This window comes from Janthinobacterium sp. OK676 (assembly GCF_900103595.1).
Classification (GTDB): Bacteria; Pseudomonadota; Gammaproteobacteria; order Burkholderiales; family Burkholderiaceae_D; genus Janthinobacterium.
On sequence record NZ_FNHA01000012.1, the window covers coordinates 224,493 to 267,753 of the forward strand.

The window sequence follows — 43,261 nt, forward strand, 5'->3', positions numbered from 1 at the left end:
AAAAAGGCTGGAAAGAGACGCAGGTTGTCGTGCGTTTCTGGATCATCACCATGATGCTGGTGCTGCTCGGCCTGACCACCTTGAAGCTGCGCTGATGATGTACGACGCTAAAACCGCACTGGTACTGGGCCTCGGCGAATCGGGGCTGGCGATGGCCCTGTGGCTGGCCCGCAGCGGTGCGCTGGTCCGCGTGGCAGATACAAGGGAAACCCCTGAGCGCCTGGTCGCGCTGCAGGCCGCCGTGCCGCAGGCGCAGTTCATCGCCGGCGCCTTCACGGCCGACCTGCTCGACGGCGTCGACTTCGTCGCCGTCAGCCCCGGCCTGGCGCCGGGCCGCGAACTGGCGCACATCGCTCCGGCCGCGCAGGAAAAAAATATCCCCGTGTGGGGCGAGATCGAACTGTTCGCGCAGGCGCTGGCCGCGCTCAAGGCGGAACGCGGCTATGCGCCGAAAGTCGTTGCCATCACGGGCACGAATGGCAAGACGACGGTGACCAGCCTGGTGGGCCTGCTGTGCGAACGCGCGGGATTGATCACGCGCGTGGCCGGCAATATCAGCCCGGCCGCGCTGGACGTGCTGCGCGAAGTGCTCGACGCCGAACCGGCGCCACAGCCTGTGGCTGAAGGAGAAGAAGCGGCGGAACCCGTCGCCAGCACCCTGCCGCAGGCGTGGATACTCGAATTGTCCAGCTTCCAGCTGCACACGACGTTCAGTCTGCAGGCCGATGCGGCCACGGTCCTGAACCTGTCGCAGGATCACCTGGACTGGCATGGTGACATGGCCGCTTACGCAGCCGACAAGGCGCGCATCTTCGGCGACGAGACCGTGCGCATCCTGAACCGCGACGATGCGGCCGTCATGCACATGGCCGATCCGCTGGTCGAGACGATCACCTTCGGCACGGGCGAGCCGGCGGAAGTGGACAGCTTTGGCCTCGTCAATGAACGCGGCATCTTCTGGCTGGCGCAAGCCGTGCCCAGCGAAGAAGTGATCGAGAAAAAGCGCAGGAAGAACGATCCGGCGCCGGAACCGGTGCCGACGATGGCGAAAAAACTGATGCCGGCCGACGCGCTGAAAATCCGCGGCCAGCACAACGCTTCGAATGCTCTGGCGGCGCTGGCCCTGTGCCGCGCCATCGGTTTGCCATTCGCGCCGCTGCTGCACGGCTTGCGCGAATACCAGGGCGAGCCGCACCGCGTGGAGCTGATCACGGCCGTCAATGACGTCGAATACTACGACGACAGCAAAGGCACGAACGTGGGCGCGACAGTGGCCGCGCTGTTCGGCCTGGGCAAGGCCTTCGGCGGCGCGGAACAGCGCCTGGTGCTGATCGCCGGCGGCGACGGCAAGGGGCAGGATTTCTCGCCGCTGGCTGAACCCGTGTCGCGCTATGTGCGCGCCGTGGTGCTGATCGGCCGCGATGCGCCTGCGCTGCGCGCTGCCCTCGAGCCGGCCGGCGTGGACATCGTCGACTGCGCCACTTTGCCGGAAGCCGTCAAGCGCGCCAGCAGCCTGGCGCTGGCCGGCGATGCCGTGCTGCTGTCGCCCGCGTGCGCCAGCCTGGACATGTTCAAGAACTATGCGCACCGCGCGCAGGTGTTTGTCGACGCCGTGCGCGACATCGCCCTGGAAAACGGACAGGATATCTGATGGCCTTCCAACTGCCCTTCAGCTTTGGTTCCGGCTCGGCTGCCAAGCCGCTGGATAGCCGCGCGCGGCAGTCGAAGATGATGGACTACGACAAGCCGCTGGTGTGGGTCGTCCTGCTGCTCATGTTGCTGGGCATGGTGATGGTGTATTCGGCGTCGATCTCGCTGTCGGACGCGCGCAAGTTCGCCGCCTACACGAACAATTATTTTGTCGTGCGCCAGGCGCTGTTCATCGGCGTGTCGGTCATCGTCGGCGCGATGGTATTCCGCATCCCCGTCGCCACCTGGCAAAAGATGGCGCCGTGGCTGTTCATCGGCACCCTGGTGCTGCTGGTGATGGTGCTGATACCGGGCCTGGGCGTATCGGTCAACGGCGGGCGCCGCTGGCTGAATTTGCCGGGCCTGCGGCCGCAGCCGTCCGAGCTGATGAAGGTGGTGATGGTGCTGTACGCGGCCGATTACACGGTGCGCAAGCAGGAATACATGCACAAGCTGACCAAGGGCTTCATGCCGATGGCGCTGGCCGTGAGCTTCGTCGGCCTGCTGCTGCTGATGGAGCCCGACCTGGGCGCTTTCGGCGTGATCGTCTGCATCGCCATGGGCATCCTGTTTTTGGGCGGCGTCAACGCCATCTGGTTCGGCGGCATCGGCGCCATGCTGACGGCGATCTTCGTCACCATCATCGCCCTGTCGAAATTCCGCCGCGAGCGGTTTTTTGCGTATCTCGATCCGTGGCAGGAAGACAATGCATTGAACAAGGCTTACCAGCTGACGCACTCGCTGATCGCCTTCGGGCGCGGCGAACTGTTTGGCGTGGGCCTGGGCGGCAGCGTGGAAAAACTCCATTACCTGCCTGAAGCGCACACGGACTTCTTGCTGGCCGTGATCGGCGAGGAACTGGGCCTGGTCGGCGTGCTGGTCGTGATCGGCATGTTCTACTGGATTATCAAGCGGGCGTTCGACATCGGCCGCCAGGCGATCGCCATCGACCAGACCTTCGCGGGCCTGACGGCGAAGGGCATCGCCATCTGGATCGGCGTGCAGACCTTCATCAACATGGGCGTGAACCTGGGCCTGCTGCCGACCAAGGGCCTGACCTTGCCCCTGATGAGTTATGGCGGCACGGGCGTACTGATTAACTGTATCGGCCTGGCGATTTTGCTGCGCATCGATTACGAAAACCGGATCCTGATGCGCGGAGGCCGGCTATGAACAACGTGACGAACTTGAAGACGACGAAAAGACTGATGATCATGGCGGCCGGTACCGGCGGCCATATCTTCCCGGGCCTGGCAATTGCGCAAACGATGCGCGCGCGCGGCTGGGAAGTGAGCTGGCTGGGCACGACCCACGGCATGGAACAGGACCTGGTGCCGAAAAGCGGCATTCCCATGGATGCGATTGAATTCTCCGGCATGCGCGGCAAGGGTCTGGCGCACACGCTCAAGGGCGGCTTCAAGATGCTGGCCAGCTTCTTTGCCATCCGCCGTTTCATCGCGCGCCGCAAGCCGGACGTGGTGATGGGCATGGGTGGGTATGTGACGGTGCCGGGCGGGCTGATGGCGCGCCTGAAGGGCGTGCCGCTGGTGCTGGTCAATGCCGACGCGGCCCTGCTGTTGTCGAACAAGACGCTGGTGCCGCTGGCGCAGCAAGTATGCTTCGGCTTTCCGGCCGATTTCGGCAGCGCCGCCGGCAAGGCCGTCGTCACGGGCAATCCCGTGCGCGCCGAGATCCTGGCCATGGCGCCGCCGGCGCTTCGCTTCGCGGGCCGCAACGGACCGCTGCGCATCCTGGTGGTGGGCGGCAGCCTGGGCGCGAAAGCGCTGAACGACAATCTGCCCGCCGCGCTGGCCCTGATGCCGGAAGCCGAGCGTCCGCTGGTGACGCACCAGTCGGGCAAGAAGAATATCGACGCCCTGCATGCCGCGTATGCGCAGGCGGGCGTGCAAGCCAATGTGGTCGATTTCATCGACGACATGGCCAGGGCATATACCGAAGCCGACCTGGTGATTTGCCGCGCAGGCGCCATCACCCTGTCGGAACTGACGGCGGCCGGCGTGGCCAGCGTGCTCGTGCCGCTGGTGGCATCGACCACCAGCCACCAGCGCGACAACGCGCAATGGATGGCGAAACAAGGCGCGGCGATTCATCTGCCGCAGACGGAAATGAGTGCGGCGTCGCTGAGCACATTGCTGGCGTCCCTGACGCGGGATACCTGCCAGCACATGGCGCAAGCGGCGCTGGCAGCAGGCAAGCGCGACGCCAATGAGGCGATCGCACACGTATTGGAAAAACTGGCATGAGGTTAGCTCTGTGAAGCATAAAGTAAACAATATCCACTTTGTCGGCATTGGCGGCAGCGGCATGAGCGGCATCGCCGAAGTGCTGGTCAACCTCGGCTACAAGGTGTCGGGCTCGGACCTGGGCAGCAATGCGGCGACGCAGCGCCTGGCGAGCCTGGGCGCGACCGTCATGCTCGGCCACGCGGCGGAAAATATCGGCGACGCCGATGCGGTGGTGACGTCGGGCGCCGTCCCGCAAGACAATCCGGAAGTGGCGGCCGCGCGCGCGCGCAAGATTCCGCTGGTGCCGCGCGCCGTGATGCTCGGTGAATTGATGCGCCTGAAACGCGGCATCGCGATTGCCGGCACGCACGGCAAGACGACGACGACCAGCCTGGTCGCTTCCGTGCTGGCGCAGGGCGGTCTCGACCCGACTTTCGTCATCGGCGGCCGTTTGACCAGCGCCGGCGCGAACGCCAAGCTCGGTTCGGGCGACTACCTGGTGGCCGAAGCCGATGAATCGGACGCCTCGTTCCTGAACCTGACGCCGATGATCGAAGTGATCACGAATATCGACGCCGATCACATGGATACGTACGAACACGATTTCGAAAAGCTCAAGCAAGCCTTCGTGCAGTTTACGCACCGCTTGCCGTTCTATGGCCGCGCCATGCTGTGCATCGACGATCCGCACGTGCGCGCCATCATCCCGTCCGTGACCAAGCCCGTCACCACCTACGGCTTCGCGGAAGACGCGCAAGTGCGCGCCATCAATGCGCGCGCCGTGGGCCTGGAAATGCACTTCACCGTGCTGCAGGAAGGCTATCCGGATCTGGACGTGGTACTGAACCAGCCCGGCATGCACAATGTGCAGAATGCCTGCTCGGCGATCGCCATCGCGCGCGAAATCGGCATCGCCGACAGCGCCACGCAGCAGGGCCTGGCCGAGTTTTCCGGCGTGGGCCGCCGCTTCTCGCGCTACGGCGACGTGGCGCTGCCGAACGGCGGCAGCTTCGCCCTGGTCGACGATTTCGGCCATCACCCTGTGGAAACGGAAGTGACCCTGGCCGCCGCGCGCGCCGCCTATCCTGGCCGCCGTCTGGTACTGGCTTTCCAGCCGCACCGCTACAGCCGCACGCGCGACCTGTTCGAGGATTTCGTCAAGGTGCTGGGCGCGCCCGACGTGCTGCTCTTGTCCGAAGTCTATGCGGCGGGCGAAGCGCCCATCGTCGCCGCCGACGGCCGCGCCCTGGCGCATGCGCTGCGCGCGCGCGGCAAGATCGAACCGATTTTCGTCGAGTCCATGACGGACATGGCCGACACCATCATGAGCGTGGCGCGCGACGGCGACGTCGTGCTGACCATGGGAGCCGGCTCGATCAGCGGCATCCCGAATCAACTGACAACGTATCCATCCAACACTGTAAAGGCCTGATGTGAACCAAGCTTCAGCTATCGACGTAAAACAATTGGGCAAGGTCGGCGTCCTGTTCGGCGGCAGCTCGGCCGAGCGCGAAGTGTCGCTGATGTCCGGCACGGGCGTGCTGGCCGCTTTGAAAAGCCGCGGCGTGGACGCGCACGCGTTCGACACGGGCGAACGCAGCCTGGCCGAACTGGCCGCTGAAAAATTCGACCGCGTCTTTATCGCGCTGCACGGCCGCTTCGGCGAAGACGGCAGCCTGCAGGGCGCGCTGGAGCAGCTGGGCATTCCCTACACGGGCAGCGGCGTGATGGCCTGCGCGGTGGGCATGGACAAGGTCTACACCAAGATGATCTGGCTGATGCACGAGCTGCCGACGCCGAAGTACGCGGTGCTCGATGACAGCTCCGACCTGGCCAAGGTGGCCGCGGAACTGGGCTTGCCGCTGATCGTCAAGCCACCGCATGAAGGTTCGAGCATCGGCATCACGACGGTCAACGAGGCATCGGCCTTCCAGGCGGCCTACGACATCGCCGCCGGTCTCGATGATGCCGTGCTGGCTGAGGAATTCATCAGGGGCCGCGAATTCACCGTCGCGATCCTGGGCAAGGGCGCCACGGCGCGCGCGTTGCCGCCGATTGAAATCGTCGCGCCGCAAGGCAATTACGACTACCAGAACAAGTACTTCACGGACGACACGCAGTATTTCTGCCCGCCGCAGCTGGACCCGGCGATCGTGGCGGAGATGGAACGCATCGCCGTGGCAGCCTACCGCGCTCTCGGCTGCGAAGGCTGGGGACGGGTCGACGTGCTGATGCGCGCGGCCGACAGCAAGCTGTTTCTGCTGGAAGTGAACACCTCGCCAGGCATGACGGGACATTCGCTCGTGCCGATGGCGGCGCGCGCGGTGGGCATCAGCTATGAAGACCTGTGCCTGGAAATCGTCGCTGGCGCGCGTTTGAAAATGCACAAGGGACAGCACTGATATGTGGCATGACGCTAAAAGCCTCAATACGACTGCCAACGGCTTGCTGGCCGCGGTTCTGGTCGTGTGCGTGGCAGCCGGCGTCTGGTGGGTGTCGCAGCGTCCCATGTTCGACCTGCGCACGATCAAGGTGGAAAGCGCGGACGACAAGGGCCTGCGCCACGTGAATTACCTGACCCTGCGCAGCGGCACCTTGGGCCGCATCAAGGGCAATTTTTTCACGACCAACCTCGATAGCGTGCGCGGCGTGTTCGAATCGGTACCCTGGGTACGCCGTGCCAGCGTGCGGCGCGAGTGGCCGAACCAGCTGATCGTGGCGCTGGAAGAACACGAAGCGCTGGGCACCTGGGGCGAGGATGGACGCCTGCTGTCGGTCAAGGGCGACGTGTTTACGGCGAACGTGGCCGAAGCGGAAGACGACCATGAATTGCCGGCGTTTGCCGGCCCCGATGGCAGCGAGAAGGAAGTACTGGCCACCTACGTGCAGCTGGCGAAGTGGTTTGCGCCGCTGAAGATGGTGCCGGAAACCCTGTCGTTGTCGAGCCGCTATGCGTGGACGGTGAAACTGAATAACGGCATGAGCGTGGCGCTGGGGCGCGAGCAGAATCATACGACCCTGAAGGCGCGGGTCGACCGGCTGGTGGGTATCTATCCGCAACTGGCGAGCCGGCTGGAAAATATCGACACGATCGATATGCGCTACCAGAATGGCCTGGCGCTCAGTTCCGCCGGCCTGGTGATACCGGCCGAAGGCAAGGATGGCAAGCCAGTGATGAAGAAGAAAAACAGCAGTCCGATTAAAAAACCGACTTAACTTAATAATTTATAGCCCATACATTAGGCGACAGAAATGACAAAAGACGCGAAAAACCTGATCGTCGGCCTCGACATCGGCACCTCGAAAGTGGTGGCGGTGGTAGCCGAAGTGATGTCCGACGGGCGCCACGAAGTGATCGGGCTGGGCCAGCACGAATCGAAGGGCCTGAAAAAGGGCGTGGTGGTCAATATCGAGGCCACGGTGGAGTCCATCCAGCGCGCGCTGGAAGAGGCCGAGCTGATGGCCGACTGCAAGATCCGCAATGTGTACGCGGGCATTGCGGGCAGCCATATCCGCAGCTTCAATTCCAGCGGCATGGTGGCCATCAAGGACAAGGAAGTGACGGCGACCGACGTGGCGCGCGTCATCGAGACGGCAAAAGCGGTTAACATTCCGACCGATCAGCAATTGCTGCACACGGTGCCGCAAGAGTTCATCGTCGACAGCCAGGAAGACGTGCGCGAGCCTATCGGCATGAGCGGCATCCGCCTGGAGGTGAAGGTGCACATCGTCACCGGCGCCGTGTCGGCGGTGCAGAACATCGTCAAGTGCGTGCGCCGCTGCGGCCTGGAAGTGTCGGACCTGATCCTGCAGCCGATGGCGTCCGCCGATGCGGTGCTCACGCCAGACGAGAAGGAACTGGGCGTGGTGCTGATCGACATCGGCGGCGGCACGACCGATGTGGCGGTATTCTCCGATGGCGCGATCCGCCATACGGCAGTCATTCCCATCGCCGGCGACCAGATCACCAACGACATCGCCATGGCCTTGCGTACCCCGACCGCGGAAGCGGAAGAAATCAAGATCCGCTATGGCGTGGCCAAGCAGGTCCTGGCCGACCCTGGCGAATCGCTGGAAGTGCCTGGCCTGGGCGACCGCGGCCCGCGCAACCTGTCGCGCCAGGCGCTGGCGGCAGTGATCGAACCGCGTGTCGAAGAGCTGTTCGCCATGGTGCACCAGGTGGTGCGCGAATCCGGTTACGAAGGCGTGCTGTCGTCGGGCATCGTGCTCACGGGCGGCACGTCCATCATGCCCGGCATGGTGGAAATGGCGGAAGACATTTTCCTGAAACCGGCGCGCCTTGGCACGCCCGAGTATCGGGGCCAGCTGGCCGACGTGGTGCGCAGTCCGCGCTATGCCACGGTATTGGGCCTGCTGCTGGAAGCGAAGAAGCAATACCTGCGCGGCCACATCGTGACGCGTCAGGACGGCTCGGTGAAGGCAGTCTGGCAGCGCATGAAGGAATGGTTTTTAGGAAATTTTTAAGGGCATGATTTACGCCCGGCAGTACAGGTTTTTTGGCAGCATCGCAGGTACACACACATAACTTAATTTTATATTTAACCGCAGTTTTCAATCTCCAGTTCTCCTACCAATATGAGGCCTGGCGCTTGGAAACCGCATCTGATAGGAGCACATCATGGAGTTCGATATGGTCGATAACACAGCTTTAGGTACCGTCATCAAGGTCGTCGGCGTCGGCGGTGCGGGTGGCAATGCAGTCCAACACATGATCAACAAAGGCATGTCGGGCGTGGAATTCATTGCCGCCAACACCGACGCACAGGCCCTGTCGACATCGAAGGCCCACAACATCATCCAGATCGGCGATACCGGTCTGGGCGCCGGCATGAAGCCTGCCGTCGGCCGCCAGCTGGCCGAAGAGTCGCGCACGCGCATCGCCGATTCGCTGCGCGGCGCGCACATGGTCTTCATCGCCGCCGGCATGGGTGGCGGCACCGGCACGGGCGCCGCTCCCATCGTGGCCGAAGTGGCCAAGGAACTGGGCGCGCTGACGGTGGCCGTGGTTTCCAAGCCATTCTCGTACGAAGGCCAGAAGTGCATGGACATCGCCGACGAAGGCCTGGAGCAGCTGTCCCTGCATGTCGATTCGCTGATCATCATCCTCAATGAAAAACTGGAAGAGATCTACGAAGACGAAAGCATGCTGGAATGGATGCAGCACGCCGATGATGTGCTCAACAACGCAGTGGCCGGCATTGCCGAGATCATCAACGTGCCTGGCCATATCAACGTCGACTTCAACGACGTGAAAACCATCATGGGCGAGCAGGGCAAGGCCATGATGGGTACGGCGACGGCTTCCGGCGTCGACCGCGCGCGTATCGCCGCCGAACAGGCTGTCGCTTCGCCGCTGTTGGATGGCATCGATCTGTCCGGCGCGCGCGGCGTGCTGGTCAACGTCACGGCCAGCCGTGGCTTGAAAGGTAAGGAGATCAAGGAAGTCATGGCTGCCGTGCGCGCGTTTGCCGCGCCGGACGCGTCGATCGCGCAAGGTATCGCCTACGACGACGCCATGGGCGACGATATCCGCGTGACCGTGGTGGCCACGGGCCTGGGCCGCGCCAAGAAAAACATCCAGCTGGTACCGCAGCAAGTGCTGCGCACCGGCACCCACAACGGCCCGCTGACCCCGTCGGCCGCCATGGGTAGCGCGCAAGCGGCGGCGACGACGGTAGGCGTGGCCACGCCGGCCGCCGGCTTCGACGGCATGAAGGCGCCGGCGGTATGGCGCCGCGAATCGGCTTCCGAGCAGGTGCGCGCGATGGAAAAGAATGGCATGGAGACCTACGACATTCCAGCGTTCCTGCGCAAGCAAGCCGATTAAGCGCAGTGAAAAAAGCCCATGGCGGCGTTGCATAGCCTTGCCGTACATTCGTACTGTCTTCGGCCATGCGCCTTGCCCTGAGCATTTTTCATGCGCTTCAATATGGAAAAGGTGATCTGATGTATGCAACGATGACGGCGGCCTGAGGGCCGCCGTTTTTTTTGCCGGTTTTTGACTTTTGACTTTGCCTTTCCGGCCATTTTCTGCACAAATACGGCAAGTCAGGCATACTATCGCGCAGTGTCGGCATCATGCCGGCAGCATCCTCAACCGACAGTACACAAGGAGTCAACATGACCATCAAGATCGGCGACACCCTGCCAGAAGGCACCCTGGCCGAATTCATCGAAAGCGAAACCGAAGGTTGCGCACTGGGCCCGAACACGTTCAATGTGCAAGACTTGGTCAAGGGCAAGAAGATCGCCATCTTCGGCCTGCCAGGCGCCTACACCCCGACCTGCTCCGCACAGCACGTGCCAGGCTACGTGCAGCACGCTGCCGACCTGAAAGCCAAGGGCGTTGATGAAATCTGGTGCATCTCCGTCAACGACGCGTTCGTGATGGGCGCCTGGGGCCGCGACCAGAAAGCCACGGGCGTCGTGCGCATGATGGCTGACGGCAACGCCGCCTACAGCAAGGCCCTGGGCCTGGACGCCGATTTTTCCAAGCATGGCATGGGCACGCGCTCGCAGCGCTACTCGATGCTGGTCGACAATGGCGTCGTGACGCAATTGAACATCGAGCAAGGCGGCAAGTTTGAAGTGTCGAATGCCGAGACATTGCTGGGTCAGCTGGCTTAAGCAGAGCGCAGGCCTGTGTGGGTCGGCGTAGGTCGGCTTAGCGCAGCGTAAGCCGACGTGCGGCGTTTGCACCGCGTTTGCTTCAGCATTGTTGGATTACGCGCTGCGCGCTAATCCAACCTACGCATGAATCAAAACGGCGCCATCGGCGCCGTTTTGACGTTTACTGTACCGACGGTTTCGTTGCCTCGAACATGGCCGCATCGATGCTGAACGAATAGTCGTCCTGCAGCGCGAAATATCTTCTCGCTTCCTCGGGCGCGCCATCGAACAGGTTGCGGATGGCCGCCACTCGCTCGTTCGGCGTGCGCATGCGCGCCACCCACTCGTCGAACTGCATCGTCAGTTTCCACACGCTGCGCAAGCTGTGCGTGAATCCCGCATTGTTGAATTTGGCGCCCCATTCGCAGGTGCGGTAGTCGCGCACGTGGGAAGCGTCGCGCAGCATTTCCACCGCCTGCAAGGTGCTGTCGTACAGGGCCGTTTTCGGCGCGACGATGTCGACCACGAGCAAGGTGCCGTTCGGGCGCAGCACGCGCCACGCTTCGGCCAGGGCTCCCGCCACGTCGTTCCAGTGGTGCGCGGAAAAGCGCGTGACGACCATGTCGAAGCTGGCGTCGGCAAACGGCAGGCGGGCCACGTCGCCCTGTTGCGTGCTGATGTTGTGCAAGCCGCGCTGCGCCTTCGCGTGGTCGACGACGTCGAGCATGGGCTGCGCCAGGTCGTAGGCGACGACCGATTGCGCCACGGGAGCGACGGCGAAGCTGGCGTGGCCGGCGCCGCAGCCCAGGTCCAGGACGGCGGGCTTGTCATGGCGGCGCGCGCATTCCTGCATCAGCACCAGGTCGGCGCCTTGCGCGTGAACGGCGCTGCTCAGGTAGGCATTGGCAGTCTTGCCAAACTGTTCGGTAACGACATCGTGCTGCTGCATGGTTTTCTCCTGGTGATGGGTGAGTTCCTGCAGAATAAGGATAAAATTATCCTGTAACAAGACCATAACTTATACTGGTATATCTACTACCATGCAGCCTTGCCATGTCGAACAAACTTGCTGAATTCATCCGCGCCCGGCGCGAAGCCGTCACCCCCGCCATGGCTGGCTTGCCCGGCGGCGGGCGGCGGCGCACGCCCGGCTTGCGGCGCGAAGAGCTGGCGCAGCTGTGCGACGTCAGTCCCACCTGGCTGACGTGGCTGGAGCAGGGACGGCCCGTGTCGGCGTCGGCCAAGATGCTGGCCCGCCTGGCGCAGGTGCTGCAGCTGAGCGCGGCCGAGCGCGCCTATCTGTTCGAGGTGGCCGACAAGCATGACCCCAGCCATGGCGCGGGCGAGGGCGCGGGACCTGGCAGCGCCGAGCTGGCCGCCATCGTGTCCGCCATCGATGCGCCCGCCTACATCCTCGACCGCGAATGGAATGCCGTGGCGTGGAACGGCGCGGCGTCCACCTTGTTTGCTGGCTGGCTGCAGGCCGGGGAGGGCGCGCCGAACCAGCTGCGCTTCATGTTCCTGGAACCGGGGGCGCGCGAGCTCGTCGTCGGTTGGCCCGAGCGGGCGCAGCGCCTGGTGGCGGAGTTTCGCGCCGATATCGGCCGGCAGGCGGACCAGGCCCCGCTGGCCGGCCTGATCGCGGAACTGGCCGGCGCCAGCGCGGACTTTCGCCAATGGTGGGGCGCGCAGCAGGTGCAGGGCCGCGATGGCGGCTTGCGCCAGTTCCAGCATGCGCGACAGGGGCTGCTGGCATTCAACCAGGTGACCTTGCACCTGGCGCGCCAGCACGACTTGAAACTGGTGATGCTGTTGCCTGTGTCATAAGCTAAACCGGCCGCGCTTGCTATAATCGGGCTGACCGCCTGGCCCTGCCTTTCCAGACCAGGCTGTCCTGGCTCCGGCCGTCGCCATGATGACGGTCCCGCTTTTTCGCCAGGAGTCTGTCCTGCTACCCCGCAATCCCAACCTGCGCAGCATCTATGTGATGCTGGTCGCCGTCGCCATGTTTTCCCTGATGGACACGGCCATGAAGCTGCTGTCCGCCCATTATCCCGCCATGCAGGTGACGGCGCTGCGCGCCCTGTCGTCCCTGCCGCTCGTGTGCCTGTACCTGCTGTACCGCGGCGCTTTCAAGAACGTGCTGCAGGTGCGCTGGTCGCTGCACTTGCTGCGCGGCGCGCTGGGCGTGCTGATGATCACGCTGTTCGCGTACGGCTTGAAGCGCATGTCGCTGGCCGAGACGTACTCGCTGTTCTTCATCGCCCCCTTGCTGATCACGGCCCTGTCTGTTTTTATCCTGAAGGAAAAAGTCGACGTCGCGCGCTGGTGCGCCATCGGCATCGGTTTGCTGGGCGTGCTGGTGGCGCTGCGCCCCGACGGCTCGGGATTCTTTTCGCTGGCCGGGCTGGCCGTGCTGGGTTCGGCCGCCTGCTACGCCATTTCCGCCGTCACGGGCCGCATCCTGAGCCGCACGGACGCCAGCGAAAGCATGGTCTTCTGGCTGATGGTGATGATGGCCGCAGGCGGCGTAGCCCTGTCGGCGCACGAGTGGGTGAGCATCCGCCGCGAAGACTGGTGGCTGCTGGCGGGCTTGTCGCTGAGCGGCTTCGTGGGCCAGCTGGCCATCACGGAAGCGTTTCGCCATGGCAAGGCTTCCAGCGTGGCGCCGTTCGAATACTCGGCCCTGGCCTGGGGCATGGCCCTGGACTGGCTGCTGTGGCGCGCCTTGCCCGACGAATACACGCTGGTCGGCGCGGCCATCATCATCGGCAGCGGCATTTATCTCGTGCGGCGCGAAGCCGTGCATGCGGAAAGCGAACATCCTTGACGGTGCGCTGTGGTTTTTCTGGCGTGGACCATGCCGCGCCGCAACGAAAATCCGGCAAATAGATATAATCGACGGATGTTAAAACAACGCACTATCAAACAATTGGTCCGCACCATCGGTGTCGGCTTGCACTCTGGCACCAAGGTCGAGCTGACCTTGCGTCCGGCCGCCATCGACACGGGCATCGTGTTTCGCCGCATCGACCTCGATCCCATCGTCGAGTTTCCCGCCAGCGCCATGGCCGTGGGCGATACGCGCATGGCTTCCGTGCTGATCAAGGACGGCGCCAGGGTATCGACCGTGGAACACCTGATGTCGGCCGCGGCCGGCCTGGGCGTGGACAATATGTACATCGACGTGAATGCGGAAGAAATTCCCATCATGGATGGCTCCGCCTCGTCCTTCGTCTACCTGCTGCAGCAGGCGGGAGTGGAAGAGCAGCAGGCGCCGAAGAAATTCATCAAGGTCATCAAGCCCGTGGAAGTGCGTCACGGCAAGGGTGATGCGGAGAAATGGGCGCGCTTGTCGCCGTACGACGGTTTCAAGCTCGATTTCTTCATCGAATTCAATCATCCGGCCGTCGATGGCACGATGCAGCGCGCTTCCGTCGACTTTGGTGACGTATCCTACGTGCACGACGTCGCGCGCGCGCGTACCTTCGGTTTCATGCAGGACGTGGAAAGCTTGCGCGGCATGGGCCTGGCCCGTGGCGGTTCGCTGGAAAACGCCATCGTCATGGACGAATACCGCATCCTCAATGCGGACGGCTTGCGCTATGAAGACGAGTTCGTGCGTCACAAGATCCTCGACGCCATCGGCGACCTGTACCTGGTGGGCCATCCCTTGCTCGCCTACTACACGGCGCACAAGTCCGGCCACGCGCTGAACAACCAGCTGCTGCTGGCGCTGCTGGAGCAGCCCGATGCGTATGAAATCGTGTCGTTCGCCACCAACGAGGCGGCGCCGCAGTCGTATCTCCGTCAAATGGAACGCGAGTGGTCGCTGACGTAGGTCGGATTAGCGGCGTGACGCCCCGCCTAATCCGACAACCATGTTGGCACTGATCGTGGTGTTGTCGGATTACGGCCCGAAGGGCCTAATTCGACCTACGCGATATGCGTTAATTTAGCGCCGTTATTCTCAGTCCCGCGGTTCGCGGTGGTGGCGAACCATGTTGCGCAGCGCCGCGATCAATTGCTCGTTCTGCTTCGACGCGGGCAGGGCCGTGCTCAGCTCTTCCAGGGCCGACATGGCTTTTTCCGGCAAGACCAGTGCCCGCGTATGCACGATGGGCGCGATGCTCTTGATGACTTGCACTTTCAGCTTGATGCCTGAAATCTGCCAGCCCTTTCTTTCCAGTTCCCCTTGCAACTTCGGCAATTGCTGTTTGAGCTTGGCCGCCAGCGCCGCGTTCGGCGTGGCCAGCACCAGCTGCCCGCTTTCAAACTGCAGGATGTCGCAGTGCTCGAACATGGCCGGCAAGGCCCTGGCGCAATCTTTTTGCAGGGCGGCCAGGCGCGTGACGGTGGGCATCAATGAGGCCATCGTCGCGTTGCCACGCAGAAAATCGGTTGCGCCCGTTACGGCCGGGCCTGAACGGGCGAAGCCGTAGCCGCGGCGCGGCGCCGGAGAATAAGTGGGAGTTCGCATGGCCGAAACATAGCACACTCGCCCCCGCAAGGCGAGGGCGGCGGCTTGTGCGGCGCACCTGGCCTTGCAGTTTGGAAAATGTCCGCAATTTCTGCCATTTGTTTGTCATTAAGCTATTGTTATATGGTGCATTACCCCAACCTTGGCGGGAACGCATGATAAAATCATCGTCTTTTGCCATAGTCGAACTCCGTGCGGTCACGCGATTGTTACCTCGTCGTCACCTACCGAGCTTTTTTTAACGGCGTTTTTTCAAGAATTCAAGCATGTCATTACTGACCCAGATTTTCGGTAGCCGCAACCAGCGGCTGCTCAAGCAATACCAAAAAACGGTACGCGAGATCAATGCGCTCGAGCCGGCCATCGAAAAGCTGTCGGATGCCGAGCTGCAAGCGAAGACGCCTGCCTTCAAGGAACGCATCGCCGCTGGCGAATCGCTCGATGCCTTGTTGCCGGAAGCGTTTGCCGTCTGCCGCGAGGCCAGCAAGCGCGTCCTGCGCATGCGCCATTTCGATGTGCAGATGATCGGCGGCATGGTCTTGCATTTCGGCAAAATCGCGGAGATGGGCACGGGCGAGGGCAAGACCCTGATGGCAACCTTGCCAGCCTACCTGAATGCCTTGTCGGGCAAGGGCGTGCATATCGTTACCGTCAATGATTACCTGGCGCAGCGCGATGCCGAGACCATGGGCCGCCTGTATGCATGGCTGGGCCTGTCGACGGGCGTGAACATGTCGCAGATGGAGCACAGCGCCAAGCAGCAGGCGTACAACTCCGACATCACGTATGGCACCAACAATGAATTCGGTTTCGACTTCTTGCGCGACAACATGGTCTACGAAGCGCGCGAGCGCGTGCAGCGCAGCCTGAACTTCGGCATCGTCGATGAAGTCGACTCGATCCTGATCGATGAAGCGCGTACGCCCTTGATCATTTCGGGTCAGGCCGAGAACCATACGGACCTGTATCACAAGATCAATGCAGTGCCTGCGCGCCTGACCTTGCAGATCGGCGAAGAAACGCCGGACGGCAAGGGCAAGGTTGAAGTGCCGGGCGACTACACCAAGGATGAAAAAGCGCACCAGGTGCTGCTGACGGAAGCCGGCCACGAAAAGGCCGAAGGCATCCTGATGGAAATGGGCCTGCTGCCGGAAGGCGCGTCGCTGTACGATTCGGCCAACATCACCCTCGTGCATCACCTGTATGCGGCCCTGCGCGCGCATGCGCTGTACTTCAAGGATCAGCACTATGTGGTGCAGAACAATGAAGTGGTGATCGTCGATGAATTCACGGGCCGCCTGATGACGGGCCGCCGCTGGTCCGATGGCTTGCACCAGGCCGTCGAAGCGAAAGAAGGCGTCAAGATCCAGAACGAGAACCAGACCCTGGCCTCGATCACCTTCCAGAACTACTTCCGCATGTACGCCAAGCTGGCCGGCATGACCGGTACTGCCGATACCGAAGCGTACGAATTCCAGGAAATCTACGGCCTGGAAACGGTCGTGATCCCGCAAAACCGTCCGCTGCAGCGCAAGGACCGCCAGGATCAGGTCTACAAATCGTCGGCTGAAAAATACAACGCGATGTTGAACGACATCCGCGACTGCTACGAGCGCGGCCAGCCCGTGCTGGTCGGCACGACCTCGATCGAAAACTCGGAACTGCTGTCGGGCATCCTGACCAAGGCCGGTTTGCCGCACAATGTGCTGAACGCGAAGCAGCATGCGCGCGAAGCGGAAATCATCGCCCAGGCAGGCCGTCCGAAAGCCATCACCATCGCCACCAACATGGCCGGTCGCGGTACGGACATCGTGCTGGGCGGTAACGTCGAGAACCAGATCAAGTTCATCGAAGCCAATCCCGAACTGAGCGACGCCGACAAGGCAGCCCAGTCGCAGACCTTGCGCGATGAATGGCAATCCCTGCACGACCACGTGGTCAATGCGGGCGGCTTGCACATCATCGGCACCGAACGCCACGAATCGCGCCGCGTCGACAACCAGCTGCGTGGCCGTGCCGGCCGCCAGGGCGATCCCGGCTCGTCGCGTTTCTATTTGTCGCTCGACGACGCGCTGCTGCGCATCTTCGCCGGCGACCGCGTGCGCGCCGTGATGGACCGTCTGAAAATGCCGGAAGGCGAACCGATCGAGGCAGGCATCGTCTCGCGTTCGATCGAATCGGCCCAGCGCAAGGTCGAGGCGCGCAACTTCGACATCCGCAAGCAATTGCTGGAATACGATGACGTCGCCAACGACCAGCGCAAGGTCATCTACCAGCAGCGCAACGAGCTGCTGGAAACGACCGACATCTCGGAAATGATCGCTTCCCTGCGCCACGGCGTGTTCACCGACCTGGTGCACCAGTACGTGCCGGAAGAATCGGTGGAAGAGCAGTGGGATATCAAGGGCCTGGAAAACACCCTGGCCGGCGAATGGCAGCTCGACTTGCCGCTGCAATCCATGCTGGAAGCCGATTCGACCCTGACGGACGAAGAGATCCTGGAAAAAGTGCTGGCTGGCGCCGATGCGGTGTACCAGTCGAAGATCGATATCGTCGGCAAGGAATCGTTTGGCGGCTTCGAGCGCAATGTCATGCTGCAAAGCGTGGACAGCCACTGGCGCGAACACCTGGCGGCGCTCGACCACCTGCGCCAGGGTATTCACCTGCGCGGTTATGCGCAGAAGAACCCGAAACAGGAATACAAGCGCGAAGCGTTTGAACTGTTTGGCCAGATGCTCGACATGATCAAGAACGACGTCACGAAACACGTGATGACGGTGCGTATCCAGTCGCGCGAAGAAGTCGATGCGGCCGAACAGGCGATGCAACAGTCGCACGTGGAAAACGTGCACTACCAGCACGCCGAGTTCGACCCGAATGCGGCGCCGGAAGAATTGCTGGCGCCTGCGGCCGGCGGCAACATGGACAACGTCGACGACATGAGCGTGAGCATGGGCGTCAAAGTGGGCCGCAACGACCCATGCCCGTGCGGCAGCGGCAAAAAATATAAGGCTTGCCACGGCAAGCTGGCATAAGGCGGTGTGACAGCCTGACAAAAAACGGAGACCTCGGTCTCCGTTTTTTTATGCCGCCACGCATGGCCGCTGCTCAGGGAAAAGCCCAGTATTGTGGTGCCTGAGAGGGTATGCCTTTCAAGCCGCCACGGTTTTTGGCCCGCTGCCCCGTCTTGATCATGGTGGCGATGTCGGTCAGCAGGACCCGGTTGCTGGCAAAGTAATCATGGCCCATGAAGTTCATGATGACGGCCGAGGCATCGACGAGTTCCATGCCGGGAATGCCAACGACGGGGCCGCGGATGTCGCCTATCCTGTCCCAGTCGGCAAAATTGTAGGAAGCACGGATGGCCTTGTCGTTCGCGGACGCATACAGGGTGGCGGGCAGCTTGAGGGTGGCGAAGCGGGGAGCGATCTGCTCGCGGAAGACGTCGGCATTGATGTCCGGTGCCGCCAGCACCACCTGCTTGAACAGGGAGCGCAGGTCGGGACGTTTTTCCAGCAGGGCGGCCAGTGCCAGCGTCATCGGGCGATTGCCCATGCTGTGGGCGATGATGTAGATATCGGTGGCGGAAGAGTGCTCCGCAAAGTCGGCCAGGAAGGCTTGCAGGTGCGTCTGCGTCCATTCGGCAGAGTTTTCATCGAATTCATAGCCGGCCAGCGTGCCCTTCGATGGCCAGCTGTAGAACACGGGCAGGGCGCCGATGTCGAGGTCGACCGCCATCTGGGCCGTGCGCCGGGCGGCATCGTCAAAGGAATTGCTGTAGCCGTGGATGTAGATGAAGGCGGCGCGCCGTTCCGGGGCAGCCTGTATCCTGGCCTTCACGGCGGCGAGGAAATTCGCGCGCGACAGGCGCGTGATCCCCTTGATCAGCACATATTTTTGCGCATCGTCGCCGGAAAGGACGTCGTACCACGGTGGCAGCGGCAGTTCGCCTGGCGCTCTTTTTTCAGGAATGCTCACTTGCACGCTGCCGTAGCTCAGATTGGGCGGCGCGCGGTTGGGCTGCCAGCCATAGTTGTGGCTGCCGCTCTGGTACTGCCTGTCGGTGGCGTAATACACGGTGACGTGCAAGGCGCCAGCCGTCGCGGTCTTGTGCTTTGGCGTTGGTTCTGGCCCTGGCCTGCCGCCATTGCCCATGCTGCCGACCAGGTTGCCGATGTTGCCGAACAGGCCCCCTCCAGCCGACCATGGGACGCTCCACGGGATGGCGGGCGCTGCTTCTTGTGCCACGGCGGTGGGCGGTGGGGGAGGCGGGGGAGGCGCGGGAGGGGGAGCCGCGGCTGGGGCGGGTGGTGCTTCGGATGCCTGTTCAGTGGCGTGGATGTCGGCGTCAGCTGCCGGGATGCGCGGCACCGTACAGGCAGTCAGGCAGCCCAGCAGGCAAAGCAGGGATAGGCGACGCATCAGGCATGTCATGCCTGATGCGCAGGGCTGCATGCAGTCTGACTTACCATACGCCATGACATCCTCCCCGCAGGCGCTTGCCGGCAGCGCCATCGTTTGTTTTCCTACCTTAGCGCCGCCAGGCTGCGGCGTTCTGATAAATCGCAAGCCTGGCCACATGGCCGGCCCGCTTCGGCGCGGCCGGGAGCATCGCGACTATTCACGGGCCGCATGTTCACCGGCACCGCGAAGGCGCTACAATAGCGCTTCCATTTTCCCTCGCAGAAGAAATCACCATGGCCGTCAATTCTCCCAAGCCCGTCGCCGCCGACTTGAAAGCCGTCGCCGGCATTGAAATCGGTGTTGCCGAAGCCGGCATCAAGAAACCCAACCGCAAGGATTTGCTGGTATTGAAACTGGCGCCGACGGCCACCGTGGCTGGCGTGTTCACCTTGAACCGTTTCTGCGCCGCGCCCGTGCAAATTTCGAAAGCCAACCTGGCCGCCGTGACGGCCGGCGCCGCGCCGATCCGCGCGCTGCTGGTCAACACGGGCAACGCGAATGCGGGCACGGGTGAATCGGGCCTGGCCGACGCGCAGGCCAGCTGCGCCGCGCTGGCCGAGCTGCTGGGCTGCACGCCGCAGCAAATCCTGCCGTTTTCCACGGGCGTGATCCTCGAACCCTTGCCCGTGCAGCGTCTCGTGGCCGGCTTGCCGCAAGCCGTGGCCGCGCTGACGTCGGACAACTGGTTCTCGGCCGCCGAAGCCATCATGACCACCGATACGCAGCCGAAAGCCGGCTCGCGCACGGTCACCATCGGCGGCCACGCGGTCACCCTGACGGGCATCAGCAAGGGCGCCGGCATGATCAAGCCGAACATGGCCACAATGCTCGGTTTCCTCGCGTTCGACGCCACCGTGGCCCAGCCCGTGCTGGACCAGCTGGTGAAACAGGCGGCCGACAAATCGTTCAACTGCATCACCATCGACGGCGACACGTCCACCAATGACTCGTTCATGCTGGTGGCCACGGGCGCCGGCAGCCTGGTCATCGATTCCATCGACTCGCCGCACTATGCGGCACTGGCCGCCGCCGTCACCGAACTGTCTACTTTTCTCGCGCAAGCCATCGTGCGCGACGGCGAAGGCGCGACCAAGTTCATGACCGTGACCGTGGAAGACGGCCGCAACGTGGAAGAGTGCCGCAAGATCGCCTATTCCATCGCCCATTCGCCGCTGGTGAAAACGGCGTTTTTCGCGTCCGACCCGAACCTGGGCCGCATCCTGGCCGCCATCGGCTATGCGGGCGTGGACGACCTGGACGTGGGCCAGTTGAACCTGTACCTGGACGACGTGTGGGTGGCCAAGAATGGCGGCCGCAACCCCGACTACCAGGAACAGGATGGCCAGCGCGTGATGCAGCAAAGCGAAATCACCATCCGCGTCAAGCTGGCGCGCGGCGATGCCACGGCTACCCTGTGGACGTGCGACCTGTCGCATGACTACGTGTCGATCAACGCCGACTACCGCTCATGACCGGCCTCGATCAATTCCTGATCCGTGCCGAAGCGTTGCTGGCGAGGGTGGAAGCGATCCTGCCGCAGCCGACGCCCGTGCCGGACTGGAACAGCTTTGCCTTCCGCTGGCGCCGGCGCCAGGGCGCGCTTCCTTATTTGCAGGCCGTGGCCCACGTGTCGAACATCGCCTTGGACGACTTGCATAATATCGGCACGCAAAAAGCCCAGATCGAGCAGAACACGCGCCAGTTCGTCGGTAAGCGTCCGGCCAACAACGTGCTGCTGACGGGCGCGCGCGGCACGGGCAAGTCTTCCCTGATCAAGGCGTGCCTGAACCAGTTTGCCGACCAGGGCTTGCGCTTGATCGAAGTGGACAAGGCCGACCTGGCCGACTTGCCCGACATCGTCGACCTGGTGGCGGCGCGCCCCGAGCGCTTCATCATCTTTTGCGACGACCTGTCGTTCGAAGAGGGCGAGAGCGGCTACAAGGCGCTGAAAGTGGCGCTCGACGGCAGCATCGCCGCGCAATCGGACAATGTGCTGATCTACGCCACGTCGAACCGCCGTCACCTGATGCCGGAACGCATGTCGGACAACACGAGCTACAAGACGGACGACGATGGCGATCTGCATCCGGGCGAGACGGTGGAAGAGAAAATCTCGCTGTCCGAACGCTTCGGCCTGTGGCTGTCGTTCTATCCGTTCAAGCAGGACGATTACCTCGATATCGCGGCGCACTGGCTCGCCTCGTTCGGCTGCACGCCGGAGCAGATCGCGCAGGCGCGCGGCGACGCCCTGCGCTGGGCCTTGCAGCGCGGTTCCCGTTCGGGTCGTGTCGCTTGGCAATTCGCGCGCGACTATGCGGGGAAACTTCCTGCGGGAAAGTTGCCGCAATGAGCGAAGTGAAAATCAAACCGGTCGATGTCGCCGTCGGCATCCTGATGAAGCCGAACGGCGACGTGCTGCTGGGCCAACGCCCTGCCGGCAAGCCGTATGACGGCTATTGGGAATTTCCTGGCGGTAAAGTCGAAGCGGGCGAAGCCATTCTCGACGCCTTGAAACGCGAGTTTGTCGAGGAGCTGGGCTTGCATATCGACAGTGCCGAAGCCTGGTGCGGCGTCGAATATGTGTATCCGCACGCCCATGTGCGCCTGCATTTCTATATCAGCCGCGCATGGCGGGGCGAGCCGCAAAGCCTGGAAGGGCAGGCGTTCGCCTGGCAGGGCACGGTCGGCGTGGAACCCTTGCTGCCGGCCACCATTCCCCTGCTGGAATGGTTAGATGAGGTACGCCGGGAATCCCTGCTTCTTGCCTGATCTGGTGCCAGCGTGCAGCAGCATGCTGCGTGCTGGCGCAAGCTTTTCCGTGACTTTCCTTGTATCGCGCGCGCTTTGCGCTACAGTGCTTTCATCACGCACCGGGGAGTCTCGCATGCCGCTGACACTGACCTTTACCGATACCGATGAATTGCTGATCGCCGCCTTGCACAAGCGTGCCCGCGCGCATGGGCGCAGCATCGAGGACGAGCACCGCGATATCTTGCGCAGCGCCTTGCGGCCGCTGCCGAAGCGCCCGCTCGACGATATTTTGCGTGCCATGCCCGACGTGGGCTTCGATGCGGATTTCGAGCGCCGTTCCTGAACCATGCCTATTCCCGGCTATCTGCTGGATGCGGATGTGATCGTTGCCGCGCGCAAGGGCAGCGCCGCGCCAGCGGGGGTGGCCGATTTTTTCGAGCGGGTGGCGCCCGAGGCGCGCTATGTGCCGGTGCAGGTGATCGCACAGTTGCGCGCAGGCATACAGCGCAGTTGGCGGCGCGAGGCGGCGCTGGAAGCACTGGCGCTGGAAGGCTGGCTGGAAGCCGTGCTGGCGGAATATGCGCCGCGGCTGCTGGAATTCGACCTCGATTGCGCGCTCGTGTGCGCACGCCTGCATGGCCACGCGCACGGCATCGATGGGCAGATCGCGGCGATGGGCATCGCCTATGGCTTGACGGTGGTCAGCGGCAGGCTCGACAGTTTCGCGGCGCAGGGGCTGCGCCTGGAAAATCCGTTTAATTAAGGTCTACTGCGTTGAGGCTTACTGCGGCTTGTTGTCTTCGTCCGCAAGGGGATCTTCGAACGGGTCGGCGGCGGGGATCGTGTATTTTTCTTCGGCCCAGGCACCCAGGTCGATCTGCTTGCAGCGTTCCGAGCAGAAGGGGCGGAATTTGTTGGCTTCAGTCCATTCGACTTTGGCGGCACAGGTAGGGCAATTAACGACGGTCATGATGGCGCAAATAAGTAACAGTTAAAAATTACAGAGCGTGAGCTCGAACGGAACATCTTCTTCCAGCGGCTTGGGTTTCAAGTCGCCGCCCTGGGTGGTGAAGCGTACCCACAGCATGTATTTGTTGGCGGAAATTTCCGGGATGGCGCCGCAGTTTTCGTCCAGGCTCAGGCGCAGCATCTGGTACACCTTGCCTTGCAGCATTTGCTGGTAGCTGCCGCCATTGGCGATCAGTTTAACGGGTCCGCCGGAATCGCGCAGCAGGCGCAAGACGAGGGCCAGCGCATCGAACAGCGGTGCGAGTGGGGCGAACCAGGCGTGGATATCGGTCAGGCGCTGTTCCGAGCTGCGTTTTTGCCAGGCAAAGTAGGACGGCAAGTCGAATTCGCAGGCGCCGCCCGGGATGATGGTGCGGCCGCGGATGCTCATCAGCCATTCATTGTCGCGGATATTCTGGCCCGTCTTGCCTTGCGCCGCCACGAGGGCGCCGCTAACACTGTCGAGTTCGCCGAGGATGGCGTCCAGAGTTTCCGGTTCCACATTCGGATTGCTGCGGTAACCGAGCAGGCTTTGGCGCTGGCGCTCGAGTTCCTGCAGCAGGTCCGACTTCAGGTCGGCGCGGCCCGCCACTTCGAGCATATCGAAAATAGTTGCCAAGGCAACATGGTGCTGCATTGCATGTTCTTGCTGGATGAAGAACTTGAATTTGTCGTACAGGTCTTCCAGCCGCAACAAGGTACGTATGCGTTCGTTGAAAGGGTATTCGTAGACAATCAAAATAATTCCCTTAAGTAAGGACCTGCAAACAATCCCGTGATTTTGAACCAAGCGTCGACAAATTACAAACGTTGCGGGGCCATTCCAGCCATTCTTTTTGAAAATGCCAGATATAAATCGTGCAACTGGGCAATCTGCGGTTCCAGGGACGCCAAATCGCCATTGTTGTCGATCACGTCGTCCGCCGCCGCCAGGCGCATGGCGCGCGTGGCTTGCGTGGCCATGATGGCTTTGACTTGTTCTTCCGACAAGCCATTGCGCGCCATCACGCGCGACACTTGCAGGCTTTCCAGGCAATCGATGACCAGTACCCGGTTGACCCGCTCCACCCAGCCGCCGGACTCGACCAGCAGGGGCACGGCAAAGACCACGTAGCTGCCCGTCGCCGCTTCGGCGGCCGCCAGGGTGGCCTGGCGGATGCGCGGATGCAGGATGGCTTCCAGTTTCGCCTTGGCGGCGGCGTCGGAAAACACGAGCTTGCGCATTTTGCTGCGGTCGAGGGCGCCGCGCGCGTCCGCGTAGCCGGCGCCAAATTCCGCCACCAGGGCCGGCATGGCTGCGCCATTGGGCGCCGTCAGGCTGTGGGCGATCTGGTCGGTATCGACGATGGAGGCGCCGCGCGCGGCGAACATGTCGGCCACCGTGCTCTTGCCGCAACCGATGCCGCCGGTGAGTCCGACGCTGAAATAAGGGACGTGTTGTCGTTGCATGTGTTTTTCCATAGGGGGCAGTGCTGCGCCGGTCAGCTGACGAGGCCCAGCGTGAGCTGCGACAGGGGCGTACCGTACAGCAGGGCGATCAGGCCCGCCGCCGCCAGATAGGGGCCGAACGGAATCGGCTTGTCGCGTCCCCGCTTGGCAAACACGATCAGGCCGATGCCGACCACGGCGCCCACCAGCGACGACAACAAGATGATCGTCGGCAGCATGGTCCAGCCCAGCCACGCACCTAGCGCCGCCAGCAATTTGAAGTCACCATAGCCCATTCCCTCCTTGCCTGTCGCCAGCTTGAAGGCCCAGTACACGGCCCACAGGGCCAGGTAGCCGGCGGCCGCGCCGATGACGGCGTCTTGCAGGGGCACAAAAGTGCCGTTGATATTGACCAGCAAACCGGCCCACAGCAGGGGGAAGGTAAGGTCGTCGGGCAGCATTTGCGTATCGGCATCGATGAAGGTCATGGCGATCAGCAAATACGCAAAAACGAGCGTGGCCAGGCCCGTCCAGCCGCTGCCGAAGTGCCAGATCAGCAGGGCCGACAGCGCGCCCGTCAGCAGCTCGACGAGCGGGTAGCGCACGGAGATCGGTGCCTTGCAGGCGCTGCACTTGCCACGCAGCAGCAGGTAGCTGATGACGGGAATGTTTTCCATGGCCGTGATGCGGTGGCCGCAGGCGGTGCAGTTCGAGTGCGGCAGCATCAGGTTGTAGCGGTCCGTGTGCGGCAAGGGCAAGCCGCTTTCTTCCGCCACGTAATTGTCGGATTCGCGCTGCATCATTTTCGGCACGCGGTGGATCACCACGTTGAGAAAACTGCCGACGATCAGGCCGAACAGGGCGGCGACGAGGGCGACGGGCAGGGTGCCGGGGGCGGCGAACAGCAGGGTATCTTGCAGCATGGTGGCGTTGTCTGAGGTGATGATGTTGCCGCGCAAACATTGCCTGGCACTGCCGCAGTGTAAAACATCTGCCGGCGCATGGGGACGTTTTGCGTGGCTCGATCTTCAAATCACGGCCCCCAGCTTGAAAATCGGCAAATACAGGGCAATCACGAGCGAGCCGACGAGCACGCCCAGCACCACCATCAGCGCCGGTTCCAGCAGGGTCGAGAGGGTGGCCACGGTGGCGTCGATCTCGGCTTCGATGATATCGGCCGCGCGCGACAGCATGGCGTCGAGGGCGCCCGATTCCTCGCCGATCAGGGTCAGTTGCGTCAGCAGTGGGGGAAACACGGCGCTGTGTTCCATGGCCAGGGCCAGGCTGCCGCCGGCGCGGATTTCGCGCTCGATGCTGACCGTTGCTTCCTGGTACAGCGCGTGGCCCGCTGCGGCGCCCACGAGGCCGAGTGTATCAAGCAGCGGCACGCCGGCGGCGAACATGGCAGCCAGGGTGCGCGTCCAGCGGGCGATCGCCGCCTTGCGCAGCAGCGGGCCGAAGACGGGCAGGCGCAAAGCCTGCACTTGCGTGCTGCGTCGCAAGGCGGGCCAGCGGCGCCAGGCCAGGTGCAGCAGCAAGCAAGCAAGCAGAAGCACCACCAGCAGAGCCAGCCAGTAATGGACGAGGAAGGCGGAGACGCCCATGACGACCAGTGTGGGCAGCGGCAACGGTGCGCCGAAGCTGTCGAAGACCTGGCGGAAGGCGGGCACGACGACGCTCATGATGATGGCCGTGACGACGATGGCGACGAGCACGATGACCAGCGGATACATCAGCGCGCCGCGCACCTGCCGCCGCAGGGCGATGGCTTTTTCCTGGTGCGTGGCCAGGCGCGCCAGCAATTCCTGCACGATGCCCGCCTGTTCGCCGGCCGCCAGCAAGTTGCAATACAACTCGTCAAACAGCAGGGGGAACTGGCGGAAGGCTTGCTGCAGGCTGCTGCCCGCTTCGATGTCGCGGCGCAAGTCGCGCATCAGCTCGGTGACGGCCGGCTTGGCGTGGCCCTTGCCGGCGATGTCGAAGGCGTGCAGCAGCGGCACGCCGGCCGCCATCATGGTCGACAGCTGGCGCGTGAACAGGGCGATATCCTTGCGCGTGATGGCCTTGCCTGGCGCGGCGCGCGGGGCTTTTACCTTGCTGGCCAGGATGCCCTGGCGTCTGAGCGCGGCCCTGGCAGTGGTGGCGTCGGCCGCGCGCAAGATGCCCTCGACCGCCTGGCCATGGCGGTCCGTGCCTTTCCACGCAAAGCGCCGCTCGGCCGCCATGTGCACCTCCTGCCGTCACGGTAGCAGTGGCAGGCCAAAGCGCCAGCGGCGCAGGCGGCAAGCTTGAGGTGGCTCAGCCTTTCGTGGTTTGCACTTCCGTCTGTACAACGGCCTGGGCCTTCACGTCGGCCGCGTCTTCCTCGTCGCTGTCCGTGCCCTTGCTGATGCTTTCGCCATCGTCGCGGCGCAAGGTCCAGAAGGTCAGCGAGGACAGCACCGTCAGGGCGGCCAGGGTCAGGAAGGCGTGGTGCAGCGCCGTGCTGAGCATGGCGCGGTCCGACTGCGGCATGTCGCCCAGGTACCAGCCCGTGATCAGCGAACCGAAGGCGAGGCCAAAGCTCATCGACAGTTGCTGCATCGAACTGGCGATGGTGCTGGCCATGCTGGAATCGGCCTTGTCGACGTCGGCATAGGCGATGGTGTTCATGCTGGAAAACTGCAGCGAATTGAAAAAGCCCATGCACAGGCTGATGGCGACGATCACGTACAGGGGCGTGCCCACGCCCACCTGCGAAAACATGGCGATGGTGACGCCGATCAGCACCGTGTTGACGATCAGCACCTGGCGGTAGCCGAAGCGGGCCAGCACGCGCGCGGATATGAATTTCATGCCCATGGCGGCGGCGGCCGACGGCATCATCAGCAAGCCCGACTGCCAGGCGGGCAAGCCCAGGCCCAGCTGGTACAGCAGCGGCAACAGGAAGGGCAGGCCGCCCACGCCCAGGCGCGTGACGAAGCCGCCCACGACGGAAACGCGGAAGGTGCGGATCTTGAACAGGGTCAGGCGCAGCAGCGGGTGCAGCACTTCGTTCGAATGCCAGGCATATGCGGCCAGCAGGCTGATGGAGATGAACAGCAGCACGGCAAACGAGGTGCCGTCGATGCGGTGTTCGCCGAAGATTTCCAGCAGCCACGACAGCAGTGCGATGCCCGTGCCGAACAGCACCAGGCCGATCAGGTCCAGCGGACGCGGCTTGTCACCATAGTAATCGGGCATGTAGCGGTGCGCCAGGTACAAGGCCACCAGGCCGACGGGCACGTTGACGAAGAAAATCTCGCGCCACGACAGCCAGTGCACGATCAGCCCGCCCACCGTGGGCCCCAGCAGGGGGCCGATCAGGGCGGGGATGATGACGAAATTCATGGCCGCCAGCAATTGCGACTTGGGAAAGGTGCGGATGATGGTGAGCCTGCCCACCGGCATCATCATGGCCGCGCCCACCCCTTGCAGCAGGCGCGCGGCCACCAGCATGGGCGCGTTCACGGACAGGCCGCACAGGATGGAGGCGATGGTAAAGATGGCAACGGCGGCGGAAAACACGCGCCGCGTGCCGAAGCGGTCGGCCATCCAGCCGCTGATGGGAATGCACACGGCCAGGCTCAGGATGTAGCTGGTGACGACGGCCTTCAGGCTCAGCGGGGTCACTTGCAGGCTGGCGGCCATGGCGGGGATGGCGGTGTTGACGATGGTGGAGTCGAGTTGCTCCATGAACAGGGCGGTGGCGACCACCCAGGGAAGGTAGCTTTTAATCGGGGAACTGGTCATGGATGCGAGCCTGAGGAGGAAAAACGGAGCCGACAGTACGACGAATTGTCACATAAATGACGCAGGCGTGCCGCCCGCGCCGTGCATATTGCCACCATGCCGGGGATGGCGTCCATGGAACATTTGTTCCATGGCAATAGATTGCGGGCAAGGCTAGCATGTGTTTTCCGGCAGCTCCCGCCTTCCCCGAAAGTCACACCATATGAAAAATACACTTACCTTCCTTGTCCTGGGCGCGGCCCTGTCCGCATGCGGTGGCGGCAGCGATGGCGGCACGCCGGAAGCACCGGTCACGCCGCCCGTCGTGGTGACGCCGCCCGTCGTTCCCGCCGACAGCGTGGCCGTGGCGTCAGCCGCCGTGGCCAAGGAGGCTGGCCTGGCCGTCATCGCCGGCGCGAATGCGGACGAGACGGTGTATGACGTGGCCGCCGACATCGGCGACACGTGGCGCATCACGTTCGACAACGCCAAAAAAACCTTCAGCGTCAAGGTGCTGTCGACGCAGTTCGGCCTGGCCGACCGCAGCGGCAAGTTCAGCGCCACCACCACCGGCAATATCACGACCTATACCGGCACGGACCTGAGCCTGAGCGTCGATGCGCGCACGCGCTTGGTGACGGGGACTGTGAAACTGGGCAGCGTGAATTCCAGCGTCAGCGGCAGCGGCTATGCCGTTACGGACGTGGCCAAGCTGGCCGGCAGCTACATCTTCCTGGGCGCCATGCGCAATGCCTCGAACGGTGGCGACCGTTTCAATCCGAAAGGCAGCCTCAAGGTGGCGGCCGATGGCAGTGCGCAACTGTGCAATGGCGGCGTGTTCAATGCGCAAGGCGCGTGCTCCGCCGTATCGCCGCAGCTGGAAGCGGAAAACGCCAGCCTGACTTTGGTCCGTGACGCGGCGCGTGGCCTGATCATCGCCCGCCAGGGCGGCCAGGACTTCGGCATCGTGCACGTGCACGCGGGGGACCGGGGGCTGGCGCTGTTCATCGACCGCTACAGCCGCAACCAGCAGAACGTGCTGCGCGTGGGCACCATCGTCGCCGCCAAACAGCAAAAGATCGGTACTGAAATCGCCGGCAGCTACGCCTGCGCGGCGCCGGGCATCAGTGCGAAGATCGTCGTGGCCGGCGGCACCGCCACCATCACCAACAACACCGCCGGCAAGACGCATGCGGAAACCATCACCGTCAACAAGCTGGGCCTGGGCGCGCAGGCCGTCGATTTCGATGGCATCGCCGTGTTCAAGGACCCGGCCGACGTGCCGGCCGATTACTCGATGTTCATGCCCGTGTCGTCGAGCATGGCAGTGGAATTCTCGACCGACCGCTCGTATATGGGCACGTGCCTGAAAAATTAAGGGGTGCCGCCACGTGCCTGTGTGAGTAGGTCGGCTTAGCCGGTACGGCATAAGCCGACACCACCATCAGCGTGGCAGCCGCTCCAGCGCATCCATCAATGGCATCGCCGCGTCGGCGATGCGATCCAGGCTGGCCTCGCGCAGGGCGGCGGTGTCCACCGTGTGGCTGGAGTCCAGCCCCGCCCAGCGCAGCAGCGCCGCACACGCGGCTGGCGTGTCGAACATGCCGTGCAAATAGCTGCCGAGGATTTGCCCGTCGCCCGACACGGCGCCTTCCGGCCGTCCATCGATGACAAAGGCCGGCTGCGCCAGCGCCGCGCCATGCGAGATGCCCATGTGGATTTCATAGCCTGCCACGCGTGCATCGGCCGCGCCGGCAAACGCGCAACGGCCGCTCACCTGTTCCAGGCGTTTTTCGCTTGTCAGTTCCGTCACCATGTCGAGCAGTCCCAGTGCCTCTGACTCGCCCGCCGCGCCTTCCACGCCCAGCGGATCGCGCACGCTTTGTCCCAGCATCTGGAAGCCGCCGCAGATGCCCAGCACCTTGCCGCCATAGCGCAGGTGTTTCGCCAGATAGTCGGGCCAGCCTTGTTGCCGCAGCCAGGCCAGGTCGCCGCGCGTGTTCTTGCTGCCGGGCAGGATCACCAGGTCGGCCGCCGGAATCGGCTGTCCCTGCTGGACGAATTGCAGGTCAACCTCGGGGTGGGCGCGCAGCGCGTCGACATCCGTGTGGTTGCTGATGCGCGGCAGTTGCGGCACCACCACCTTGAAAGCGCCCCGTTCGGCCTGCATCGCTTCGACGGCGTCCTCCGCGTCGAGGAACAGGCCTTGCAGATACGGCAGCACGGCCAGCACGGGTTTGCCCGTTTGCTGTTCGAGCCACTCGATGCCGGGCGTGAGCAGTGAAATGTCGCCACGGAAGCGGTTGATGACGAAGCCGATGATGCGCGCCCGTTCGCTGTCGGACAAACAGGCCAGGGTGCCGATGATGTGGGCGAAGACGCCGCCACGGTCGATGTCGGCCACCAGAATCACGGGGCAGTCGACGGCTTCCGCAAAGCCCATGTTGGCGATGTCGCGCGCGCGCAGGTTGACTTCGGCCGGGCTGCCCGCGCCTTCGACGACGACGGCGTCGTACTGCTGGCGCAAGCGCGCGTACGATTCCAGCACGGCGCCCATGGCGATGGTTTTATATTGCTGGTAGTCGCGCGCATCCATGTCGGCGCGCACCTTGCCGTGGATGATCACTTGCGCGCCCGTGTTCGACGAAGGTTTCAAGAGCACCGGGTTCATGTCCGTGTGCGGCGCGATGCCGCAAGCGAGCGCCTGCAGGGCTTGCGCGCGGCCGATCTCGCCGCCGTCGCTCGTCACGGCGCTATTCAGGGCCATGTTTTGCGGCTTGAATGGCGCTACCGTCACGCCACGGCGTTTCAAGATGCGGCACAGGGCCGCGACGATGGTGCTCTTGCCCGCGTCGGACGTCGTGCCCTGCACCATCAGGGCGGGGAAGGGACTCTTCATGTTTGCTGTTCCTGCCACTGCGCGATGATGTCGCTGATCTGGCGCAGCCCTTCGGTAATCGCCGCCGGACCGGGCGATAGGATGTCGGGCGACTTGATCTCGAACAGCATGTCATTGCGTACGGCGGGAATCGCATCCCAGCCCCGGCGTGCCGCCAGTTGCGCCGGCTGGAACTTCTTGCCGCACCAGCTGGCGACGATGATGTCGGGCGCGCGCGCCACCACGCTCAAGGGATCGGCGATGATGCGTTCCTTTGCGCCTGGATGCACGGACAATTCCGGGAAGGCGTCAGTGCCGCCGGCGATCCCGATCAATTCCGCCGCCCAGCCGATGCCGCTCATCAGGGGATCGTTCCACTCTTCAAAGTAGATCACGGGCTTGCGCGTCCAGGTGGCGGCGCGCGCCTTTGCTGCGGCGATGTCCGCGCGCAGGCTGGCGATCAATGCCTGGCCTGCTGCCTCGCGCTGCACCAGCGCGGCCAGCACGGCGATCATGCGCAGGATGCCGTCCACTGTGCGCTGGTTGAACTGGTGCACTTCGATGCCGGCCTTGACGAGGTCGCGGCAAATGTCTGCCTGCATGTCGCAAAAGCCGATCACGAGATCGGGTTTCACTGCCAGGATGCGTTCCAGGTTCGTGGATGAAAATCCGCTGATCTTGGTCTTTTCCTCGCGCGCGCGGGGAGGGCGCACGGTAAAGCCGGATATGCCGGCGATCGTGTCTTCGGCGCCCAGCGCGTACAGCGTCTCCACGGCTTCCGTCGACAAGCAGGCAATGCGCTGGTAGTGACTCATTGCGCCGCCTTGGCTGCGGGAGCGGTGCGGCGCTGGCGCGCCACTTCCAGCTGTTCGCACATGTCGGCCGTGCCTTCGATCATGCGCGGGCCGGCGCGGTTCAGCAGGTCGCCATTGAGGCGGAACAGGTTATTTTTGCGCACGGCCGTCATCGACGGAAAGGCGCGCCACATGGCCAGGCCGCCTTCGCTGCGCGGATCGCTTTTTTCGCTGGTGCCGAAGATGACTTCCGGGTCTTCCTGCAGCACGCCTTCCGGCGTGACGACGGGCGCCACCACCTTCATCGCGGCGAACACATTCTGGCCGCCGCATACGCGCATGGAATCGCTGATGATGCTCGCGCCGCTCAGGGTATATAAAGGTTTGTCCCACACTTGGTAAAACACGCGCACGGGCGGGCGCCGCGCGTATTGCGCCGTCAAGCTGGCCAGCTTGGCGCGCAGCTGGGCGGCCGCAGGTTTGGCCGTTTTCTCCGTGCCCATCAGCTGGCCCAGGCGCTCCATGCTGTCGGGGATATCGGCCAGCTTGCGCGGTTCGCTGTGATAGATGGGCACCTTCAGCTGGCGCAGCATGGCGATCTGGCGCTCGGCGCTGCCATGCATCCACACGACGATCAGGTCCGGCTTCATGGCGATGATGCGCTCCATGTCGTACTGGCGGTTGTCGCCCACCTGCGGAATTTTTTTTGCCGCTTCCGGGTAGTCGCTGTAGCTGACGACGCCGGCGATCCTGTCGCCGCCGCCGGCCGCGAACAGCAGTTCCGTCACGTGCGGCGCCAGCGCCAGGATGCGCTGCGCCGGTTTTTTCACGGTGACGACATTGCCGTCGTCGTCGCGCACGGTGATGGCGGCGTGCGTTTGCAGCGAGACCAGTCCGGCCAGCAGCAGCGATATGTTCAGGGTTTTCATGTGCTTTTCCATGCGGTGAGGGCCTGCTGCAGGCGCAGCCAGGCGTGTTCGTCGGGGGGCAGGCCCAGGCGGATGCCGTGGGCGGCGTGGCGGAACAGGCGCACCCAAATGCCCGATTTCGCCATGTGGCGCCAGAACGCTTCGGCGCGTGCTTCCGGCCACCATTGAAACAGCGCCGTGCCGCTGCTGGCGATGCCGTGCGCGGCCAACAGCTGGTGCAAGCGGGCGCCTTCGCCGCGCAGGCGTTCGCGCATCGCGTCCTGCCAGTGTGCATCGGTAAGCGCGACCAGTGCCACCTGCTGCGCCGGGCCGCTGACCGCCCACGGACCCAGCATGTCGGCCAGTTGTGCCAGCAGCGCGGGATGGGCGGCGACAAAGCCCAGGCGCAGTCCCGCCAGGCCAAAGAATTTGCCAACCGAGCGCAGCACGATCAGGCCCGGCTGGCCTGTGTGCGGACCGAGACTGGCGTGCGCTTCCGTGTCGCCAAACGCTTCATCGACGACCAGCCAGCCGCCGCGCGCGGCCAGCTTGCCCGCCCATGCCAGCAGCAGGGCGGGTGCGATGCGCTCACCCGTGGGGTTGTTCGGATTGCAGACGACCAGCACCTCGCAGCTATCCACCGCATCGGCCAGCTGCGCATACGGCACTTGCCGCAAATGGTGGCCATGCTGGCTCCAGTGGTGCGCGTGTTCCGCATACGAGGGCGCGGCCACCACCACGCGCGACGCTGCGCGCAGCCGGGGCAGGGCCTGAATGGCGGCTTGCGTGCCCGCCACGGGCAGCATGTCCGGCGCGTCATAGTAGGCGCAGGCGGCAGCGGCCAGCGCGGGATCGGCTTCCGGCAGACGGTGCCAGGCGTTGGCGTCGGGTGCTGGCGCTGCATACCAGTGCGGGTTGATGCCGGTCGACAGGTCGATCCAGTCGGCGATGGGCCGTCCATATTCGTGCGCGGCGTCGCGCAGATTGCCACCATGTTCAAGCAAGGTATTTCCCCTTCAGGTAGAACAGGCCCGCCAGCAGCGCCACCCAGATCAGCCACAGCACGGCCGTTTCCGCCACCAGGCGCCAGGCGCGGTCGATGTCACGCGCTTCGGCGGGACGGCCGCTGCCCAGTGGCGGGCGGCGTTCCAGCTCGCCGTCATAGATGGCGTCGCCGCCCAAGGCCAGGCCCAGGGCGCCGGCGCCGCTGGCCATGACTGGCCCGGCGTTCGGGCTGCCCCAGTTGGGCGCCTGCGTGCGCCAGCAGTGCCAGGCGCGCTGCTTGTCCGCCATGGTTTTACCCAGCAAGACATAGGACAGGGCCGTCAGGCGCGCTGGCAGGTAATTGAGGATGTCGTCGATGCGCGCGGCGCAGCAGCCGAACCAGTCGTAGCGTTCGTTGCGGTAGCCCCACATGGCGTCGAGGGTATTGGCCAGGCGGAACAGCACGGCGCCGGGGCCGCCCGCCACGGCAAACCAGAACAGGGTGCCGAAGACGGCGTCGTTGCCGTTTTCCAGCAAGGATTCCGTGCTGGCCTTGGCCAGGCTGGCCGCGTCGGCATTGGCCGTGTCGCGGCTGACGATGCGCGCCGTCAGCAGGCGCGCCCTGTCCAGGTCATCAATGGCCAGGGCGTCGGCAATCGGTTGATTGTGGTCGCGCAGGCTGCGCAGGCCCAGACAAAGATAGAGCAGGAAGACGTGGAGTGCCGCACCGGCCAGGCCGCACAGCCACCAGGAAGCATAGCTGATGGGCAGCACGGCCAGTGTCCACGCCAGCGCGCCGCGCAGCAAACGCCGACTGCCCCGGTTCAGCAGGTGATCGAGCGCGCCGGCGAGGCGGCCAAAGCCGACCAGCGGATGCCAGCGGCGCGTTTCTCCCAGCAGCATGTCGAGCAGCACGCCGGCCGTCATCAAAGCGGCCAGCATGGGCAGCGACAGGCCGCTCAGCATGGGCCGCCTTTCAGGTATAGCGGCAGGCCGGCGGCGACAAAAACAGCCTTGTCGCACACGGCCGCCACGGCCTGGTTCAAGCGGCCCGCTTCATCGGTGAAGCAGCGCGAGATGGCGCCGTAAGGCACGATGCCCATGCCCACTTCGTTCGAGACGAGAACGAGGTCGCAATCGGTCTCGCCAATTTCGGCCAGCGCGTACAGCAGGTGCGCGCGTTCGCTGTGGAACAGCTCGGGCAGGGCGATGTCGCCCACGTCGGGATACGTCTCGCCGCTGGAAAACATCAAATTCGTCAGCCACAGGGTCAGGCAGTCGACCAGCAGCAGCCGGCCGGGCCGTGCTTCCCGCAGAATGGCGTCACCCAGGCGCAGCGGTTCTTCGATAGTCACCCACCCGGCCGGGCGCTGCGCACGGTGATGCGCGATGCGCGTGGCCATTTCGCCATCGCCCGCCTGCGCGGTGGCGATGTAGAGTACTTCCTTGCCGGACTCGCGGGCCAGCTTTTCCGCATGGGCGCTCTTGCCGGAACGGGCGCCGCCGAAGACCAGGGTGCGCGTCATGGCGCTGTTACCACTCGGTGCCGATTTGGGCGCCGATGCCGGCCGCATACGCATGCTTGACGACGGCCATTTCGGTGACGGTGTCGGCGATCGCGATCAATTCGTCCGGCGCGCCGCGGCCCGTGATGACCACGTGCTGCATGGCCGGGCGCTCGAGCAGGTCGGCGATGACCTTGTGCACGTCGAGGTAGTTGTACTTGAGGGCGATATTGAGTTCGTCGAACAGCACCAGGCCGTAGCTTGGGTCGGCCAGGAAGGTCTTCGCCTGCTCCCATGCCAGTTCCGCTTTTTCGATGTCGCGTTCGCGGTTCTGCGTTTCCCAGGTATAGCCTTCGCCCATCGCATGGAAACTGATTTCGTCGGGGAAGCGGCGCAGGAATTTCTCTTCGCCCGTCGACATGGCGCCCTTGATGAACTGTACCACGCCCACTTTCATGCCGTGACCCATGGCGCGGATGGCCATGCCGAAGCCGCTAGAACTCTTGCCCTTGCCATTGCCCGTGTTGACGATGATGATGCCGATTTCCTTGTCGGCCTTGGCGATGGCCGCGTCGATGATGGCTTTCTTGCGTTCCATGCGCACGCGGTGGCGCTCGTTGATGGCGGCGGTTTCCGCGTCTGCAGGTTTGTTATCGCTCATTGTTGATCCTCTTTTGGTATGAATATCTTGCGTTTGCCGTGCTCGATGATCTCGATAGGGTGGCCCAGGTAGTCGCCCAGAATGGACGCCTGCATTACGTCGGCCACGGGACCGGCCAGCCAGCCGCCGTCGCCCATCAGCAGCAACGCGTGGGTCGAGATGCTGTGCGCCAGGTTCAGGTCATGCCCCACCATGACCACGGTTTTATGTTGTTCGCGGCACAGTTTCGACAGCAGGCCCATGACGCTGACCTGGTGCGCCAGGTCCAGCGCGTTGGCTGGTTCGTCGAGCAGCAGCAAGGGCGTATCCTGCGCCAGCATGGCGGCGATCGCCACACGCTGGCGTTCGCCGCCGGACAGGCTGCGCACGTCGCGCTCGGCCAGGTGCTCCACTTCCATCGAGGCCAGCGCCGCCAGGGCGATGCGCTGGTCGTCGCTGCCTTCCCAATAGTGATTGTCGTGATACGGATGGCGCGCCGACAGCACCGTTTCGATCACGCGGTACGAGAACGCGTCGTGACGCGCCTGCGCCAGGAAGGCCCGTTCGCGCGCCAGCTCTTCCAATGGCCAGTCGATCAGGGCGCGGTCCTGTATCGTCACGTGCCCCGCATCCGGTTCGCGCAAGCCGGCCAGGGTGCGCAGCAAGGTGCTCTTGCCCGCGCCATTGCGGCCGATGACGCTCCAGCATTCCCCCTCCCTGATTTGCCAGGTGAGGTTTTCCACGAGGGAGCGCGTGCCTGCTTTCAGGCCCAGTTGGTAGGTGCGTATCATGCTTGTTTCATCCCCTGCGCAAGCGGTGCAATTGGTACAGGAAGACGGGCGCGCCTATCATGGCCGTGACCACGCCGACGGGCAGTTGCAATGGCGCCAGCACGGTGCGCGCCAAGGTATCGGCCAGTACGAGGAAAGTGCCGCCGGCCAGCGCGGCGGCCGGTATCAGCAGGCGATGATCGGGGCCGCAGGCAAAGCGCAGCGCATGCGGCACGATCAGGCCGACGAAGCCCACGCTGCCGGCGCTGGTGACGGCGCTGGCCGTAAGCAGGCCGGAACAGAAAAACAGTCCCTTGCGCAGGGCGCCCACGCGCACGCCCAGGGTGCTGGCCGCTTCCGCGTGCAGCGCCATGACGTTCAGCGAGCGCGCGCAGCGCAAGGCGAAGACGAGGGCGCCGGCCAGGACCAGCCACGGCATCAGCCGCGCGGGCGCGCCGGACAGGTCGCCGATCATCCAGAACACCATGCTGCGCAAGCGGCTTTCCGGGGCGATGGACAGCATCAGGGTGACGATGGCCATGCAGGCCGAGGCCAGGATCACGCCCGTCAGCAGCAAGAGCGAGGCGCCGCCTTCGGCCGCCGTGCCGCCGCGCAGGTCGCGCCGGGCAAAGAAGTACAGCAGCATGGAGACGCCGACGGCGCCGGCAAAGGCGGCCGCATCGACCACCCACAGCGCGCACATGAACAGCAGCGCGGCCAGCGCTCCGACGGAGGCGCCGGCGGAAATGCCCAGCACATACGGGTCGGCCAGGGGATTGCGCAGGAGAGCCTGCATCATCAGGCCCGCCAGCGACAGCGCCGCACCGGTGACAAAGGCGGTCAGGGCGCGGCCCAGGCGCAGGTCGAGCAGGGTGGCGGCGAGGGTGTCGGTCTTGCCCTGAGCGACATGGAACAGGGCGGAAGGCAGGTCGGCGAGCGGAATCGCGATCGAGCCGATCATGCCGGAGAAAATCAGGCTGGCAATCGCGCACACGATCAGCACCGTGAGGATCACGGTGGCGCGGTGGCGCATATTGCGGAAAAATGGGTGCATGTACTGCCTTAAAAACGGGGACTGCAGAACTGCATCTGCGGGCAATGGCAGCAACGCCATCGCCCGCAGCTTACATCATTACCAGGTGTTTATTTCATGCCGTAGCGCACACCGACGAAGACTTTCGAGCCTGGTGTTGCGTAGAAGCGGGCCAGTTCGTAGTCCTTGTTGGCGATATTGTTCCAGCGCGCCAGCGCCGACCAGTCACGCGTGAACTGGTAGGTGGCGTACAGATTGACCAGACCATAGCCGCCCAGGACGTTCTTGTTGGCGGCATCGTCGTAGCGTTTGCTCGACAACTGCCACTCGGCGCCCGACGTCAGCGCGCCAACCGTGTAGTCGACGGAAAAATTGGCGTGCTGCTTGGCGCGGCGTACCAGTTGCTTGTCCTTGGTTTCATCGCGCGGGTCTTGCAGGTCGATGTTGCCGCTGACATTGAAAGCGCCAAATTTGCGGCTGCCGGCCAGGGTGACACCTTCCAGCAGCGCCTTGTTGACGTTGTAGGCACAACCGTAACCGGTGAAACGCGGGTCCGGGCAAGGCGAGGTATTGAGCAGCAGGTCGGTGACCTTGTTATGGTAGTAGGTCGCGCTCAGTTGCGATACGCCGTCGTTGTAGTGCAAGCCTACCTCCGCATTGCGGCCCGTTTCCGGCTTGTTCGACGCCAGGCCATAGCCAGGGTAGTACAGCTCATTGAAGGTTGGAGCGCGGAAGCTGGTGCCATAGCTGGCGTTAGCGCGCAGCGCATTGCTGATGCGGTAGCCGTAGGCGACGCTGCCTGTATTGTGCGTGCCGAACGCGGAGCTGTCGTCGCTGCGGCCGCTGATGTTGAACAGATGCGCGCCGCGCGCCATGTTGTACGCCGCTGCGAAGGACTTGGTATGGCGTGCGCCCGTGACTTCCGGCGTGCTGCTCGACGTGACGTCTTCATCGCGGTAGCTGGCCAGCAGTTGCAGGTTGTCGCGTCCGATGCGGATGTCGTTCTGCCAGGTGATGTCGGTCTGCTTGGTGTCGATCTGGCTCTTGCCCCACGAGTCGGCGCTGCTGTCGTCCCCCGACTTGTCGCGCGCTTCCGCATAACGCAGTTCACTGGTCCAGTTGGGCAGGAATTCGTTCTTCGTGAAGACGGCGATGTTTTCCAGCTTCTGGTCGCTGCGCGCATCGTAGCCAGGACCCGCGTCGTACTGGGCTTTCAGCTTGCTGTTCAACAGGACCAGGCCGACTTCATGGCCCTTGGCCATCTGGTAGCCGAACTGGCCGCTGATGCTTTCCTTGTCGTAGCCATCCTTGTCCGGATTGTAGGTGTATTCCGGTGATGCGCCGAGTTTCGATGCGGAGAAGCCATCCGATTTTTCCTTGCCGGCGCTCAGCGCGTAGCTGAAGCTGTTCGCGCCGCCCGTCGAACCGGCAACGCTGGCTTCCGCCTGGCGCGTGTTGTTGCTGCCGTAACCCGCGAAAGCGGAGAAGCGCGTGGCGCCGTCGCCTTTCTTGGTGAAGATCTGGATTACGCCGCCAATGGCGTCGGCCCCATACATGGTGCTCAGCGGGCCGTAGACGATTTCAACGTGGTCGATGCTCGACAGGGGCAGGGCGCTCCAGTTGGCCGTGCCCAGGGTGGACGAGCCGATGCGCACGCCATCAACCAGCACAATATTCTGGTTGCTGTTCGCGCCACGGATGAAAACGCTGGCCGAGGTACCCGCGCCGCCGTTGCGCGTCACTTCAATGCCGCGCTGCTTTTGCAGCAGGTCGATCAGTGAGCCGGCGCCCGAACGCGCGATGTCTTCCGAGCTGATGGTCTGCGTATCGCTCAATACTTCGCTCAGGTGTTGCGGGTAGCGGCTGGCGGTGACGACGACGGGATCGAAGGTGTCTGGTGTCGCTTGGGCGAAAGCGGCAGGCGCGGCAATGGCTAGCGCGAGCGACGTGAGCGCCGCGTGGCGTGAAACAGCATGGGTCATGATAATTTTCAGTAAGTAATATGCAACCAGCCGACGTCCCCGTAGGCCAGATTGAACAGAAGTGGGAACTGAAGATGACGATCGAAGATGGCCACAGGGACCATTCGGATCGCGAACATCCCCGTTCGCACACTTCCACCTGTCCTGGCCGGTATCCGGGCTGGCAAGTGCGGCTATCCCACCTTCCCATGCTCGATGATTGCAAGCACAGTGGTTGTCAGAGATAGCTTGTCGCCCGCTTCCTGTAGGGAGGGGCGACACTTGCTTACCGTTGCGGGGGCAGCACACGTTCGCCGCAGGCGCGGCATCGTGTTTCCCGTTTAACTGCGCTCATGGACATGAACGCGGGCACCAAAACCCCGCCATTATACGTGCAGTGGACGTCGACTGAAATGGCCGGCCGGGCGATTCGATATCAGAAATCAACGACGACCGTCGCACCGTAGGCGATTTTATGGACGGAACGGGCGGCCAGCAGGGCCGTTTCCTCCAATGGCAGCCGCGCTTGCAGTGCCGACAGCAGGCGGATGGTGCCCGCATGGCAGATGAGGATGGCCGTTTCGTGTTGTTCGCGCAACAGATCGCCTAAAAACGCGTCGACGCGGGCGGCCATCGCCAGCACGTTTTCGCCGCCGCCAGGGCGGTACCAGGCCAGGTCGGCCGCCCAGGCATCGATGTCCGCGCGCGCTATCGCGTGCCAGGGCTGCATTTCCCATGCGCCGAAATCCATTTCGGCCAGCCGCGCGTCAAGGTGCAGGGCGCTGGAAGGCAAGTCCTGCGCCAATGTCGCCGCCAGGCCGGCGCAGCGGCGCAGGGGACTGGCATAGAGCGGCACACCGGCTGGCAGCGTTGCTTGCAGCCTGGCGCGCACTGCGGCCATTTCGTGCGGCGCCACCGCCACGTCGCTGCGGCCATAGCAGGTGCCGCTGGTCACTTGCGGCGTGGGGTGGCGGATGAGGATCAGGCGCATGCTGCTAATAGAGGCGAACTGGCGGTTGAAAACTGGAGAGTAGGGCCAGGTAGATTGCCACTTCCGCTACCTGCTGCACGGCACCGAGGCAGTCGCCCGTATAGCCTTGCAGGCGGCGCTGGCATTTGCGGCCCAGCCAGAAAGCGGCGGCTGCCGCCGCCACGATGGCAAAGACCAGCGCGGCCCAGTCGAATATGCCCAGTACACCGCAGGCGATGGCGGGCAGCAGGGCGCAGACGGCGGCGATGAGGAATTCACCCGTGGCCATTTCCTGCGCCATCGGCTTGGCCTTGCCTTCGTCGCGCGCATAGTCCATGAGCCAGATCAGCGAGACGGCGGCCAGGCGCGAGAGCGGATGGGCGATGAACAATGCCGCCACGATGACGGCCGGCGGCAGCGCAGCCAGCGCTGCGCACTTGATGGCCAGCAGGCAGATGATGCCGATGGCGCCATATGCGCCGATGCGCGAATCCTTCATGATTTCCAGCACCCGCTCGCGCGTCAGGCCGCCGCCGAAACCGTCGCACATGTCGGCGAAGCCGTCTTCATGGAAGGCGCCCGTCAGGTAAATGCCGGCGGCGACGGCCAGCAGCATGGCCACCGTCGAAGGCAGCAGCCAGCTGGCCAGCAGATATACGGCGCCACTGATGGCCGCTACCACCACGCCGATCAATGGAAAGTAGCGCGAAGCGTGCTGCAGCCATGCTGGCTCGAAACCCACCCAGCGCGGTATCGGCAGGCGCGTGAAGAACTGCAGCGCGATGAAGAACAATCGGCATTGATGGATGGCGGCGGAAACCGGATTGGCCATGGTCAGTCTGGCGTGGATTTTTCGCTGACCTGGGCCGACGCGAAGGTGGCCATCTCGCGCATGAAATTGACGGCCGCGTGCAGCAGCGGCAAGGCCAGCGCCGAACCCGTGCCTTCGCCGAGGCGCAAATCGAGGTGCAGTAGCGGACGCGCTCCCAGGCTTTCCAGCAACTGGCGGTGGCCATTTTCATCGGAGCAGTGCGAAAACACGCAGTAATCGAGAATGGCTGGCTGCAAACGGGCCACCACCAGCAAAGCGCTGCTGACGATGAAGCCGTCGATCAGCAGAGTCATGCGCCGTTCGGCCGCCTTGAGCATGGCGCCGGCCATCATGGCGATCTCGAAACCGCCAAAGGTGGCCAGCACGTCGAGTGGCTCGGTGACTGCCGCATGATGGACGACGGCCGCCTCGATCACCTGCTGCTTGTGCAATATGCCTTCCTTCGACAGGCCGGTGCCGGCGCCCACGCAATCGGCGACGGGCGTGCCGGTCAGCTTGTGCATCAGCGCGGCGGCGGCCGTGGTATTACCGATGCCCATTTCGCCAAAGCCCAGTACATTGCCGTCCAGGGTGGCGACCAGGTCCATCCCTGCCTGCATGGCGGCCTGGCATTGTTCCCCGCTCATGGCGGACTCGTTGGCAAAGTTGCGGGTGCCAAGTCCCTGCTTGCGGTCGAGCAAGCCGTCGCGCGGGCCGAAATCGTGGTTCACGCCGGCGTCTACTATATAGAGGGCGCAATCGCTCTGGCGGGCAAAGACATTGATGGCGGCGCCATTGCCGAGGAAGTTCTCCACCATTTGCCAGGTCACGCTTTGCGGATAGGCGGAGATGCCTTCCGCAACGACGCCATGGTCGGCCGCGAAAACGATGATGGCGGGCTGGTGCAAGGCCAGTTGCGTGCTTTGCTGGATCAGGCCGATCTGGCGCGCCAAGGTTTCCAGCATGCCGAGGCTGCCCAGCGGCTTGGTTTTGCTATTGATGGCGTGTTCGAGGGCGCTGGCCAGGGTGGGATTGGCGGTGGGAGAGATGTGTGGGATAGGCATGGGAATCTATATGGATGAAGCAGCGGATTGTCGGCGCTACGATATCACACAGCAATATTTGCCCAGCTGCAAAATAGCGCTTGCAGGGTGTGCGAGGCAGGGCTATAATTCGCCCCCTCGCTGAACGACGCATGCAAATGCCGAGTGCGGTGAGGAAAAGAAGGAGTTGACGGATTTAGCGAAATGCTTCATACTCTTCCTTCTTCGCAGCTGACAAACACAACGCTTTGTCGATAGCGCGAAAGCAGTAACCGAATACAGTTCTTTAACAATTAACAGTCGATAAGTGTGGGCATTTGATGTAAGTGCAGCGTCAATCTTCGGATTGGCGTCTAACTTAAAATATCAAATGTTCACAAGAAATAATGAAATAGGATACTTCTTCGGAAGTAGCCTGTCAGTTTTTTGAGTGAGCGACCCGTCAGCAATGACGGTGCCGGTAAAACGGCAAAGTAACAGAGATTAAACTGAAGAGTTTGATCCTGGCTCAGATTGAA

The 43,261-nt window shown here is 63.5% G+C and carries 42 protein-coding genes and 1 riboswitch (1 of these 43 running past the window's edge); of the genes, 20 read left to right on the top strand and 22 right to left on the bottom strand.

Features of this window, described 5'->3' with window-relative positions:
• The 10 genes from mraY to BLU39_RS22540 all read left to right on the top strand — a co-directional run.
• Window positions 1-95 carry the 3' portion of a phospho-N-acetylmuramoyl-pentapeptide-transferase gene (mraY, locus tag BLU39_RS22495; RefSeq protein ID WP_034748886.1) on the top strand. 1,081 nt of this gene lie to the left of the window's left edge, so 95 of the gene's 1,176 nt are visible here — the last part of the coding sequence; its start codon lies beyond the left edge, outside the window; its stop codon occupies window positions 93-95.
• A complete protein-coding gene (gene murD, locus BLU39_RS22500) occupies window positions 95-1,651 on the top strand; it encodes a UDP-N-acetylmuramoyl-L-alanine--D-glutamate ligase (RefSeq protein WP_092717069.1) in 1,557 nt (518 codons plus the stop codon). Before mraY ends, murD begins: the two co-directional genes overlap by 1 nt.
• A complete protein-coding gene (gene ftsW / locus BLU39_RS22505; RefSeq protein WP_092717072.1) occupies window positions 1,651-2,862 on the top strand; it encodes a putative lipid II flippase FtsW in 1,212 nt (403 codons plus the stop codon). Before murD ends, ftsW begins: the two co-directional genes overlap by 1 nt.
• Window positions 2,859-3,953, top strand: a complete 1,095-nt coding sequence (gene murG, locus BLU39_RS22510) for an undecaprenyldiphospho-muramoylpentapeptide beta-N-acetylglucosaminyltransferase (RefSeq protein WP_092717075.1) — start codon at window positions 2,859-2,861, stop codon at window positions 3,951-3,953. Before ftsW ends, murG begins: the two co-directional genes overlap by 4 nt.
• 10 nt (window positions 3,954-3,963) lie before the next feature.
• Complete coding sequence (gene murC, locus BLU39_RS22515) at window positions 3,964-5,367, top strand: UDP-N-acetylmuramate--L-alanine ligase (RefSeq protein ID WP_092717078.1); 1,404 nt, start codon at window positions 3,964-3,966, stop codon at window positions 5,365-5,367.
• Window position 5,368: 1 nt separating this feature from the next.
• The gene (locus tag BLU39_RS22520; protein WP_254789037.1) at window positions 5,369-6,337 is read left to right on the top strand and encodes a D-alanine--D-alanine ligase; all 969 of its coding nucleotides are present in this window, start codon (window positions 5,369-5,371) and stop codon (window positions 6,335-6,337) included.
• 1 nt (window position 6,338) lies between these two features.
• The gene (locus tag BLU39_RS22525; protein WP_092717084.1) at window positions 6,339-7,151 is read left to right on the top strand and encodes a cell division protein FtsQ/DivIB; all 813 of its coding nucleotides are present in this window, start codon (window positions 6,339-6,341) and stop codon (window positions 7,149-7,151) included.
• Window positions 7,152-7,187: 36 nt separating this feature from the next.
• Window positions 7,188-8,420 (top strand): cell division protein FtsA, encoded by a 1,233-nt coding sequence (ftsA, locus tag BLU39_RS22530; RefSeq protein ID WP_010394955.1) that lies wholly within the window; start codon window positions 7,188-7,190, stop codon window positions 8,418-8,420.
• Window positions 8,421-8,574: 154 nt separating this feature from the next.
• Complete coding sequence (ftsZ, locus tag BLU39_RS22535; protein ID WP_092717088.1) at window positions 8,575-9,783, top strand: cell division protein FtsZ; 1,209 nt, start codon at window positions 8,575-8,577, stop codon at window positions 9,781-9,783.
• Window positions 9,784-10,076: 293 nt separating this feature from the next.
• Window positions 10,077-10,583: a peroxiredoxin gene (locus BLU39_RS22540; protein WP_092717091.1), complete on the top strand. Its 507-nt coding sequence runs from the start codon at window positions 10,077-10,079 to the stop codon at window positions 10,581-10,583.
• 163 nt (window positions 10,584-10,746) lie between these two features.
• Here BLU39_RS22540 and BLU39_RS22545 read toward each other — a convergent pair whose 3' ends face one another.
• Complete coding sequence (locus tag BLU39_RS22545; protein ID WP_092717095.1) at window positions 10,747-11,514, bottom strand: class I SAM-dependent methyltransferase; 768 nt, start codon at window positions 11,512-11,514, stop codon at window positions 10,747-10,749.
• A gap of 104 nt (window positions 11,515-11,618) precedes the next feature.
• Between BLU39_RS22545 and BLU39_RS22550 the strand changes: the two genes are divergently transcribed.
• The 3 genes from BLU39_RS22550 to lpxC all read left to right on the top strand — a co-directional run bounded on the left by BLU39_RS22550 (window position 11,619) and on the right by lpxC (window position 14,406).
• On the top strand, window positions 11,619-12,392 hold the full coding sequence (locus tag BLU39_RS22550; protein WP_092717098.1) for a helix-turn-helix transcriptional regulator: 774 nt from the start codon (window positions 11,619-11,621) through the stop codon (window positions 12,390-12,392).
• A 160-nt stretch (window positions 12,393-12,552) separates the two neighbouring features.
• Window positions 12,553-13,395: a DMT family transporter gene (locus tag BLU39_RS22555; RefSeq protein WP_092717249.1), complete on the top strand. Its 843-nt coding sequence runs from the start codon at window positions 12,553-12,555 to the stop codon at window positions 13,393-13,395.
• A 75-nt stretch (window positions 13,396-13,470) separates the two neighbouring features.
• Complete coding sequence (lpxC, locus tag BLU39_RS22560) at window positions 13,471-14,406, top strand: UDP-3-O-acyl-N-acetylglucosamine deacetylase (protein WP_092717101.1); 936 nt, start codon at window positions 13,471-13,473, stop codon at window positions 14,404-14,406.
• A gap of 129 nt (window positions 14,407-14,535) precedes the next feature.
• On the opposite strand, the gene BLU39_RS22565 is transcribed toward lpxC, so the two are convergent.
• Entirely contained in the window at window positions 14,536-14,940 is a 405-nt protein-coding gene (locus tag BLU39_RS22565; RefSeq protein ID WP_254789038.1) for a DciA family protein, read from the bottom strand.
• A 371-nt stretch (window positions 14,941-15,311) separates the two neighbouring features.
• On the opposite strand from BLU39_RS22565, the gene secA reads away from it, so the two are divergent.
• Complete coding sequence (gene secA / locus BLU39_RS22570) at window positions 15,312-18,080, top strand: preprotein translocase subunit SecA (protein ID WP_092717107.1); 2,769 nt, start codon at window positions 15,312-15,314, stop codon at window positions 18,078-18,080.
• 73 nt (window positions 18,081-18,153) lie between these two features.
• On the opposite strand, the gene BLU39_RS22575 is transcribed toward secA, so the two are convergent.
• Window positions 18,154-19,293: an alpha/beta hydrolase gene (locus BLU39_RS22575; RefSeq protein ID WP_139178446.1), complete on the bottom strand. Its 1,140-nt coding sequence runs from the start codon at window positions 19,291-19,293 to the stop codon at window positions 18,154-18,156.
• Between the two features lie 449 nt (window positions 19,294-19,742).
• Here BLU39_RS22575 and argJ point away from each other — a divergent pair, with 449 nt between their 5' ends.
• The 5 genes from argJ to BLU39_RS22600 all read left to right on the top strand — a co-directional run bounded on the left by argJ (window position 19,743) and on the right by BLU39_RS22600 (window position 23,023).
• The gene (gene argJ / locus BLU39_RS22580) at window positions 19,743-20,981 is read left to right on the top strand and encodes a bifunctional glutamate N-acetyltransferase/amino-acid acetyltransferase ArgJ (protein ID WP_034748831.1); all 1,239 of its coding nucleotides are present in this window, start codon (window positions 19,743-19,745) and stop codon (window positions 20,979-20,981) included.
• Window positions 20,978-21,859, top strand: coding sequence for an ATP-binding protein (locus tag BLU39_RS22585; RefSeq protein ID WP_092717113.1), 882 nt, complete (start codon window positions 20,978-20,980; stop codon window positions 21,857-21,859). Before argJ ends, BLU39_RS22585 begins: the two co-directional genes overlap by 4 nt.
• Window positions 21,856-22,278 (top strand): NUDIX domain-containing protein, encoded by a 423-nt coding sequence (locus BLU39_RS22590; RefSeq protein ID WP_092717116.1) that lies wholly within the window; start codon window positions 21,856-21,858, stop codon window positions 22,276-22,278. The genes BLU39_RS22585 and BLU39_RS22590 overlap by 4 nt, the downstream gene beginning before the upstream one ends.
• A gap of 115 nt (window positions 22,279-22,393) precedes the next feature.
• Window positions 22,394-22,603 carry a FitA-like ribbon-helix-helix domain-containing protein gene (locus tag BLU39_RS22595; RefSeq protein ID WP_092717120.1) on the top strand — a complete coding sequence of 70 codons (210 nt, stop codon included), beginning with the start codon at window positions 22,394-22,396 and terminating at the stop codon, window positions 22,601-22,603.
• Between the two features lie 3 nt (window positions 22,604-22,606).
• Window positions 22,607-23,023 (top strand): PIN domain-containing protein, encoded by a 417-nt coding sequence (locus BLU39_RS22600; protein WP_092717123.1) that lies wholly within the window; start codon window positions 22,607-22,609, stop codon window positions 23,021-23,023.
• Window positions 23,024-23,041: 18 nt separating this feature from the next.
• On the opposite strand, the gene yacG is transcribed toward BLU39_RS22600, so the two are convergent.
• The 6 genes from yacG to BLU39_RS22630 form a co-directional block, all read right to left on the bottom strand.
• A complete protein-coding gene (yacG, locus tag BLU39_RS22605) occupies window positions 23,042-23,233 on the bottom strand; it encodes a DNA gyrase inhibitor YacG (protein ID WP_034748814.1) in 192 nt (63 codons plus the stop codon).
• A gap of 18 nt (window positions 23,234-23,251) precedes the next feature.
• A complete protein-coding gene (gene zapD, locus BLU39_RS22610) occupies window positions 23,252-24,007 on the bottom strand; it encodes a cell division protein ZapD (protein ID WP_092717126.1) in 756 nt (251 codons plus the stop codon).
• Window positions 24,008-24,069: 62 nt separating this feature from the next.
• Entirely contained in the window at window positions 24,070-24,717 is a 648-nt protein-coding gene (gene coaE / locus BLU39_RS22615; RefSeq protein WP_092717130.1) for a dephospho-CoA kinase, read from the bottom strand.
• Window positions 24,718-24,749: 32 nt separating this feature from the next.
• Window positions 24,750-25,619 (bottom strand): prepilin peptidase, encoded by an 870-nt coding sequence (locus BLU39_RS22620; protein ID WP_092717253.1) that lies wholly within the window; start codon window positions 25,617-25,619, stop codon window positions 24,750-24,752.
• 105 nt (window positions 25,620-25,724) lie between these two features.
• On the bottom strand, window positions 25,725-26,921 hold the full coding sequence (locus BLU39_RS22625) for a type II secretion system F family protein (protein WP_092717133.1): 1,197 nt from the start codon (window positions 26,919-26,921) through the stop codon (window positions 25,725-25,727).
• A 73-nt stretch (window positions 26,922-26,994) separates the two neighbouring features.
• Complete coding sequence (locus BLU39_RS22630) at window positions 26,995-28,467, bottom strand: DHA2 family efflux MFS transporter permease subunit (RefSeq protein ID WP_254789039.1); 1,473 nt, start codon at window positions 28,465-28,467, stop codon at window positions 26,995-26,997.
• A gap of 202 nt (window positions 28,468-28,669) precedes the next feature.
• Here BLU39_RS22630 and BLU39_RS22635 point away from each other — a divergent pair, with 202 nt between their 5' ends.
• Window positions 28,670-29,824 carry a hypothetical protein gene (locus BLU39_RS22635; RefSeq protein WP_092717139.1) on the top strand — a complete coding sequence of 385 codons (1,155 nt, stop codon included), beginning with the start codon at window positions 28,670-28,672 and terminating at the stop codon, window positions 29,822-29,824.
• A 66-nt stretch (window positions 29,825-29,890) separates the two neighbouring features.
• Here the strand turns inward: BLU39_RS22635 and BLU39_RS22640 are convergent, their stop codons facing one another.
• The 13 genes from BLU39_RS22640 to cobT all read right to left on the bottom strand — a co-directional run bounded on the left by BLU39_RS22640 (window position 29,891) and on the right by cobT (window position 42,764).
• Window positions 29,891-31,345, bottom strand: coding sequence for a cobyric acid synthase (locus tag BLU39_RS22640; protein WP_092717142.1), 1,455 nt, complete (start codon window positions 31,343-31,345; stop codon window positions 29,891-29,893).
• Window positions 31,342-32,139, bottom strand: a complete 798-nt coding sequence (locus BLU39_RS22645) for an ABC transporter substrate-binding protein (RefSeq protein ID WP_092717145.1) — start codon at window positions 32,137-32,139, stop codon at window positions 31,342-31,344. The genes BLU39_RS22640 and BLU39_RS22645 overlap by 4 nt, the downstream gene beginning before the upstream one ends.
• Entirely contained in the window at window positions 32,136-33,047 is a 912-nt protein-coding gene (locus BLU39_RS22650; RefSeq protein ID WP_092717148.1) for a cobalamin-binding protein, read from the bottom strand. The genes BLU39_RS22645 and BLU39_RS22650 overlap by 4 nt, the downstream gene beginning before the upstream one ends.
• A complete protein-coding gene (gene cobD / locus BLU39_RS22655; RefSeq protein WP_092717152.1) occupies window positions 33,044-34,030 on the bottom strand; it encodes a threonine-phosphate decarboxylase CobD in 987 nt (328 codons plus the stop codon). Before cobD ends, BLU39_RS22650 begins: the two co-directional genes overlap by 4 nt.
• Entirely contained in the window at window positions 34,023-34,976 is a 954-nt protein-coding gene (gene cbiB, locus BLU39_RS22660) for an adenosylcobinamide-phosphate synthase CbiB (protein ID WP_092717154.1), read from the bottom strand. Before cbiB ends, cobD begins: the two co-directional genes overlap by 8 nt.
• Window positions 34,970-35,536: a bifunctional adenosylcobinamide kinase/adenosylcobinamide-phosphate guanylyltransferase gene (cobU, locus tag BLU39_RS22665; protein WP_092717157.1), complete on the bottom strand. Its 567-nt coding sequence runs from the start codon at window positions 35,534-35,536 to the stop codon at window positions 34,970-34,972. Before cobU ends, cbiB begins: the two co-directional genes overlap by 7 nt.
• A 7-nt stretch (window positions 35,537-35,543) precedes the next feature.
• Window positions 35,544-36,176, bottom strand: a complete 633-nt coding sequence (gene cobO / locus BLU39_RS22670; RefSeq protein WP_092717160.1) for a cob(I)yrinic acid a,c-diamide adenosyltransferase — start codon at window positions 36,174-36,176, stop codon at window positions 35,544-35,546.
• A complete protein-coding gene (locus tag BLU39_RS22675; protein WP_092717163.1) occupies window positions 36,173-36,946 on the bottom strand; it encodes an ABC transporter ATP-binding protein in 774 nt (257 codons plus the stop codon). Before BLU39_RS22675 ends, cobO begins: the two co-directional genes overlap by 4 nt.
• Before the next feature lie 7 nt (window positions 36,947-36,953).
• A complete protein-coding gene (locus BLU39_RS22680) occupies window positions 36,954-37,979 on the bottom strand; it encodes a FecCD family ABC transporter permease (protein WP_092717166.1) in 1,026 nt (341 codons plus the stop codon).
• 89 nt (window positions 37,980-38,068) lie between these two features.
• Entirely contained in the window at window positions 38,069-39,940 is a 1,872-nt protein-coding gene (locus tag BLU39_RS22685; RefSeq protein ID WP_092717169.1) for a TonB-dependent receptor domain-containing protein, read from the bottom strand.
• 128 nt (window positions 39,941-40,068) lie between these two features.
• A riboswitch (cobalamin riboswitch) is annotated at window positions 40,069-40,311 on the bottom strand.
• Window positions 40,312-40,355: 44 nt separating this feature from the next.
• Window positions 40,356-40,910 carry a histidine phosphatase family protein gene (locus BLU39_RS22690; protein ID WP_092717172.1) on the bottom strand — a complete coding sequence of 185 codons (555 nt, stop codon included), beginning with the start codon at window positions 40,908-40,910 and terminating at the stop codon, window positions 40,356-40,358.
• A 4-nt stretch (window positions 40,911-40,914) separates the two neighbouring features.
• A complete protein-coding gene (locus tag BLU39_RS22695) occupies window positions 40,915-41,721 on the bottom strand; it encodes an adenosylcobinamide-GDP ribazoletransferase (protein WP_092717177.1) in 807 nt (268 codons plus the stop codon).
• Window positions 41,722-41,723: 2 nt separating this feature from the next.
• Window positions 41,724-42,764 carry a nicotinate-nucleotide--dimethylbenzimidazole phosphoribosyltransferase gene (cobT, locus tag BLU39_RS22700; protein ID WP_092717180.1) on the bottom strand — a complete coding sequence of 347 codons (1,041 nt, stop codon included), beginning with the start codon at window positions 42,762-42,764 and terminating at the stop codon, window positions 41,724-41,726.
• Window positions 42,765-43,261 lie beyond the last annotated feature (497 nt).

Excerpts from the sequence above, each read along its gene's own strand:
- murD (WP_092717069.1), top strand. The coding sequence starts at position 95 with ATGATGTACGACGCTAAAACCGCACTGGTACTGGGCCTCGGCGAATCG.
- ftsW (WP_092717072.1), top strand. The coding sequence starts at position 1,651 with ATGGCCTTCCAACTGCCCTTCAGCTTTGGTTCCGGCTCGGCTGCCAAG.
- murG (WP_092717075.1), top strand. The coding sequence starts at position 2,859 with ATGAACAACGTGACGAACTTGAAGACGACGAAAAGACTGATGATCATG.
- BLU39_RS22525 (WP_092717084.1), top strand. The coding sequence starts at position 6,339 with ATGTGGCATGACGCTAAAAGCCTCAATACGACTGCCAACGGCTTGCTG.
- ftsA (WP_010394955.1), top strand. The coding sequence starts at position 7,188 with ATGACAAAAGACGCGAAAAACCTGATCGTCGGCCTCGACATCGGCACC.
- ftsZ (WP_092717088.1), top strand. The coding sequence starts at position 8,575 with ATGGAGTTCGATATGGTCGATAACACAGCTTTAGGTACCGTCATCAAG.
- BLU39_RS22540 (WP_092717091.1), top strand. The coding sequence starts at position 10,077 with ATGACCATCAAGATCGGCGACACCCTGCCAGAAGGCACCCTGGCCGAA.
- BLU39_RS22545 (WP_092717095.1), bottom strand. The coding sequence starts at position 11,514 with ATGCAGCAGCACGATGTCGTTACCGAACAGTTTGGCAAGACTGCCAAT.
- BLU39_RS22550 (WP_092717098.1), top strand. The coding sequence starts at position 11,619 with ATGTCGAACAAACTTGCTGAATTCATCCGCGCCCGGCGCGAAGCCGTC.
- BLU39_RS22555 (WP_092717249.1), top strand. The coding sequence starts at position 12,553 with ATGCTGGTCGCCGTCGCCATGTTTTCCCTGATGGACACGGCCATGAAG.
- lpxC (WP_092717101.1), top strand. The coding sequence starts at position 13,471 with ATGTTAAAACAACGCACTATCAAACAATTGGTCCGCACCATCGGTGTC.
- BLU39_RS22565 (WP_254789038.1), bottom strand. The coding sequence starts at position 14,940 with ATGGCCTCATTGATGCCCACCGTCACGCGCCTGGCCGCCCTGCAAAAA.
- secA (WP_092717107.1), top strand. The coding sequence starts at position 15,312 with ATGTCATTACTGACCCAGATTTTCGGTAGCCGCAACCAGCGGCTGCTC.
- argJ (WP_034748831.1), top strand. The coding sequence starts at position 19,743 with ATGGCCGTCAATTCTCCCAAGCCCGTCGCCGCCGACTTGAAAGCCGTC.
- BLU39_RS22585 (WP_092717113.1), top strand. The coding sequence starts at position 20,978 with ATGACCGGCCTCGATCAATTCCTGATCCGTGCCGAAGCGTTGCTGGCG.
- BLU39_RS22590 (WP_092717116.1), top strand. The coding sequence starts at position 21,856 with ATGAGCGAAGTGAAAATCAAACCGGTCGATGTCGCCGTCGGCATCCTG.
- BLU39_RS22595 (WP_092717120.1), top strand. The coding sequence starts at position 22,394 with ATGCCGCTGACACTGACCTTTACCGATACCGATGAATTGCTGATCGCC.
- BLU39_RS22600 (WP_092717123.1), top strand. The coding sequence starts at position 22,607 with ATGCCTATTCCCGGCTATCTGCTGGATGCGGATGTGATCGTTGCCGCG.
- coaE (WP_092717130.1), bottom strand. The coding sequence starts at position 24,717 with ATGCAACGACAACACGTCCCTTATTTCAGCGTCGGACTCACCGGCGGC.
- BLU39_RS22620 (WP_092717253.1), bottom strand. The coding sequence starts at position 25,619 with ATGCTGCAAGATACCCTGCTGTTCGCCGCCCCCGGCACCCTGCCCGTC.
- BLU39_RS22625 (WP_092717133.1), bottom strand. The coding sequence starts at position 26,921 with ATGGCGGCCGAGCGGCGCTTTGCGTGGAAAGGCACGGACCGCCATGGC.
- BLU39_RS22630 (WP_254789039.1), bottom strand. The coding sequence starts at position 28,467 with ATGACCAGTTCCCCGATTAAAAGCTACCTTCCCTGGGTGGTCGCCACC.
- BLU39_RS22635 (WP_092717139.1), top strand. The coding sequence starts at position 28,670 with ATGAAAAATACACTTACCTTCCTTGTCCTGGGCGCGGCCCTGTCCGCA.
- BLU39_RS22640 (WP_092717142.1), bottom strand. The coding sequence starts at position 31,345 with ATGAAGAGTCCCTTCCCCGCCCTGATGGTGCAGGGCACGACGTCCGAC.
- BLU39_RS22645 (WP_092717145.1), bottom strand. The coding sequence starts at position 32,139 with ATGAGTCACTACCAGCGCATTGCCTGCTTGTCGACGGAAGCCGTGGAG.
- BLU39_RS22650 (WP_092717148.1), bottom strand. The coding sequence starts at position 33,047 with ATGAAAACCCTGAACATATCGCTGCTGCTGGCCGGACTGGTCTCGCTG.
- cbiB (WP_092717154.1), bottom strand. The coding sequence starts at position 34,976 with ATGCTGAGCGGCCTGTCGCTGCCCATGCTGGCCGCTTTGATGACGGCC.
- cobU (WP_092717157.1), bottom strand. The coding sequence starts at position 35,536 with ATGACGCGCACCCTGGTCTTCGGCGGCGCCCGTTCCGGCAAGAGCGCC.
- cobO (WP_092717160.1), bottom strand. The coding sequence starts at position 36,176 with ATGAGCGATAACAAACCTGCAGACGCGGAAACCGCCGCCATCAACGAG.
- BLU39_RS22675 (WP_092717163.1), bottom strand. The coding sequence starts at position 36,946 with ATGATACGCACCTACCAACTGGGCCTGAAAGCAGGCACGCGCTCCCTC.
- BLU39_RS22680 (WP_092717166.1), bottom strand. The coding sequence starts at position 37,979 with ATGCACCCATTTTTCCGCAATATGCGCCACCGCGCCACCGTGATCCTC.
- BLU39_RS22685 (WP_092717169.1), bottom strand. The coding sequence starts at position 39,940 with ATGACCCATGCTGTTTCACGCCACGCGGCGCTCACGTCGCTCGCGCTA.
- BLU39_RS22690 (WP_092717172.1), bottom strand. The coding sequence starts at position 40,910 with ATGCGCCTGATCCTCATCCGCCACCCCACGCCGCAAGTGACCAGCGGC.
- BLU39_RS22695 (WP_092717177.1), bottom strand. The coding sequence starts at position 41,721 with ATGGCCAATCCGGTTTCCGCCGCCATCCATCAATGCCGATTGTTCTTC.
- cobT (WP_092717180.1), bottom strand. The coding sequence starts at position 42,764 with ATGCCTATCCCACACATCTCTCCCACCGCCAATCCCACCCTGGCCAGC.